43 protein-coding genes and 1 pseudogene (1 of these 44 running past the window's edge) are annotated in these 45,510 nt (G+C 64.0%); 18 read left to right on the top strand and 26 right to left on the bottom strand.

The window, feature by feature from the left end; translation table 11 throughout:
• A pseudogene (locus tag AC1DVS_RS15505) lies at positions 1-229 on the top strand (IS630 family transposase); the annotation flags it as partial.
• Positions 230-239: 10 nt separating this feature from the next.
• On the opposite strand, the gene AC1DVS_RS15500 reads toward AC1DVS_RS15505, so the two are convergent.
• Positions 240-947 (bottom strand): Crp/Fnr family transcriptional regulator, encoded by a 708-nt coding sequence (locus AC1DVS_RS15500; protein WP_478024433.1) that lies wholly within the window; start codon positions 945-947, stop codon positions 240-242.
• 77 nt (positions 948-1,024) lie between these two features.
• On the opposite strand from AC1DVS_RS15500, the gene AC1DVS_RS15495 reads away from it, so the two are divergent.
• The gene (locus AC1DVS_RS15495; protein ID WP_478024431.1) at positions 1,025-1,210 is read left to right on the top strand and encodes a hypothetical protein; all 186 of its coding nucleotides are present in this window, start codon (positions 1,025-1,027) and stop codon (positions 1,208-1,210) included.
• Positions 1,211-1,323: 113 nt separating this feature from the next.
• Positions 1,324-1,533, top strand: coding sequence for a hypothetical protein (locus AC1DVS_RS15490; RefSeq protein WP_478024430.1), 210 nt, complete (start codon positions 1,324-1,326; stop codon positions 1,531-1,533).
• A gap of 3 nt (positions 1,534-1,536) precedes the next feature.
• Here the strand turns inward: AC1DVS_RS15490 and AC1DVS_RS15485 are convergent, their stop codons facing one another.
• From AC1DVS_RS15485 to AC1DVS_RS15460, 6 genes are all read right to left on the bottom strand, one after another.
• Positions 1,537-1,872: a DMT family protein gene (locus tag AC1DVS_RS15485; RefSeq protein ID WP_478024428.1), complete on the bottom strand. Its 336-nt coding sequence runs from the start codon at positions 1,870-1,872 to the stop codon at positions 1,537-1,539.
• Positions 1,873-1,881: 9 nt separating this feature from the next.
• Positions 1,882-2,538: a hypothetical protein gene (locus AC1DVS_RS15480; protein ID WP_478024427.1), complete on the bottom strand. Its 657-nt coding sequence runs from the start codon at positions 2,536-2,538 to the stop codon at positions 1,882-1,884.
• A 63-nt stretch (positions 2,539-2,601) separates the two neighbouring features.
• Positions 2,602-3,045 (bottom strand): ExbD/TolR family protein, encoded by a 444-nt coding sequence (locus AC1DVS_RS15475; RefSeq protein WP_478024426.1) that lies wholly within the window; start codon positions 3,043-3,045, stop codon positions 2,602-2,604.
• A gap of 81 nt (positions 3,046-3,126) precedes the next feature.
• Entirely contained in the window at positions 3,127-3,723 is a 597-nt protein-coding gene (locus AC1DVS_RS15470; RefSeq protein WP_478024424.1) for a YdeI/OmpD-associated family protein, read from the bottom strand.
• A gap of 75 nt (positions 3,724-3,798) precedes the next feature.
• Positions 3,799-4,131 (bottom strand): DNA primase, encoded by a 333-nt coding sequence (locus AC1DVS_RS15465; protein ID WP_478024469.1) that lies wholly within the window; start codon positions 4,129-4,131, stop codon positions 3,799-3,801.
• A 129-nt stretch (positions 4,132-4,260) separates the two neighbouring features.
• The gene (locus AC1DVS_RS15460) at positions 4,261-5,487 is read right to left on the bottom strand and encodes a multidrug effflux MFS transporter (RefSeq protein WP_478024423.1); all 1,227 of its coding nucleotides are present in this window, start codon (positions 5,485-5,487) and stop codon (positions 4,261-4,263) included.
• A gap of 114 nt (positions 5,488-5,601) precedes the next feature.
• Here AC1DVS_RS15460 and AC1DVS_RS15455 point away from each other — a divergent pair, with 114 nt between their 5' ends.
• The 3 genes from AC1DVS_RS15455 (at position 5,602) to AC1DVS_RS15445 (ending at position 8,552) form a co-directional block, all read left to right on the top strand.
• Entirely contained in the window at positions 5,602-6,117 is a 516-nt protein-coding gene (locus AC1DVS_RS15455) for a hypothetical protein (RefSeq protein WP_478024422.1), read from the top strand.
• Positions 6,118-6,185: 68 nt separating this feature from the next.
• On the top strand, positions 6,186-7,139 hold the full coding sequence (locus AC1DVS_RS15450; RefSeq protein ID WP_478024420.1) for an isopenicillin N synthase family dioxygenase: 954 nt from the start codon (positions 6,186-6,188) through the stop codon (positions 7,137-7,139).
• 123 nt (positions 7,140-7,262) lie between these two features.
• A complete protein-coding gene (locus AC1DVS_RS15445; RefSeq protein ID WP_478024419.1) occupies positions 7,263-8,552 on the top strand; it encodes a homoserine dehydrogenase in 1,290 nt (429 codons plus the stop codon).
• Positions 8,553-8,571: 19 nt separating this feature from the next.
• Here the strand turns inward: AC1DVS_RS15445 and AC1DVS_RS15440 are convergent, their stop codons facing one another.
• From AC1DVS_RS15440 to AC1DVS_RS15425, 4 genes are all read right to left on the bottom strand, one after another.
• Positions 8,572-8,922: a hypothetical protein gene (locus AC1DVS_RS15440; RefSeq protein ID WP_478024417.1), complete on the bottom strand. Its 351-nt coding sequence runs from the start codon at positions 8,920-8,922 to the stop codon at positions 8,572-8,574.
• Positions 8,923-8,983: 61 nt separating this feature from the next.
• The gene (locus AC1DVS_RS15435) at positions 8,984-9,343 is read right to left on the bottom strand and encodes a hypothetical protein (protein WP_478024416.1); all 360 of its coding nucleotides are present in this window, start codon (positions 9,341-9,343) and stop codon (positions 8,984-8,986) included.
• A 21-nt stretch (positions 9,344-9,364) separates the two neighbouring features.
• Entirely contained in the window at positions 9,365-9,796 is a 432-nt protein-coding gene (locus AC1DVS_RS15430) for a CoA-binding protein (RefSeq protein ID WP_478024415.1), read from the bottom strand.
• A 1-nt stretch (position 9,797) separates the two neighbouring features.
• Positions 9,798-10,760 carry an Mrp/NBP35 family ATP-binding protein gene (locus AC1DVS_RS15425; protein WP_478024413.1) on the bottom strand — a complete coding sequence of 321 codons (963 nt, stop codon included), beginning with the start codon at positions 10,758-10,760 and terminating at the stop codon, positions 9,798-9,800.
• Positions 10,761-10,831: 71 nt separating this feature from the next.
• On the opposite strand from AC1DVS_RS15425, the gene hflK reads away from it, so the two are divergent.
• From hflK to AC1DVS_RS15395, 6 genes are all read left to right on the top strand, one after another.
• Positions 10,832-11,989: a protease modulator HflK gene (gene hflK / locus AC1DVS_RS15420; protein ID WP_478024412.1), complete on the top strand. Its 1,158-nt coding sequence runs from the start codon at positions 10,832-10,834 to the stop codon at positions 11,987-11,989.
• Complete coding sequence (hflC, locus tag AC1DVS_RS15415) at positions 11,986-12,849, top strand: protease modulator HflC (RefSeq protein WP_478024411.1); 864 nt, start codon at positions 11,986-11,988, stop codon at positions 12,847-12,849. The genes hflK and hflC overlap by 4 nt, the downstream gene beginning before the upstream one ends.
• A gap of 98 nt (positions 12,850-12,947) precedes the next feature.
• Positions 12,948-14,498, top strand: coding sequence for a Do family serine endopeptidase (locus AC1DVS_RS15410; RefSeq protein WP_478024409.1), 1,551 nt, complete (start codon positions 12,948-12,950; stop codon positions 14,496-14,498).
• A 104-nt stretch (positions 14,499-14,602) separates the two neighbouring features.
• A complete protein-coding gene (locus AC1DVS_RS15405; RefSeq protein WP_478024407.1) occupies positions 14,603-16,264 on the top strand; it encodes a helicase HerA-like domain-containing protein in 1,662 nt (553 codons plus the stop codon).
• A gap of 3 nt (positions 16,265-16,267) precedes the next feature.
• A complete protein-coding gene (locus tag AC1DVS_RS15400; RefSeq protein ID WP_478024405.1) occupies positions 16,268-16,714 on the top strand; it encodes a hypothetical protein in 447 nt (148 codons plus the stop codon).
• A 10-nt stretch (positions 16,715-16,724) separates the two neighbouring features.
• Positions 16,725-17,942 (top strand): M20 metallopeptidase family protein, encoded by a 1,218-nt coding sequence (locus AC1DVS_RS15395; protein ID WP_478024403.1) that lies wholly within the window; start codon positions 16,725-16,727, stop codon positions 17,940-17,942.
• Positions 17,943-17,995: 53 nt separating this feature from the next.
• Here AC1DVS_RS15395 and AC1DVS_RS15390 read toward each other — a convergent pair whose 3' ends face one another.
• The gene (locus AC1DVS_RS15390; RefSeq protein ID WP_478024402.1) at positions 17,996-19,183 is read right to left on the bottom strand and encodes a cation:proton antiporter; all 1,188 of its coding nucleotides are present in this window, start codon (positions 19,181-19,183) and stop codon (positions 17,996-17,998) included.
• 162 nt (positions 19,184-19,345) lie between these two features.
• Between AC1DVS_RS15390 and AC1DVS_RS15385 the strand changes: the two genes are divergently transcribed.
• A complete protein-coding gene (locus tag AC1DVS_RS15385) occupies positions 19,346-19,714 on the top strand; it encodes an EF-hand domain-containing protein (protein ID WP_478024400.1) in 369 nt (122 codons plus the stop codon).
• Between the two features lie 71 nt (positions 19,715-19,785).
• On the opposite strand, the gene AC1DVS_RS15380 is transcribed toward AC1DVS_RS15385, so the two are convergent.
• From AC1DVS_RS15380 to AC1DVS_RS15335, 10 genes are all read right to left on the bottom strand, one after another.
• The gene (locus AC1DVS_RS15380; protein ID WP_478024398.1) at positions 19,786-20,196 is read right to left on the bottom strand and encodes a RidA family protein; all 411 of its coding nucleotides are present in this window, start codon (positions 20,194-20,196) and stop codon (positions 19,786-19,788) included.
• Between the two features lie 158 nt (positions 20,197-20,354).
• Positions 20,355-20,921, bottom strand: a complete 567-nt coding sequence (locus tag AC1DVS_RS15375) for a DUF1993 domain-containing protein (RefSeq protein WP_478024396.1) — start codon at positions 20,919-20,921, stop codon at positions 20,355-20,357.
• Between the two features lie 146 nt (positions 20,922-21,067).
• Positions 21,068-21,409, bottom strand: coding sequence for a VOC family protein (locus AC1DVS_RS15370; protein WP_478024394.1), 342 nt, complete (start codon positions 21,407-21,409; stop codon positions 21,068-21,070).
• Positions 21,410-21,513: 104 nt separating this feature from the next.
• The gene (locus AC1DVS_RS15365; protein WP_478024393.1) at positions 21,514-21,696 is read right to left on the bottom strand and encodes a hypothetical protein; all 183 of its coding nucleotides are present in this window, start codon (positions 21,694-21,696) and stop codon (positions 21,514-21,516) included.
• Positions 21,693-22,061, bottom strand: coding sequence for a VOC family protein (locus tag AC1DVS_RS15360; protein WP_478024391.1), 369 nt, complete (start codon positions 22,059-22,061; stop codon positions 21,693-21,695). The genes AC1DVS_RS15365 and AC1DVS_RS15360 overlap by 4 nt, the downstream gene beginning before the upstream one ends.
• Positions 22,058-22,459 (bottom strand): helix-turn-helix domain-containing protein, encoded by a 402-nt coding sequence (locus AC1DVS_RS15355; RefSeq protein WP_478024390.1) that lies wholly within the window; start codon positions 22,457-22,459, stop codon positions 22,058-22,060. The genes AC1DVS_RS15360 and AC1DVS_RS15355 overlap by 4 nt, the downstream gene beginning before the upstream one ends.
• Before the next feature lie 130 nt (positions 22,460-22,589).
• On the bottom strand, positions 22,590-25,217 hold the full coding sequence (locus tag AC1DVS_RS15350; RefSeq protein ID WP_478024388.1) for a glycoside hydrolase family 2 protein: 2,628 nt from the start codon (positions 25,215-25,217) through the stop codon (positions 22,590-22,592).
• Between the two features lie 106 nt (positions 25,218-25,323).
• Entirely contained in the window at positions 25,324-26,364 is a 1,041-nt protein-coding gene (locus AC1DVS_RS15345; protein ID WP_478024386.1) for a LacI family DNA-binding transcriptional regulator, read from the bottom strand.
• Positions 26,365-26,651: 287 nt separating this feature from the next.
• Positions 26,652-29,867 (bottom strand): TonB-dependent receptor plug domain-containing protein, encoded by a 3,216-nt coding sequence (locus AC1DVS_RS15340; protein WP_478024385.1) that lies wholly within the window; start codon positions 29,865-29,867, stop codon positions 26,652-26,654.
• Positions 29,868-30,292: 425 nt separating this feature from the next.
• Complete coding sequence (locus AC1DVS_RS15335) at positions 30,293-32,254, bottom strand: TonB-dependent receptor plug domain-containing protein (protein ID WP_478024383.1); 1,962 nt, start codon at positions 32,252-32,254, stop codon at positions 30,293-30,295.
• A gap of 309 nt (positions 32,255-32,563) precedes the next feature.
• Between AC1DVS_RS15335 and AC1DVS_RS15330 the strand changes: the two genes are divergently transcribed.
• Positions 32,564-35,275 carry a M1 family metallopeptidase gene (locus tag AC1DVS_RS15330; RefSeq protein ID WP_478024381.1) on the top strand — a complete coding sequence of 904 codons (2,712 nt, stop codon included), beginning with the start codon at positions 32,564-32,566 and terminating at the stop codon, positions 35,273-35,275.
• 49 nt (positions 35,276-35,324) lie between these two features.
• On the opposite strand, the gene AC1DVS_RS15325 is transcribed toward AC1DVS_RS15330, so the two are convergent.
• Positions 35,325-36,212 carry an MBL fold metallo-hydrolase gene (locus AC1DVS_RS15325; protein ID WP_478024379.1) on the bottom strand — a complete coding sequence of 296 codons (888 nt, stop codon included), beginning with the start codon at positions 36,210-36,212 and terminating at the stop codon, positions 35,325-35,327.
• Between the two features lie 125 nt (positions 36,213-36,337).
• Between AC1DVS_RS15325 and AC1DVS_RS15320 the strand changes: the two genes are divergently transcribed.
• A complete protein-coding gene (locus AC1DVS_RS15320) occupies positions 36,338-38,278 on the top strand; it encodes an OPT family oligopeptide transporter (protein WP_478024377.1) in 1,941 nt (646 codons plus the stop codon).
• 97 nt (positions 38,279-38,375) lie between these two features.
• On the opposite strand, the gene AC1DVS_RS15315 is transcribed toward AC1DVS_RS15320, so the two are convergent.
• The 3 genes from AC1DVS_RS15315 to queF form a co-directional block, all read right to left on the bottom strand.
• A complete protein-coding gene (locus AC1DVS_RS15315; RefSeq protein WP_478024375.1) occupies positions 38,376-39,653 on the bottom strand; it encodes a glycoside hydrolase family 130 protein in 1,278 nt (425 codons plus the stop codon).
• A gap of 52 nt (positions 39,654-39,705) precedes the next feature.
• Positions 39,706-41,979, bottom strand: a complete 2,274-nt coding sequence (locus AC1DVS_RS15310) for a glycosyltransferase family 4 protein (RefSeq protein WP_478024467.1) — start codon at positions 41,977-41,979, stop codon at positions 39,706-39,708.
• Positions 41,980-42,121: 142 nt separating this feature from the next.
• A complete protein-coding gene (gene queF, locus AC1DVS_RS15305; protein WP_478024373.1) occupies positions 42,122-42,568 on the bottom strand; it encodes a preQ(1) synthase in 447 nt (148 codons plus the stop codon).
• Between the two features lie 117 nt (positions 42,569-42,685).
• On the opposite strand from queF, the gene sseA reads away from it, so the two are divergent.
• The 3 genes in view from sseA to AC1DVS_RS15290 are tightly spaced (each overlapping or abutting the next) and all read left to right on the top strand, a layout consistent with a single transcriptional unit that may run on beyond the window.
• The gene (gene sseA, locus AC1DVS_RS15300) at positions 42,686-43,534 is read left to right on the top strand and encodes a 3-mercaptopyruvate sulfurtransferase (protein WP_478024465.1); all 849 of its coding nucleotides are present in this window, start codon (positions 42,686-42,688) and stop codon (positions 43,532-43,534) included.
• Positions 43,489-44,730 carry a cystathionine beta-lyase gene (gene metC, locus AC1DVS_RS15295; protein WP_478024372.1) on the top strand — a complete coding sequence of 414 codons (1,242 nt, stop codon included), beginning with the start codon at positions 43,489-43,491 and terminating at the stop codon, positions 44,728-44,730. The genes sseA and metC overlap by 46 nt, the downstream gene beginning before the upstream one ends.
• Positions 44,727-45,510: the 5' portion of a mechanosensitive ion channel family protein gene (locus AC1DVS_RS15290; protein ID WP_478024370.1), read on the top strand. It continues 482 nt past the right edge of the window; only the first 784 of its 1,266 coding nucleotides appear in the window; its start codon is at positions 44,727-44,729; its stop codon lies beyond the right edge, outside the window. The genes metC and AC1DVS_RS15290 overlap by 4 nt, the downstream gene beginning before the upstream one ends.

The raw sequence follows: 45,510 nt of genomic DNA, 5'->3' as shown, positions 1-45,510 counted from the left end.
GTCGTGGATCAATCAGGTCGAGCGTTGGTTCGCCGAACTCACCCGCAAGCAAATCCAGCGCGGTGTCCACACTTCCACAGCCCAACTCGAAGCCGATATCCGAAGCTTCATCGATCGGCACAACGCCAATCCAAAGCCTTTCCGATGGACCAAATCCGCCGACGATATCCTCGCCGCCGTCAAACGCTTCTGTCAAAAGACCGAGCAAACATTATGCACCGAACTTTAGATTCAGGTGACTAGTCGAAGAACAGATAGCCCGGATCGAAATCGCCGAAGACCTGCAACGCCGGCCAGTCGAGGATCGTCACTTCGCCCGAGCGGAATTCGACCAGCCCCTTTTCGCGCAACTGCCGCAGCATCCGGTTGGCATGGACCGCGGTCAGCCCCGTCGCGTCGGCGAGGTCGATCTGGGTCAGCGGGAGCGCGAAGCGCAGGCCATCGACCATGCCGATCCGCTCGAGGCGCACATAGAGTTCGCAAAACAGGTGCGCCATTCGGACCGCGGCCGAGCGGGCCCCGATCGATACGATCCATTCGCGGTTGATCGCAGCGTCGATCAGGGTGGAGCGCCAGAGCAGCTCAGTCAGCGTCGCCGATTGCTCGGTGAGCGCGCGGATCGCGGCGTGCGGGAACAGGGCGACCTTGACCTGAGTCAGCGCGGCAACCGAATGTTCGAGCCGCTTGAGCGGGTAGCTGTGGAGATCGACGAAATCGCCCGGCACATGGATCGCCAGGATCTGCCGCCGCCCCTCGGGCGTATCCTTGTAGCGTTCGATGAACCCTTCGAGCAGCAAGGTGCACTGACTGAGCGGCACCTGCTGGCGGACAATGACCTGCTTGGCCCGGTAATCGGCGGTGCGCGCCACCGACGCTTCGAGCGATGCAGTCTCCACATCGCTCAGCTTCGGGACGCGGTGGGTCTGGAGAAAGGATCGCGTGTACATCGGTCTCCACCTTTTTTCCGGAACCCTGCGCGTCCCGCTGGCGTTAGTTTTTTCATGTTGCGCAGGTAGATAGCATTATGTCCAATAAACCGCACGACACTCCAACCAAAGCTACGGCCGAGCAGGGCGAAGTCATGCTCGACGGACCCGACGGCCTGGCCTTGTCCTTCACCCCCCATGCCGCAGCGAAATCCGCTGCGGCAATGGCCAAGGCAGCGACCGAGGCGGGCCGCCAGACCGAGGACGCGAAGCGCTCCAAATAGCGGCGGCACGGGAATTCACCTTTACCCGGATCAAGCCGGCGCGGGAATGTCGCCGCCTGCCATTTACCACGCGGTCGAGAATGCTCTTAACCAATGCGGGCGCATGAGGTGGCGTGCTTTATGCCAAACTCTTCCGAAGCCGTTGGGCGGCGCTGCTCTGGGCGGCCGGCATCCTGTKGTTCGCGGTAGATGTCGCCGGCTATGCTCCGGACCGCAAAGACCCGGCGGCGAATGCGAGCGCGCCGGCCGATACCGACGCGACCGGCGAGGCTGTCCAGAACAGCGATCTCGAGATCCTCGCCGGGATGATGAACGGGAATTGAGGCTCAGCGTCCCCCGAACATAAACGCCGCCGCGCCGACAAGGCAGGCGAACGCGCCGAGATGGCGCCAGCCGAGCGGTTCGCCGAGCACCGTCACCATGAAGACGCCGAACACGACCAGCGCAATCACCTCCTGCGCGATCTTCAGCTGCCCGCCGCTCCAGCCCGACGCATAACCGAGGCGGTTAGCCGGCACCGCGAGGCAATATTCGAACAGGGCGATGCCCCAGCTGATCAGGATCACGACGAAGATCGGCTTCGTCATGCCGCCCTTCAGATGCCAGTACCAGGCGATCGTCATGAAGCAGTTGGAGGCGATCAGCAGCAAAAGCGTCGGCATCGGCCGACCTTATGGCCGTGTCGGTGCCGGCTTCAAGTCGATGCTGCGAATGTGCCAGCTTTTCTGCTCGGCGGTCGCGCCGTCGATATCGGCGGTGCGGTGGAGCGTGACGCTGCCGATCTGATATTCTGGGGCGCCACCCTTTTTGAGCCGGGCTGAGATCTGCACCGGCACCGTCACATAACGCTGACCCGCCCCCGCATCCACATCGCCGGGCGCGCCGATATTGGCGTGATATTCCGAATAACGGGCGAACCGCGCTGCGAAAGCATCGGGATTGGTACCTGACGCCTTGCCGCCATCGGCCCAGAGCGACCGGGCCCGGGCATATTTCCCTTCACCGATCAGCGCATAATAGGTCTGAACGACATTGGCCGCGCCCTGTGCGCTGTTCGGCGTGAAGGGCGCTTCCGAGACGGGCGTGCGATCGTCCGGCAGTCCGCCCGGCGTCCCGGGCGCCGGGGGGTTCAGAGGCGCGGGCTCCTGAGTGGGCGTTGGTGTGGCGGTGGGGCTGGGATCCGCCGCCACATTGGCGGCATAAGCGTCGACGCTACCCTGTGCCTGGACGGCGGCGGCATTGATGTCGATCGTCTGGTTGGCGGCGACATCCTTGCCCGCGGAGCAGCCGGCCATCAGCAGGAGGGAAAGTGCGGCGAGATAGCGCAAGGGGCAGCCTTTTCATGACGGATGCCCCTAACGCCGCGTCTCGCCGCAACGTTCCGCCGCCGCTTATTTCCCGGCGGTGAAATCCTTGAACCGCTCGTTGCCGATAAAGCCCAGCTTCGTGATCCCGGAGCGCTCGATCACGGCGAGGGTCTGGTCGAACCGCTCATAGCGCGCGGCCGCATCGGCGCGAATCTGCACCTGCACATTCGGATCGGGCTGCGCCGCGGCGAGATGGGCTTGAAGGGCTTTGGTATCGACCGGCGTGCCGTCCCAGCTGACCACGCCTTTGGCATCGAGATCGATCAGGTGGACTACCGGTGGGCTCGGCGAGGTGCTGCCGATCTGTGGCAGATTCAGCGGCACCTTATGGGTCATCGTCGGTATCGACAGGATCATCATCACCAGCAGCACGAGCATCACATCGATCAGCGGCGTGATGTTCAGCTCGGAGAGGGGTTCGAAGTCGCGGGTGGCCTGCGACCGGATTGCGATTGCGCGTGCGCTCATCATGTCCTCCCTTAATTGGTGACGTTACACCATATCATGAAAGACCTGATCGGCAAGTGCTAAAATCACGACCTCAAACGGTCAGCATTCTTCGTATTTCCAGTTCCTGCGTTTGCCCTCGCGGAGCAGCGCGATCGTCTCGCCGACTCGCCTCGCTTTAGTCTCGGGCCTTTTGGCCTCGCCGACCCATTCGCAATATTCGCGCCGGCAGCTCGGCGGGAAGGCCTTGAAGGTCGCCGCCGCGGCACCGTCCCGCGCCAGTGCCTCGGCGAGTTCGGGCGGTATTTCGGCCTCGGGCTTGGACGGCCGCGCCTTGCGCTTGATCGCGCCGTCTCCGGCATCGACCAGCGCCATCGCCTCCTGCACGAGACGTTCGAGCTCGGCATCGTCGGGCAGGTCGGCGACCGAGGTCAGGCGCCCGAACTGGCCCATCGCATCGCCTTCCATGCCCGTCGCCAGCGCGTCGCGCCGCCAGAAGCCGAAACTCGCATGCGCCTTGAAACCGGACATGATCGCAAGCGGGTGACCGTGATAATCGAAAAACGGCCGACTCCATTTGATCGTCTCGGTCACATCTGGGCAGGCGGCGTGGACCCGCGCACGGATGTGATCGAGGATCGGCCGCGCGAAATCGGCCTGACGCGCGATATAGGCGTCGATGCGGGGATCAGTCGGCATGGCGGTGGCTCCCGGTTCCGCCGGTGATCCTATGCAGCGCGGGCGGGAGCGGTCAATCCGGCTCCGCCGCCCGGTTCAGGGCCTCAGCGCGGCATCATCCTCATCGCTGAGATCGTCCTCATCGATATCGTCGTCGTCCAGATCGTCCTGGAGTTCGTCTTCGGTGAGATCGTCCTCGTCCTCATCGGAGTCGTCGTCTTCCTGGCCGAGTTCGTCACTGTCCATCTCGATATCGTCGTCATCGTCGTCGTCATCGCCGACGTCCGGGCTGAGGTCAGTCAGGATCGTGCCGTCAGTCGGGCCGTCGCGTGTGACTTCGAGGATTTCGGCGCGCTGGCTCTCGTCATAGCCCTCTTCGTCGTAACCGTCGTCCCCGGTGCCCTCGCCAGGCACCTGATAGCCACCCATGGTCATGGTACGTCTCCATCGCAGAGCTTCACGATATCATAGTCGGCGAACGGCGGACGAGGTTTAGGGTTCCTTCGCTGCGGGAATAAAATATGTTAAGAATCGCGGGCGCCTGCCCAAGGGGCGCGTTCAGGCCGGCCGGAACAGCCGGCCGCGCTCAGTGACTGCGACGACCGCAAGCGCGACGATGCCGCAGCACAGGAAACCCAGATGCATCGGCACCGTCGTCCCGGCAAAGGACTGGCCGATCATCGTGCCGATCAGCGCGCCCAGGGTGACGCTGCAGAAACCCTGCACGCTCGAGGCAGTGCCGGCGATCTTGCCCATGTCCTGCATCGCCATCGCCGAGAAATTGGCGGTGGCAAGGCCAAGGCACCCCATCGTCAGAGCCTGGAGGATGACGAACATGACCAGGTTTTCGCCGCCCAGTCGCTGGATTACCAGATTGATCGCCGACAGCGCGATCAGGATGACGACCGCGCTGTGCGACAACAGGCGCGACCCCAGCCGCATCACCACGCGCGAGTTGAGCAAATTCGCCACCGCCATCATCCCGGCCGTCCCCCCGAACACCAGGTTGAGCTGTTTGGGCTCGTGGAATACCGTGGTGACAACCTGTTGCACTGAGGTGATGTACCCGAACAGCGCGCCCTGCAGCGCCGTCGCCGCCAGCGCATAGCCGAGCGACCAGCGATTGGTGACGGTCGTGCGATAACCCTGGAGCAGCCGCGCGATGGAAAAGGGTAAGCGCTCACCCGCCAGCGTCTCGGGCATGCGAAGCGCGAACCAGATGAGTACGATCGCGGTGAGCGTGGCGATGACGCTGAAGATCAGCCGCCAGGACCCGAACAACAGGATGAACTGACCGAGGCTCGGCGCCATGACCGGCGCAATCATGAAGACGATGATGACGAGGCTCATCACCCGCGCCATCGCGCGGCCCGAATAGCAATCGCGTACCAGGGCGATCGTCACCACGCGCGTTGCCGCAATTGCGACGGCACCGAAGAGTCGCGCCATGAGCAGCAGCGGAAAGCTCGCCGAGAAGGCCGCCACCACATTGGCGACCCCGTAGATCGACAGAGCGGCGATAAGGATCGGGCGGCGCCCGAACCGGTCAGCCAGCGGCCCGTGGATCAGCTGCCCGAGGCCAAGGCCGATCAGGTAGATGGAGATGACATATTGGCGCTCATTCTCGGTCACCACATGCAGCTGCGCGCCGATCGCTGGCAGCGCGGGCAGCATCGTGTCGACACCGATCGCGCCGATCGCCATCAGCGAGGCGACCATCACGACGAATTCGCGAAAGCCGATCGGCGACGTGTTGGCTGACTCGGAATGCTGCATTGCGGTCATGGCCACGCCTGTTGCAGATGATGCTCGCAAGGTCACCCCCAGAAGCACGATAACTTGACGGGCTGCGGGTATGACCTTAGTGTGTTATCTTAGTAATTCACCTAGGAGATACGGATGTTTCGCCCCCTGGCCGCCGCGCTCATTCTCACCGCAACGCTAAGCGCCTGCGACGGTTCGAAGGACGGCACAAGCATTTCGCTCAACTCCACCGACAGCGACGGCAATGTTGTCGCCAGCATGGACGGCAATTCAGGCGCGGTCGCGATCAACGCGCCGGGCTTTTCGGGCAAGATCAACCTGCCCAAGCTGCATCTCGACTCCAAGGATTTCGACATGAACGGGGTGCATCTCTACCCCGGCTCGACGATTTCGGCGATGAACATCGACGCGCATAGCGGTGGCAAGGCCGGCGATGACGACGATAGCGGCACCGTCCGCGTCAGCTTCGCCAGCCCCGCCTCGACCGCTACCGTGCGCGACTGGTATCAGCAGAAGCTGAGTGCCGCCGGCTTCACGCTTTCGGCGAGCGGCGACGGCCTGGTCGGCACGACCAATGAGAAGAAGCCCTTCAAGCTCGATCTCTCGCCCGATGGCGCGGACAAGTCGAAGGGCACCATCACCGTCAGCTGAACCTGTACGCAGCGGATGCGGGGGTCTATGCTCCCGCGTTCGTTGAAACATGCGTACGGAACACGCCGATGCTCGATACTCCCTCAGCCCAGGTCCCTGCCCTCTCGATGAAGGACGAGGCCGCTGACCCCGAGGCCTTTGCCGCCGCGCTTGGCGGATCGTTCGAGCGCTTCGGCTTTGCGGTCATCGCCGATCACGGCGTGCCGCAGGACCTGATCGATCGCGCCTGGGCCGAAACCAGGGCGCTGTTCGAGCTGCCCGAGGAGGAAAAGCGCAGCTATTTCACACCCGCGGGCGGCGGGCAGCGCGGCTATACGCCGTTCAAGACCGAGATCGCCAAGGATGCGAAGCATGTCGACCTGAAAGAGTTCTGGCATGTCGGCCGTGACCTCCCCGCCGATCATCGCTTCGCCGCCGATATGCCCGCCAATATCTGGCCGACCCGGCCCGAGGGCTTCAAATCCGTGTTCCTCGAACTGTTCGAAGCGTTCGACCGGGCCGGCGACCGGCTGCTCTCGGCAATTGCCCGCCATCTCAAGCTCGCGCCAAACTGGTTCGATCACGCTGTCGAGGACGGCAACTCGATCCTGCGGCTGCTCCATTATCCGCCGATCCCCGCCGATGCCGAAGGCGTCCGCGCCGGGGCGCATGAGGATATCAACCTCATCACCCTTCTCCTCGGCGCCGAGGAGGCTGGCCTCGAGCTGCTCGACCGGGACGGCAAGTGGCTCGCGATCCGCCCGCCCGAGGGCGCGATGGTCGTCAATGTCGGCGACATGCTTCAGCGCCTGACCAACCATGTCCTGCCCTCGACGACTCACCGCGTGGTCAATCCGCCGCCCGAGCGGCGCGGCCATTCGCGCTATTCCATGCCCTTCTTCCTTCACCCGGCGCCCGATTTCCTGATCGAGACGCTGCCGGGCTGCATCACCGCGGAAAACCCCAATCGCTACCCGACGCCGATCACGGCGCACGACTATCTCCACGAGCGGCTGGTCGAGATCGGGCTGGTGAAGAAATAGATTTCGTCATGCCGGACTTGTTCCGGCATCCATTCCTCCGCTAGCGCAGCTTCGATCTTCGGCGCCTGCGCCTGCCGATCAGTGGACCCCGGAACAAGTCCGGGGTGACGAAGTGGAAAAGCAATGACCAAACCCTTGCGCGTCGCCCTTGCCGGGCTTGGTACCGTCGGCGGCGGCGTGATCCGCCTGATCGATGCGAATGGAGCGCTGATCGCGCGCCGCGCCGGCCGGCCGATCGAGATCGTCGCGATTTCCGCGCGCGACCGGGCCAAGGATCGCGGCGTGGATATCAGCCGGTTCGAATGGATCGATGACACGACCGCGCTTGCCCATCACGAAGGCGCGGATGTGGTGGTCGAGCTGGTCGGCGGGTCCGATGGCCCGGCGCTGGCGCTTGCCCGGGCAACGCTCGCCGGCGGGAAGAGCCTGGTTACCGCGAACAAGGCGATGCTCGCCCATCACGGCCTGGAACTTGCCCGCGCCGCCGAGACGGCCAAGGTCGCGCTGAAGTTCGAAGCGGCTGTCGCCGGCGGCATCCCGGTCATCAAGGGGTTACGCGAAGGCGCGGCGGCGAACGAGATCGCGCGCGTTTACGGCATCCTCAACGGCACCTGCAATTTCATCCTGACCAAGATGGAGGAGGAGGGCCGCGACTTCGCCGAGGTGCTTGCCGAGGCGCAGGCGCTTGGTTTTGCCGAGGCCGATCCGAGCTTCGACATCGACGGGGTCGACGCGGCGCACAAGCTGTCGATCCTCGCCAGCCTCGCCTTCGGCACCCGGCCAGCCTTTGGCGATGTGGCGACCAGCGGCATCCGCCATCTGCTCGGTGCCGATATCGCCGAGGCGGCAGCGCTTGGGTATCGCATCCGGCTGCTTGGCATTGCCGAGGACAATGCTGGCGGCCTGTTACAGCGGGTTCATCCGCATCTCGTCCCCACCAGCCACCCGCTCGCGCATGTGACGGGTGCGACCAATGCAGTGGTGGCCGAGGGCAATTTCGTGGGCCGGCTGCTGTTCCAGGGCGCCGGTGCGGGCGACGGCCCGACCGCTTCAGCGGTGGTCGCGGACCTGATCGACATCGCCCGCGGCGAATTCGGCCCGGCTTATGCGATGCCAGTCGATGCGCTGGCGACGCCCACAACCGCCGACACCGGCGAACGCCGCGGCCGCGCTTATGTGCGCTTCACCGTTGCCGACAAGGTCGGCGTGCTGGCCGAGATCGCGGCGGCGATGCGCGATGCCGGCGTCTCGATCGAAAGCCTGATGCAGCGCGGCGCCATGGCAGACGGCACTGTGCTTGTCGCGATCGTCACCCATGAAGGGCCGGAGCGTTCAGTCGCCCAAGCCCTCGAAAAGCTGCGCGGATCGCAGAGCCTCGTCGGTCAGCCGATGTGGATGCACATCCTCGCCTAAGCCTTATCAGTGCGGCGCATCAGTGCGGCGCGTCTCTGGGCATCTTCACGGGTGAGGCTTCGCCCATCCTGATGATCGTGCGGGTGCGGCGCGGACAGATTGTCTGGCCGATCAGCGCGCAGCGCGTGCCGCGCTCGTTGAGCGCGATATCCTTGGCGCTAGGCTCCGACGCGACATCGAGCGGCAGGCGATAGGGCGAGCGCGGCTTCGCGTCGGCGATGGTCACCCGCAATTTCCGCGAGGTGAGGCTGAGCGGGCGTCGCGCCTTGCGGGCCACGCGCCCGTGATGAACGATCCGCGCCGGATGGGCGGTACGGACATGATGCGTGGTTGGAGATGCCGCCAGCAGCAATATGGTGATCGCAAGCATGTCTTTGTTCCCTGTTACGCTACCCGGGAGAACAACCGCCCAGCTATCAATAGGTTGCGGTTCACGGCGCCAGCGGGCGAAGGCGCGCGCCGTAAACGCCGCCCGGGCCGAAACCTGCCGTTGCGCCGACCCCGACCTTGCCGCAGCCGATGAGGAAAAGCGATTTCTCCTGGCAATTCGATGTGCGGGCAAACAGGCGCTCGCGTTCTGCCGAGACATCCTGGATCTTGGGGTTGCCGGCGGTCTGCTCGACCAGCGGCAGACGATAGCGATCGGCGTTGCGGCGGGCGCAGACGGTGATGTCAGTGCCATTAGCGGCGGTGTTGCACCGCGGCCCCGCCGCAGTCACCGCGCGGTAGTGCGCCACAGCAGCCTGCGCAGCGGCGGATTGCCCCGCAACGATCAGCAAGATAGCCAACATCGCCTGTCCCCCGAATATGGTTCAGTTCCCGACCTTCGCGATTCCGAGCCGGGGTAGTTCGATCGCCGGGCAGCGGTTCATCACCACCTTCAGGCCGGCCGCCTCGGCCCGCGCCGCCGCTTCCTCATTGATCACGCCCAGCTGCATCCACACCGCTTTCGCACCCACCGCGATGGCCTGATCGACGGCCTCGCCAGCCGCTGCCGAATTGCGGAAGATATCGACCAGATCGATCGGATCGCCAAGCTGATTCAAGTCGCGGAACACGAACTCGCCGTGAATATGCTCGCCGGTGATCTGCGGATTGACCGGGATCACCCGGTAGCCATGCGCCTGGAGCGTCTGCATCACGCGGTAGGAAGGGCGGTCCGGCCGATCGGACGCGCCGACCATCGCGATCGTGCGGGTCTGTTCGAGCAGGGCCTTGATATCGGCGTCGCTGGTGAGTGGCACCCTATCCTCCCTGTTCAATCCAGTGGAACACCCGCTGGGCGATCCCGGTGAACGCGAGGCCCTCGGGCCCGTTCCGCGCAGCCGGCGGCGTGCCGGCATCGGACGCCGAACGGATCGCGATGTCGAGCGGAATCCTGCCGAGAAAATCGATACCGAGTTCGGCTGCAGCCGCCTCAGCGCCGCCGCGCCCGAACGGATCGGAGACCTCGCCGCAATGCGGGCAGGCATAGCCCGCCATGTTCTCGACGAGGCCGATGATCGGCACCCCCGCCTTGACGAACAGCTCGATCGCCCGCCGCGCGTCGATCAGCGCGAGGTCCTGCGGCGTGGATACGATCACCGCGCCGGCCGGCTTGTGCTTCTGGATCATGGTCAGCTGCACATCGCCGGTGCCCGGCGGCAGATCGACCACCAAGGTATCCTGCGCAGCCCAATCGGCATCGACCAGCTGGCCGAGCGCGCCGGCAGCCATCGGCCCGCGCCACGCGATCGCCTGGTCGGCCGCGACGAGCTGGCCCATCGAAAGCAAAGGCACGCCGTAAGGCGTCGCGACCGGCTCGAGCAATTTGTCCTTGGCGGTGGGTCGCGATCCTTCGACGCCCATCAGCTTGGGCTGTGACGGCCCATAGATATCGGCATCGACCAGCCCCACCCGCCGGCCGAGACGCTGGAGGCCGATCGCGAGATTTGCCGAGACAGTCGATTTCCCGACCCCACCTTTGCCGCTCGCCACCGCGATCAACAGGCGCCGCGTGCGCTGGCTGGTCAGCGCGATCCGCACGGTCGCGATTCCCGCCACGCCCTCGGCCGCCGCCTTCACATCGCGCTCTATCGCCTCGCGCGCCGGAGCATCGAGCCCGGTCACGTCGAGGATGATACTCGCCCGGTCGCCCTCGATTCGAGCGGTCGCACGCTTGCCGGCGATGGGGGAAAGGGCGGCGTCGATCTGGCTGATATCGGTCATCATTGCGCAGATAGGGCGGTCATCACCGCTTGCCACTGTTTTTCGTAAGCCCGCGCACCTATAAGAGAGGAATGACGATCCTTCAGGGCTGGTTTCAGCGCTTCACCATCCTCAACGCCGATATTCCGAAAAGCCCCTGGGGGGGCGGCGGCTCCGGCAATGACGATAAAGGCGGTAGTGGCGGCAGCGGGGGATCCGGCGACGGCTCAGGTGGGGGATCCGGCGGGGGCAAGGAAGGCCCGCGCAATCCTTGGGCGACACCCCCGACAGGCCGCCCGCGCACGCCCGGACCGAGCGCACTAGACGAATTCCTGCGGCGCGCCCGTGGCGGCGGCGGCGGTGGATCGGGCGGCGGACGGCCGCATATCCCGGGCACGCCAGGCCCGCGCGCGCTCTGGGTGCTCGGCATCGGCGCGGTTGTCGTAATCTGGGTTCTCTTCACCAGCTTCCATCAGATCGCCCCGCAGCAGCGCGGCGTCGTGACCATGTTCGGCCGCTATGCCGGCACGCTCGACACCGGCGTCCGAATCACCCTGCCCGCGCCGATCGCCGACGTGACCAAGGTCGATGTCCAGAACATCCAGACCGAGAATTTCCCGGATCCAGGCGGCCCCAACCTGATGATCACGGCCGACCAGAATATTCTCGATCTTGCCTTTTCGGTGCGGTGGAACATCAACAATCCGGCAGACTATGTCTTCCAGATCGCCGACCCGAAGGCGACAGTCCGCGCCTCCGCCGAAAGCGCGATGCGCGAAGTCGTCGCGAACATGAACCTGGACCAGGCGATGGGCGCCGGTCGCTCGAGAATCGAGACTGAAGTGCAGGAGCGGATGCAGCGCATCCTCGACGATTATAAATCGGGCATCCTGGTACAGGGCGTTGCGATCAAGCAGGCGGTGCCGCCGCAGGAAGTCAACGACGCGTTCAAGGACGTGACCGCCGCACAGCAGGACGCAGTCGCGGCGCGGAACAACGCCCAGGGTTATGCCCAGCAGCTGATTGCCGGGGCCGAAGGCGAGGCCACACAGTTCGCCAAGGTCTATGACCAGTACAAGCTCGCGCCCGAGGTGACCAAACGCCGCATGTATTATGAAACGATGGAGTCGGTACTGGCCAAGACCGACAAGACCATCGTCGAGACGCCTGGCGTAATGCCTTACCTCCCGCTCTCTCAGGGCAAGAAGCTTGCCGAGCCGGATATCACCGTGAACGGAAACGCAAAATGAGCGCGTCATTCATCCGCAACCCGGTCACGCTCGGCATCGCCGCGCTGCTCGTACTGATCCTGCTCGCCAGCACCTTTGCGATCGTGCCGGAAACCAAGCAGGTGGTGATCCTGCGTTTCGAGCAGCCACAGCGCACCGTCAACGCCTATCAAAAGGGCGAACGCTTCGGCAACACCGGCGCCGGCCTGATCGCGAAGATACCTTTCATGGATCGGATCGTATGGGTCGATAAGCGTATCCTCGATGCCGAATATGAGAATCAGCAGGTGCTCTCCTCGGACCAGCTGCCGCTGATCGTGGATGCCTATGCGCGGTTCCGCGTGGTCGATCCGCTGCGCATGGTGGTGACGGCGCGCAGCGAAACGGGCGTGACCGACGCACTGGTCCAGCTGCTCGGCACCTCGATCCGCAACGAACTCGGCAATCAGCCGTTCAAGGTCCTGCTCACGCCCGAGCGCGACAAGGTGATGGACAATATCCAGAACCGGCTGCAGCGGCTCGCGTCGCAATATGGCGTCGAGATCGTGGACGTGCGCATCAAGCATGCCGATCTGCCCAGCGGCACCCCGCTCGAATCGGCGCTCAAGCGCATGAAAACCCAGCGCCAGCAGCAGGCCCTGACCATTCGCGCCGAGGGTGCCAAGGAAGCAAAGATCATCGCTGCGGAGGCCGAGGCGCGAGCCACAGCGATTTACGCTGCGAGCTTCAATCAGGACCCCGATTTCTACAACTTCTATCGGGCGATGCAGTCCTACAAGCGCACGTTCGGCGTAGATCCAAACTACCCGCAGGGCGGCTCGACCGCGATCATCATGTCGCCCAACAGCGGATATCTCAAAGAATTCCAGGGAGGCCGCTGAGGGGTAAACTTTCAGACGGTTCATATTCAATCGCCGTTCAGCAACCATCCGTAACACGGACAGTTGTCGCCATCGGCAGACGAGAGGAAATTTTTCTAGTGCGCTACGCTTACGCCATCACCGGTGCCCTGCTCCTTAGTGGTGCAGCCGCAGCCATGACGCTCGACCAGCCACCTGCTGGCCAGACCGCCCAGAACGAGCCTGGCGCGATCGCCGCCGCCGCTCCCAAGGCCGGCGCGCCGATGAGCTTCGCCGACATGGTCGCGACGCTCCAGCCGGCGGTCGTCAATATCTCCACCACGCAACGCGTCACGGTGCAGCAACCGACCAATCCGTTCGCGGGTACGCCATTTGGCGACCTGTTCGGACAGTTCAACGGTGGCGATCAGGGCGGTAACGGCCAGCCGATCACGCGCGAAGCTCAGTCGCTCGGCTCGGGCTTCATCATCTCGCCTGACGGCTATGTCGTGACCAACAACCATGTGATCGCGGCCGGCGCCAAAGGCGCGACGGTCGAATCGATCAAAGTCATTCTGATCAACCGCAAGGAATATACCGCCAAGCTGATCGGCCGCGATCCGTCGTCGGATCTCGCGCTGCTCAAGATCGAAGCGACCGGGCTGCCGTTCGTGAAGTTCGGCGATTCGACGCGCGCCCGTGTCGGCGATTGGGTCGTTGCGATCGGCAACCCGTTCGGCCTCGGCTCGACCGTGACCGCCGGAATCGTCTCGGCACTGCATCGCGTCACCGGTCAGGGCGGCGCCTATGACCGCTTCATCCAGACCGACGCCTCGATCAACCAGGGCAACTCCGGCGGCCCGATGTTCGATCTCAGCGGCAATGTCATCGGCATCAACTCGCAGATCCTGTCGCCATCGGGCGGCAATGTCGGCATCGGCTTCGCGATCCCGGCCGAGGAAGCCAAGCCGATCATCGACACCCTGATGAAAGGCACCGCGATCAAGCGCGGCTATCTCGGCATCGGCATCCAGCCCGTCACCGACGATCTCGCCAGCGCCTGGGGCCTGCCCGCCAATCAGGGCGAGCTGATCTCGCGGATCGAGCCTGGACAGGGTGCCGACAAGGCCGGCCTGAAGCAGGGCGATGTCGTCGTCCGCGTCGCCGGCAAGGACGTGACGCCCGATCAGACGCTCAGCTATCTCGTCGCCAATCTGGCGCCGGGCACCAAAGCGCCGATCGAGATCATCCGCGACGGCAAGCGCCAGACCGTCACCGCCACGATCGGCACCCGCCCTTCCGAAGACGAGCTCGCCAGCCTGGTCGGCGGCGGCGATGACGATAGCGACGGCATCCCCGACAACAGCCCGCAGACCGGCCAGCAGGCGAGCGCCAGTGCGATCGGCCTGTCGGTGCAGCCGCTCACGCCCGGCATCGCCCGCAGCCTGCAGATCGACCCGACGATCAAGGGTGTGGTTGTGGTCGCGGTCGATCCGTCGAGCGACTCGGCGACCAAGGGCCTGCAGCGCGGCGACGTGATCCTGTCGGCGAACAACGTCCCGACCCGGACCGCTGCCGATCTCGCAGCGCAGATCACGCAGGCGAAGAGCGCCGGCCGTGCTCAGATCGTGCTGTTCGTCCAGCGCGGCAAGACTCCAGGCCGGTACGTGCCGGTCAAGATCAAGAGCTGATCTTTCCATTCCTCCCCGGGTTTTGCCCGGGGAGGAATTTGCATCCCCGTCTTCCGTCTCTCGCCGTTTCAGGCGATAGCCGCTCTTTCACCTGGAGAGCGAAAATGGCGGACACCAGCATCTTCATCGGCGCGAACGCGGCAGGCCTGCGCCAGCAGCTCGAACTGAAGCGCGCCAATCGCCACGGCCTGATCGCGGGCGCGACCGGCACCGGCAAGACAGTCACCATTCAGGGCATCATCGACGGCTTCTCCGCAGCCGGCGTCCCCTGCTTCGTCGCTGATGTGAAGGGCGATCTTTCCGGCCTCGCCATGGCCGGATCGCCGACATCGAAGATGCACGAGATCTTCGCCGCCAGGGCGAAGGAGATCGGCTATGACGACTGGTCCTATGCCGACAATCCAGTGCAGTTCTGGGATCTGTACGGCGAGCAGGGCCACCCGATCCGCACCACTGTCAGTGAGATGGGCCCGCTCCTTCTCTCGCGGCTGATGGACCTGAACGAGGTGCAGGAGGGCGTGCTGACCATCGCCTTCACCGTCGCTGACAAGGACGGCATGTTGCTGCTCGACCTCGACGACCTTCAGGCGATGCTGGTCAGCTGCGGCGAGCGTGCCGACGAGCTGACTACCACGTACGGCAATATCACGAAGCAGAGCATCGGCACGATCCAGCGTTCGCTGCTCCAGCTCCGCAGCCAGGGAGGCGAACATTTCTTCGGCGAGCCGGCGCTGGCGATGGCCGATTTCATCGGGCTGGACGACAAAGGCCGGGGCATCGTCAACATCCTCGCCGCCGACAAATTGATGGCGAGCCCCAAGCTCTATTCGACCTTCCTGCTCTGGCTGATGAGCGAGCTGTTCGAGCATCTCCCCGAGGTCGGCGATCCCGACAAGCCGGTGCTCGTCTTCTTCTTCGACGAGGCGCATCTGCTGTTCGACGCTGCCCCCAAGGCGTTGCTCGAGAAGATCGAGCAGGTCGTGCGGCTGATCCGTTCGAAGGGGGTCGGCATCTATTTCATCACGCAGAACCCGATCGATATTCCCGACACGGTCGCGGGGCAGCTCGGCAACCGGGTGCAGCATGCGCTCCACGCCTTCACGCCGCGCGATCAGCAGGCAGTGAAGTCCGCCGCCGAAACCTTCCGCGTCAATCCGGATGTCGATGTCGCGACCGCGATCACCGAGCTTAAGGTCGGCGAGGCCCTGGTATCGCTGCTGCAGCCGGACGGCGCGCCCGCTCCGGTCGAGCGCGCGCTGATCAAGCCGCCGCGCTCGCGGGTCGGTCCGGTGACGCCGGCCGAGCGCAAGGTGATGATCGATACCGACCCGATCGGCGCCAAATACGATACACTGGTCGACCGTGAGTCCGCCGAGGAACTGATCTCCGCCAAATCGCAGGAAGCGAGCGCTGCTGCCGCCGAGGCAGCAGCGAAGACCGAAGCCGACAAGGCAGCCGCGGCGCAAGCCAAGGAAGATGCCCGCGCAGCCAAGGATGCGGAGCGCCAGCGCCTCGCCGACCAGCGCGAGGCCGATCGCCAGGCGCGGCTCGCGGCACAGCAACAGGCCGCCGAAGCCCGTGCCGCCGCCAATTCGCCGTGGAATCGCGCGATCACCTCCGCCACCCGCTCGGCCTCCTCGGCGGTGGGGCGTCAGGTGGCGAACGAGGTTTCGAAGGCTGTGTTCGGCTCGTCGCGCGGGGCTGGTGCCGGGATTATCGGCGGCCTGGTGCGCGGGGTATTGGGCGGGTTGTTCAAGGGGAGATAATCCATGCTCATCGCGCTCGCGCTGCTGCTCCAGGCCGCCACCCACCCGCTGACCGGTGTCGCGATACAGCCCGGTGATGCGATGATCATCCGCCCGGAAAGCGACGGCACGGTGACGATCATCGTCCCCAAGGCCGACTTGGCACGCAAGCTCGGGCCCGGAGAAGTGCGGGTCAGCCTGAAGGTTCAGGACAAGATGACGGTGCTGGAGGTCGAGAACAACGACCCCAAACTTCTCGACTATGAGGCGATCCTGGTCGCACCCAACGGATCGACGCAAGGGACGAGCGTGTGTCGCGTCATGGCCGACGGCAAGCCCTCGTTCGAAGCCTGGCCCTTCAAGATCAACGAGCTTGGTTTGCTGAACTTTCGACGCACGACCGAGACTGAGATAGTGTGCAGGCAGCCGAGTCGCGGGGGCGGCGGATCGTTGAAAGACGCAGCAGAATGAGGAACATGTGATGGATCTCGGAATCGACTCGGCGACCGACTGGGGCGCCGCCGGCGAGGCTGAGCTTGCCGATGTGGTCGAACTCCGACGGGCGATCCATGCCGATCCCGAGATCGGCCTCCACTGCCCGCGCACCACCGAGAAGATCAAGGCGGCGCTGGCCGGCCTGCCGCTCGAATATCGCGACAGCACATCGACCACCGGCTTCGTCGCGATCCTGCGCGGCGGGCGGGACAATGGCCGGACCGTACTGCTGCGCGGCGACATGGATGCGCTGCCGATGCAGGAGGAGACCGGCCTCGACTTCGCCTCGCAGGTGCCGGGCGCGATGCACGCCTGCGGGCATGATGCGCACAGTGCGATGCTGGTCGGCGCCGCCCGCGCACTGTGTGCGCGGCGCGAGAGCCTCTCGGGATCGGTCGTCTTCATGTTCCAGCCCGGCGAGGAAGGCTATCACGGCGCCCGCTTCATGATCGAGGACGGGCTGCTCGACGAGCCGCGCCCCGAGGCAGCCTTTGCGCTCCACATCATGCCCAATGCGCCCGCGGGCATGATCTGCAGCCGCCCGGGCGCGCTGCTTGCATCGACCGATGCGCTGAACATCACGGTGCGGGGCAAAGGCGGGCATGCGGCGATGCCGCACGAAGGGATCGACCCGATCCCGGTCGCCTGCGAGATCGTCACCGCGCTCAGCACTTTCGTCGCGCGCCAGATCCCGGTCACTGATCCGGCCGTGCTCTCGATCACCCAGATCAACGCCGGCTCGGCGTACAACATCGTGCCCGACGAGGTGAAGCTGAAGGGCACGCTCCGCACGCTTTCCAGCGCAACGCGCAGCAAAGCGCGCGCGGGGCTGACCCGAATCGCCGAGATGATCGCCGCCGCGCATGGCTGCACCGCCGAGGTGGTGATCGACGACGGCTATCCGGTGACGATGAACGACCCGCGCGCGCTTTCCCTTATGCGCGGCGTGGCGGAGAGGCTGGGCGGCGAATCGGCCTGGCACACCATGGCCGCGCCGATCATGGGCGGCGAGGATTTCTCCTATGTGCTCCGCGAGATCCCCGGTGCCATGTCGTTTATCGGCGTCGCCCGCACCGGCACCGAGCCCGGCACCAACCCGCCGCTCCACAACACGAAGATGACGATCGAGGAAGAGGTGATGGCACGTGGCGTGGCGCTACACTGCGCGGTGGCCGAGCAGTTCCTCGATAACGGCTTCGACTAGGCTCGCTTTCGACCAGTAGCGCACGTCAATTCGGATTGGATATTGCGCGAAGGCTAAGCGTCACTTCGGATGCTGGCGGCTTTCAGCAGCAAGGGAACGGTGAGGCCCTGCACGAAGATCGAGAAGGCCACTACCGCGAAAGCCACGCCGATTAGGGCTTCGTGCTCGGGGAGCGTCGCTGGCACGGCAAGCGCCAGAGCGAGGGCAAGCGCTCCGCGCAGGCCTCCCCAGAAAAGAATATGCTGCATCATCCGGCTGGTCGCGAGCGCCGATCGGCGAAAAAGCGCAGCGATCGGATAGACTGCGGTGGCGCGGCCGACCAGCACGAGCATGGTTGCGACCGCCGCCGGCACCAGGAAGGCGGACAGCGACTGCGATGCTTCACGGGTGCCGATGAGCAGGAAGATAATCGAGTTCGCGAGGAAGGCGGCAAAGTCCCAGAACCGCAGCATCGCCTCGCTGCCATGTTCGGTGATCCCGCGCCCGGGGCCCCAGTTCCCGATCAGCATGCCGGCCGTAAGGGTCGCGAGCACACCCGAAACATGGAGCTTTTCCGCGATGAGGAAGGAGCCATAAGCGGCCAGCATGGTGAGCGTGATCTCCACCAGGTGATCATCTGAACGCCCCGCGATGAGCAGCAGCCCGCCGGCAACGACCAGGCCACACAGAACGCCGCCCACCACGGTCTTGGCCAGCGAGAGGGCGATCGTCCCGGCGGTCATATCCTGGCCCGCGATCCACGCAGTCACGAGCACAAACAGGACGGCGGCAGCGCCGTCATTCACCAGACTCTCCGATTCCATCAGGAAACGCAGCCGCTTCTCGGCATTCTGCTCCTTCATCATCGCGATCACCGACACCGGATCAGTGGCTGCGATCAGCGACCCGAACAGCAAAGCGGCCTGCCAGCCCCAGCCAACCAGCCAGTGCATCCCCGCCGCCACGACGAACGCAGACAACAGGGTGCCGATGAAAGCGATGGAGAGCACCAGCGGGCTTTCGCGTTTGAAGTCGCGCCATCCCAGATGCAGCGATGCCTCGAACACGAGCGGCGGCAGCAGGAAGGTGAAGATCAGTTCAGGCGTGAGCGCAATGCGGCTCTGATAGCCGACAAGGCTGAGAGCGATGCCGGCGACGACCAGGCCGATCGCATAGGGCAGCCCGACCCGGCGCGTGACGATCGCCACGAGGCAGGCGACGAACAGCAGCAGACCCAGGGTCACGACATCGAAATGCTCCATCGCTCGACCGTCGTGATTTCGCCATGGCGAGGCAAGCGCTTTCGGCCAATCTTGCCGTTTGCACTTTCGCCTGCGGCTAGGTTATTGCTCCTATCAAATATAGGATTCGCGACCCGCCAGGATGGCCTGAGCCGGTCGCGAAGCTCATGAGGGAGGAATGCAATGCGCCTACACATCATCCTGATCGCATCGACCCTGCTGGTCGGAAGCGCCGCCGCTGCACAGGATTTCGACCTTTTTGGCTTTGCTGATGCCGATCATGACGGCAAGGTCACTGTGGCGGAGTATACAGCCTTCCGAGAAGGCGGCTGGAACTTTTTCTTCAATGGTCAGGCGAGCGTGAAGCTTCAGGACGCCACCGACATGTCGAAGAACGCGCTGGCCGGCAGTGCCGTCGATGCCCAGGGGAATGTGACCCACGAGGCCTACACCGCCGCCGCGCCTGAGCTGTTCAAAAAGGCCGACAAGAATGGTGACGGCTCGCTCAATGCGGAAGAGCTGCAGGCCAGCATGGGCGGCGGAGCCCAGTGATGTGTCGGGGGCGCCGTTCGGGCCCCCGATAACGAGACACGACAGCGCTTGAGTCGAGAGTAGCGGCGTGCCTACGCCGCGCTCTCGACGATCGCGGCGATGCCTTCGATCTCGATCAGGAACTCGGGATTTGCGAGGCCAACCACGCGCAGCAGTTTCACGACGGGAGGCGCGCCGCGGCCGTTCCAGAAGGCTGTCCAGGCGCCGAATGCGGCGCGAAGATCGGCGTCGCCGACCAGATAGACTGTCAGGCTGATCAGATCGGCGGGCGTGGCCCTGCCGGCGGCAAGGACAGTGGCGAGATTGGCCAGCGCCTGAGCCGCCTGTGCAGCGAGATCGCCTCCACCCACGATCCGGCCTGTGGCGTCGATGCCGTTCTGGCCGCCGATATGGATATAGCGTGCAACGGCAGGCACGGAGATGCCTTGGGCGTAGGCCGGATTGCTGTGCATCTCCGGCGGATTCAGTCGTTCAATCGGCATCACATCCTCCTTGCCCCCGCGCTGAGACCGCGGCGGATTCACTGACAGGTGACCTATCGAACCAGCCGTTTCAACGAACCGGCTGGTGCGTTCGGCGAGTGTTTTTCGTTCGATGCCAGCTCTGAAGCTGCAATAGTTTAAAGAGCTGACATAGATAGCTACTGCGACGGCAGCGTACCGGGACGCAGATAGGCGAACATGTGCGCGACATAATCGATCTTGCCGAGTTCGATGCCCTGCGCGCGCAGGATGGTGTAGGCGGCCATCAGGTGGAAGTAGAATTGCGGGAGCGTCCAGTCGCGGACATATTGTTCGGCGGTCAGGTCGAATATCATGCCCTGGGGCAGCGCGTGCGCGATCGGCGTTGCGGGGTCGATCTCGGGCGCGTCGGCCGCGGCAGCTTCCACTATGCCGATGGTTTCGGCGATCCTCGCGCGGGCTTCGGCGATGGAACCGGGGTGCTCAGCCGCGTTACGGCCTTCGTTCAGCAATATCTCGATCGATGGCGGCAAAGCCTCTTGCCGGAGCCGGAACACGCCCTCCTGTGCCTGCACGCAAGCGAAGCGGATCTGAGTCGAGAGCGGGAACATGTCGGGCGCGAGGCGCGCGGTGAGGAGCGCCCGGGCGCCGTCGCCGGGCCTCGCCTCTTCGGCCTTGCCGAGCCAGGCCGACAGCGCTCCCAGCATCTGCACATAAGTCGGCACGAGCATGTTTTGTAGCAGCATGACGGTCTCTCTTCTATCTCCGGGGATTTACTCCGTCCGCAGCGCTGGGGGTGAACAGCAGCTCCGAGACGCGTTGACACGCGCAATGTAGCGCGCACCTTGCGGCCCTCAAGCGGCTTGGTTTCAATTAAGCGGGTCTGGACGATCTAGTGGCGCTTCTCGGCCAGGCGGCACTCGTTGCCCGCGCCGTCAGCGAAGGTTGCGATCAGGGTGCCGTGCTGCATCAATGGCGGTGCGACGAAATGCATGCCGAGCTGATCGCGCCGCGCATAGACGTCGGGCAGATTCTCGCAACGAAACCCAAGCTGGACCGATCCCGCGGGCCATTGTGGCGTTTCCGGATGCAGGGCCAGGCGGACGTCCCCGGATCCGAACTCGCTCCAGAAAGGGCTGACCATTCCCGCGGCCATGCCGAGCACGTCCCGGTGGTATGACACCGCCGCGTCCATGTCGGCGACAAAGCGGATGACATAACTCAGCTCGAGCATGGGGGCTCCTCCTCCGTCATTGGAGCGTTTCCGCCAGCGCGGATGCGCGTTCAAAACTGCTCGTTCGCGTTCCCCAGGCACCGACTACGTAACGTGCAGCCTCATCAAGAGGGGCCATCCGCACGCTTGACGACATTCCTGGCCAAAGTCTTGAATCGAACGCCACTATCCTGCCGGACGGTAATCGTCAGATGGCCGGTCTTGCTCGCCTTGCGATCTTCGACGAACCCGGATTTGCCTTGGTGCGTACCGCCCACCACGTCGCAATAGTCTCCATCAGCAATCAAGGCCTGCCTCCGTTTCGAGCACTCATCAGGCCGAAGGACCTGCCCATCGGATCAGTGGCAAGCGCCATCGAGTCTCCATCGGGCAGGACCTGCTTTGGCATCAGGACGGAACCCCCAAGCGCCTCGACGCGCGCCAGGGCGGCCTCGATGTCGGGGACCTCGACATATATCTGGACGCTCTCGGGCGCGCTTGGTGGTGCCGGCCAGATACCGCCGTCGATGCCCGTGCCGCATGCGCTCGCGACTGAACGGTAGCCCATTCCGTTCGCGTCCGAGACCTCCCACCCGAACAGCGTGCTATAGAATTCGGCCGCCTTTTCCGGATCGACCGTCAGCATCTGCCAGTGCATTACCGCGTTCGTCATTGGACCTCCCTTTCCGTCAGGTGCCATGTCGGCCCATCCATCCTCAGGACGGCGAGACGCAGGAGTTTGAAAAGCGACAGGTTCACCTGATCGCCGGTAAGCGCCGTTGCGCTCGCGAGCGCGTTCGCATTGGGCGCAGCGCCCGATCGGATCGCAAGCAGGACGGCCATGTCGTTTTCGTCGATCTCGCGCGCGAGGCTACGGTCTGTTCCCGTCAGTTGGAGCGCGTCGCAGAGTTGCTGCGCGGCCTCCTCCGTCATCGAGCGGGTGCGCCGCATCCACTGCGACAATGTCGAGTGATCGCAGTTCAGGTCGCGCGCGAATGCCCGTAGCGAATAGCGCGGGTTGCGGCCCCGGCGGCGGCAATATTCGCGTTCGAGATAGGCGGGCATTCCCATGGACGATGGTTTATTGACATGTCCCATCATTCGCCAATCCCCCGAGCCTATTTTCCGGGGCAAGCAGCTGCCCCGCCCTCCTCGGCCCGGTTTAGCATCTTTTCGGGCGGCGCATCCGGACCGAAATCAGCTATTCCGTCCGCAGGGCGCCCGTGACCTGCACTTCAGCAAGCCCGGCGACCACGCCTGACGGCACGCGCAGTGTGATGCGGACCTTGCGGCCCTCAAGCGCTTCGGTTTCGACGGAGCGGGTCTGGCCGGCGTCCTGGCCCTCGATCTGCTCGACCAGTTTGCGCCAATTGCCCTGGCGATCCTGCACTTCGGCGAGGAAGCCATAGGCACCGGCCTGGGGAAAGGTGAGCGTCAGACGGTGGATCTCGAGCACGCGTTCGATATCGATCGTCACGCTCATCGCTTTGTCGTCCGCAGCCGGCGCCCAGAAGGTGGCCGCATTGCCGTCATTGACCAGCCGGGAGCTGTGGTCGGGCGCATTGGAGCTGGCGAAGGTCGGGTTGTTCAGGCCGAAATTCGCGTCTCCTGGACGCTCCCGGACTGCCGGGGTGAAGGCGACATAAGGGCGGGCGGGGGCGACTGGCGTCTTACCGGGTATGAACGCGGGGCCTTGCAGCGTGCGGACCGTGGCGACCGCGTCCTTCAGGCCAGGTGAGGTGGCACGCAACCGGGTCACGCCCGCTTGCCAACTGCGCATGGCGATCGCCGCTTCACCGTCGCGGATGACGATGTCGCTGTCAGGGGCGAAGTCGATCACGCGGCCAGTCGGGAGTTCGCCGGGGCCCGCTTCGATCGCGAGCCGCACCGGCGGGCTGTTGCTGAGGCGGCGGCCCCGGGCGTCGATAACGCTGACGATCACCTGCACATCGTCGGTGCCGTCCGCTCGCGCGATGGTCGGCGCGCTGGTGGTGATGCGGAGCGCAGCGGGCGTTCCGGCGACCGGCCACACCGGTGGCGGCACATGTGCATAGGCATTGCGGTACCAGTGATATTGGCGCTTCGGCAGGCGGAAATAGTCGATCATGCCCATGCCGCCGAAGCGCTTTCCGGCGATCGAGCCATGATCGAAACCGGCCCAGATCACCTCGCCGGATCGCCAGGGCAGGCGCCAGGACCCTTCCCTGGTCTTGTCGGCGCCGACGGTGTTCGGCAGGTCGTCCCAACCGGGCGCATACTCGCCTGGCCGATCGGCCATGGTGATCCCATATTCAGCGACGAAATTGGGGATGCCGGGATTGGGGAACAGGCTTGCGCCATCGCCATTATAGCCGACGACGTCGCCTAGTTTGTCGATATCGCCGCGTTGGGCGCCGTCGATCGCGGCCGGCCGGCTGGGATCGAGTTCGTGCGAGAGCGCGACCATCTCCTTCAGCAATCGACGCACCTCGGGCAGCGTCTCCTTCTTGGTGAAGAACACCTCGTTATCCATGCCCCAAACCACGATCGACGGATGATTGCGGTTGATGCGGATCATTTCAGCCAGCTGCTGCTTGGCGCTGGCATCGAAGCCTGCGCGGTCGGCAATTTCGGTCGGATAGGCCGGCGCGCCCCATGGGTGTTTGAATGAAGCCGTGCCCCAAAACGGCGCCTCGGACAGGAACAACATGCCGAGCTTGTCAGTCGTCTCGGCGAAATGCGGATCATGCGGATAATGCGACCCGCGGATGAAATCGAATCCGGCCTGCTTGATCATGCCGATGTCGCGCTCGATCGCGCCATTGGTGACGGCATCGCCCCACCCCGCCTGATCCTGGTGGACGTTGGCGCCGCGGAAATAGCGGTGCTTGCCGTTGAGGAAGAAGCCGCGATCCGCCGTCCATTCGAACCAGCGAAAGCCGAACTCGGTTTCGAACCGGTCGCGCTCGCGGCCATCGACGCTGAGGGTGGTGACGGCGCGGTAGAGTATTGGAGTCTCTGGGCTCCACAGCTTGGGGTGCGGTATCGACGCTGATATCTGGCTGGCCATGGCGGTTGCGCCGGAGGCGACGTCCACCTGCCGTGCAGGCAAGGTGGCGACCGGTTTTCCGCCGGCGTCGATGATGCGGGTTTGCACCAGGACAGTGGCTGGGGTGCTGCCGTCATTGCGTATCTCGGTATCGACAGCGACTTTGCCCGACTCCGCCGACAGCGCCGGCGTGGTCACGCGGGTTCCGGTCCATGGCACGTGTACCGCATCCGAGGTGACCAGCCAGACGTCGCGGTAGAGACCGCCGCTGAACACATGCTCGCCGGCGCGCGGCGCCAGTGTTGCGCTCCAGTCATTGTTGACGCCCACCGCCACCAGATTCCGGCCCGGCCGTACGGCCGCGGTGATGTCGACCGGAAAGCCGGTATAGCCGCCGCGGTGATGGCCGACCTCGACTCCATTCACATAGACGCGCGCATCCTGGAACGCGCCCTCGAACTCGAGCGAGAGGCGGCGATTGCGCGGGAGCGCCGGCAGGGTGAAGCTTTTCCGGTACCAGCCATCGCCGGTGTAGAAAGCCGGCGCGCGGAAATAGGGCATGCTGAAGCTGTGCGGCAGGCCGACATGCTCCCAGCCTGCATCGTCGAACGCGGGCGCCTCGGCGCCGTCAGCCTTGCCGAGCCTGAAGTGCCAGTCAGCATTGAAGTTGACGCGCGTGCGGCCAGGCTCCGCGACCATGCGGCGCTGGGCCGGCTGCGCCTGAGCGGTAGGCGCACAGGCGAGGGCCGCAGCGCAGACGATTAAGGCGGAAATCGCGCGTGTAATGCCGAGTGCCTTCATACCAGCCTCCCCTCGGCGTCTTGATTGCGCCAGTGAAAACCAGTTTTTAAACTGCTATGGCCACTAGACGCCAGAGGAATCGGAATGCTCGCCGGGTCTCAGGCGGCTATGCGCCGCCGTTCGGCGGCGCCTCCGATTGACGGTGAACGATCTTGTGCTCCAGCAGACGATCGCCTGAAGGTTGCGGGTGTTGGGCCGGCTTCGAAACCTGTGCAGCCAGGAGCCGCAATGCTTCGGCGCCGAGCTTGCGAACCGGCTGGTGAACGGTGGTCAGCGGCGGCCAAAGCGTGACGGCGGCCATGGTGTCGTCGAAGCCGACCACGGTCAGGTCTTGCGGAACGTCCAGGTGGCGCCGGTGCGCGACGGAGACGACCGCGGCGGCCATATCGTCGTTGCTTGCGAAGATCGCTGTCGGGGGCGGGCTGCGATCAAGCAATTGTTCGGCCGCAGCCAGCCCTGAATCGAAACTGAAATCGCCTTGGGCGATATAGGTTTCGACATCGTCGATCTCGCGAACGGCTTCGTAAAAGCCGGCCATGCGCTCGGCCGAGGCTGCCTGATCCGGGTTACCGACGATGAAGCCGATCCGCCGGTGGCCGAGGCGGAGCAGGTGACGGGACATCTCATAGGAAGCCTGGCGATCGTTGATGCGTACCGAAATCGAGCCCGCAGCGGCATAGGCACCGACCGTCGCCGTCGGCAGATGCGCCTCTTCGAACAGCCGCAACAGGGCGGTGGAGTCGCCAAGTGGCGGGGTCAGCAGGACGCCCGACAATCCGGAAGAGATGAAGTCCTTCAGGTTTTTTGCCGAGGGAATCTTGCCCTTGGGGGTGCGCAGGATGACGAGGCGCGCGCCGCGCGCATCGGCTTCCTCGAACACGCCCATCAGGAATTCGCTCATGAAGGCGGCGCTACGGTTGGAATAGATGACGCCGATGCGGAGTTCGGCCGAGGTGACCAGACTGCGTGCCGCGGCGTTGGGCTTGTAGGCAAGCGCCTCGATCGCCGCCATGACGGCAGCCCTGGTTTCGGCCTTGATACCGTCACGGCCGTTGATGGCCCGCGACACAGTCATCGCGGACACACCGACCTGTGCGGCCACATCCTTGATAGTAGCGCGGCGTGCCCGCCGGCCCGGCTGGTTCAACAATGCTCTCCCCGTCTAGCCCGCGGAACTGCTAGTTCTTTTCGCAGCCGACGCAAGCCGCTCTCCCCACTCCATCGACTCTCTCGATTTGGCAGACCTGCTCCAGCCGAGTGACGGGACTCAAAAAGATCCCGGCACAAGGCCGGGATTAAAGGGAGGACTCTGGATTTTGTGATCGAAAGATCCGCCCGCGTCGCGGTCCGGATCCCGAGGTGCCGAGGGTGGAAGGGCTGGTTGATTGGCCCTTCCGGCCCGCTCGGCATTTCTTGTGTCTCAGCTATACCATCTCAAAACTTCGCCTTGAAACCGGTCGTGAAGAAGCGGCCCATATCATCGTGGAAGGGCTGGGTCGGATAGAAGAGATTAGGGATACCCGAATTCCCCGGGGACAGCGGCGCGCGGGTGTTGAAGATATTGTTCACGGTCAGGAAGACCTGGCCTTCTCCACCCAGCCAGTGGATGCGCGCGCTGATGGTTCCGTCCAGCACGTCATAGGCGGGAAGGCGCGGTATCGCGAAGGTCTGACCGGGGCCAGAGGCTAAATCAACGCCGCTCAGCCACTGGTTCTGCAACGACAGGCTCCACGCTTTGTTCTCATAGGAGACGAAGGTGGTCTGCCGAACCTTGGGTGCAACCGCCCAGGTCGGTGCGGCACCCGGGATGTTGATCGTGGTGTTGACCGGCTGATAGCCCAGCAGATGTCGGATGCTCATGCGCCCCGGCAGCCAGGAGACGACGTTCTGCGTGTCGAACTGGTAATCGAACTGGACTTCCAGCCCTTTCGTTGTCTGGCGCGCGGCATTCAGCGGCGAGTTGCGGATTTCGGACGGGAAATTGAGGATCGGATCCTTGTAGTTGGGATCGGTCGGATTGGTGATCGGCCGAACCGCGAGCGAGCAGAAGGGCGAATTATATGCGGGGGCGCTGGCAATGCAGATATTCTGGATAGCCGTGCTCTGATAGCTGATCCCGGTAATCGCGTCCGTGATCGTCGTCCGGTAATAGTCGAGCGACAGCCCGAAACCTGGAATAAACGAGGGCTTGAACACCCACCCCCATGTCAGCGTCCGCGCCTTTTCTGGCGTCAGGTTGGGATTGCCTCTCGAGACCAACCGGAGACTGTTGTTACCGCCGGTGAGAATATCAACGAAACCGGTCGATGAGACGCCGGCGGGCTGATAGAGATCGTTGAGGTTCGGAGCCCTGATATCCAGCGAAGCCGTGCCGCGGAACGCGAGCCAATCAGTGACGTGCCAGTCAAGGCCGGCCTTCCAGGTCTTGGCGGCGCTGAAGGTCGAATATTTGCTGTAGCGGCCAGCCAGGGTTGCCGAGACCTCCTGGGCAATCGGGAAGTCCTTGATCAGCGGAATATTCACTTCACCCGCGATTTCCCAGACGTTGTTGCTCGCGTCCACAGGCGCATTGGTGTTCTGTACCCAGCGCACCGGCGCGCCGCCATTGGCGAGACACATGCGAAGCCCCGTGCAATCGACAAAATCGGTCGGCCGGAAAGCGCTCTCCATCTTGTAGGTGTTCCAGCGCACATCGCCGGAGATATTGGCCCTGATATTGCCGGCGGGCAGGCCGAAGCCGATGTCGCCGCCGATCGAGCCGCCGATATTATCCATCTTCTGCGTGAGGACCCATGAGGTCGACACTTTGAGATAATTATAGGCGCCGAGCGACGGGCCGTTGGGATCAGTGATGTTGGTCGGGACGCAACCCGGATAGAGGCCGGCGAACTGTGGCTGGGTCGTGACCCAGCACACGATCGTGCCGGCGACATTGACGCCATTCACCGTCGTGCCGGGCGGCGCGATGACAGCGTCCAGCGATGCAAGATATTTGGCGTTGTCCGTGTTGTTCGGGTTGGTGACCTTCAGCCGGCTCTCGCCGTGGCTGTAGAAGACGTCCCACTTGAAGCCGCCGAGCGAGCCGGTGAACCCCAGCTCCATATTGATGTTCCGCTGGAGCGCCTCGGTCCGATACAGGCGGTTCGTATCCCGCGAGTCCTCGCCGGCGACCTTGTTCCAGATATAGGAAGGCGCCGAGAAATAGGGCGTGGTCGGCGGTGGTGGCGGTGTCGTCCCGGTCTGTGGCGAGGTGGCGGGCACAGCGGGTAGGCATCGCCAGCCAGCTGCAGCCGGTGTACCGCACACGATGCTTGCGCCGAGCTGCTGTTGCGTCGTCGCCGCCAGGAATGGGTTGTTGGCGAAGAGCGTATTGGGTCGGCTGGCAGACGGGCTGACCACCCAGGTGATCCAGTTCGACTTGTTGCCCGACTCGGCCCAGCTCCCCTGGATATAGGCATTCACATCGTCGCTCAGATCATAGCTGAGACGAGCGAACACGTCCTTCATCTCGATCTCGGACCGGAACGTGCCGTTCTTCACATAAGAGCCGTCACCGCCCGATTCCAGATTGGTAGTCCCGGTCGGGATGCCATGAACCATCGGGCTCAGCACGCCGGCCGTGTTGAATGTGTAGTTATTATAGGCGCAGGCAGTGCCGCACTGGACGTTGCCGAACTGCCCGCTGTTGAAGACGCGCGAATAGGGCACGTTGACGAAGGGATTTCCTGCCGAACCGTTTCCGGCGAGGAGCCATGCCTGCCCGTTCTCACCATAAGGCCGTGCGCTAATCGGGATCAGGGCCTGTTTACGGTAGCGCCCGGAGACCTCGAAATGGCCCCGCCCATCAAACAAATCGGTGCCCCAAGCGGCGCCGAACTGCCATTCCTCGCCGTCCCCATATTTGGAGATGCCGGCATCGGCCTTGACCGAGAGGCCCTTGAACTTCTTGTCGAGAATGAAATTGACCACGCCGGCCACGGCATCCGAACCATAGACCGCCGAGGCGCCGCCGGTGACGATATCGACCCGGCTGACCAGCATCTGCGGCAGCGTATCGATGTTGACGGTGCCATCCTGGTTCGAGGCCGGGACGCGGTGGCCGTTCAGCAGCACCAGGGTGCGCGAGGCGCCGAAGTTCCGCAGCGCAAGCGTGTTGCCGCCATTGTTGGTGCTGGCATTGCCCTGGTTGCGCGGGGTGCGCCCGCCGATGATCTGCGGAAGCTTGTTCAGCCCGTCAGCGAGATCGCTCGGAGTCGTTTTCGCCAGTTCAGTCACGTTGACGGTCGTGATCGGTGTCGGAGAGTTCAGGTTGTTGGTGATGATACGCGAACCCGTGACCGTGATGTCGTCAGCCTGGGATTCGGTCTGGTTGCTCTGGCCCTCCGCCTGACCTGGTAACGGGGCCGCCGGAAGCGCACCAGGCGTCGCCGCATCGTCCGCCAACACAAATCCTTGTCCAGCTTGCTGCGCGGTGATGCTGGACTGAGCCAGTGCCGGCTGGGCCAAGATCGAGCAGCCCAATGCGATGACGCTCGCCTTGCACAGCAGATGTGCCGCTCGGATGCCGATTGCGCGCTCACCGCGCGGAAGTTCGTTCTCCAGCGCAAACTGGTCCGAACCGAGTCGTCCTGTGTACGTAATCCCCGCCATTTTCTTTACCCCCTCCGTAGTCGCATGTTTTTGCGACTTTTTTTGCCCGCTTTGATTCTCGCGCGGGGGCAGTTTGCCTGCTCCACCACACTCGATCTACGTTAACGTTAACATGGATTCGAAAGCTGTCAATCGCCGATTTTTGGGCGAGCCGGGCGGATCCCATAATGAGGAGGGAAATCGGCCCAATGCGCCGACCATGGCTGTTCAAGGCGCTGTACTGAAGGGAAACCGTACGTCACGCGCTTGGCAGCATGCGTACGCCTACTTGGTTGCGGCGCCTGAGCGAAGCTCCGCGAGGGCGGTAGGCCGCTTGTGGGTCAGCGCTAACACGCGCCGATTAGGGCCTATAGTCATGTTAACGTTATCGGCCTATTTGCGTCCCGATAGCAGCTCTCGGCCTGCCCAATGTCATGGATCCTTTGCTAGAAACTGCCGCTCACGGTCAGCGTGAAGATCGGTCCCACCATCTGATGCTGCCGCTCGTAGAATGAGACGGGCGCACCGTTCCGGCGCCCTGAATAGACGGTGCGATAAAAGCGCACGCGGCCGTCATTGATGTTGAAGACCTGGAAGTTCACCTTCACGCCGTGGATATTCTTCCGCTCGACAAAGACGCTTGCATAGGGCCCTTCCCAGTTCTGGTTCACCTCGTCGAGATAATAGGCAAGGCCGTAATGGTCGTACGATAGTCCCGCGCCCCAGGCGAAGCGGGAGCCCGGGACGTCGTGGCGCAGCGTCAGCGAAGCCCAGGCATCATGGGTGTTGCTTATCACGCGCGACTGCCCGGTCAGGGGATCGCGCACGCGGCTGCGCTCCATCCCGATGTCCGCATCAAGCTTCGCGCCGCGCCAGCCGATGGGATCGAACTGGATCGTGCTGATGCTCTCGACACCCAAACGTGTCGCGCGGGGCAGGTTGCCCACCGCATCGCCATCTACGCCGACGGGGATGTGATCGACGATATCCTCGACCCAATATTGATACAGCTTCAGCCGAGTCTTGCCCCAGCGCCCGAAATTCCGGCCCAGTTCGCCTGTCGCCTCCCAGCTTTGCGGCGGGACGAGGTTGGGGTTGGCGTCATTGGCGCGATTATTGGTCACGTCCTGGTTGGCGAGGAAGTCGGAGAAGCTGATCTGGCCGACCTTGCGCTCGACCTTGAGGCTTGCGTCCCAGCCGGCCGCGGGCCGCCAGGCGAGCGATGCGCTGCCTTTTGGCCGGAAGAAACGCCGCGGTCTGGTGCCGATGCCGACTTCGCCCAGCTGCGAATATTCGGCGCCACCGGCAAGCTGCAGATCGAGCCTTGGAGACAGCGACCGGCTCAGCGAAGCAATGCCTTCGTAGCGCGTTTCCTCGACGGTACCGCTGCCCTGCGGATAGGGAATATCGGCATAGCTGCCATCAGGCTTGAGCTCGGCCAGCGTGCTGACTTGGGCCAGCCGATTATAGGCGCGTTCAAGCGAGACCGTCCAATCGTTCGGGCCGCCCTTCCAATGATATTCGAACCGCCCCACTGTCTCGCCGATCCTCTGATCCTGGCCATAGAGCAGGCCATCGCTGGGGGCGCCGCTGTCATAGTCGGTGCGCTGATCGATCAGCAGGGGGTCGTGCTCGAAATGGCGCAGGCCGATGAACTTGAGGCGGCCACCGCCCAGCGGCACCGAGACGTCTCCGCTCACATCATATTGAAAGCCGAACGTGTGATTGTGATTATTCCAATCGCTATCATTGCCGTCGGTGCGGGTGCGGCGCTGGAAATTGTTTCCACGGCTCCAATTGGGATCATAATCCAGGGTGAGGTTGGCCTGGACCGGGCCCTTGTCCCCATATTTCAGAATGACGGACAATTTCGCGTCGTCCGAACTGTTCCAGTTCACCTGATCACGACGCTCGGTCAGCGCGCCGGTCGAGGACAGGATGCGGTAGTCATTGCCACCCATCGCGCCGCGGCCCGCCTTGTTCTCAAGGGAGAGCGTATAGCCAAGGTCTCCGGTCGTGGTGCTATAGCTGATCGAGCCATCCAGCCAGCGCGGTCTGGCATAATGGGCGCGCACGGCCGGGCTCCAGGTGAAATTGCCGGATCCCTTGCGGTTCGCCCTTACGATGACGTCGGCGACTTCTCCGGTGAGACCGGCGATACCAAGGGACGCAGCTTCCTTGATCTCGATGCGCTCCACATCTCCGGCGGCGATCTTCTGGAGTTGCGCGGCCGCACCGCCGGCCTTGTCGGTGATGCGCTGGCCGTTGATCAGCACATTTTCGGAAGCCTGTCCGAGGCCGCGCGCCGTGTCTGCGGCGCGGATGGTGAAGCCCGGCACCTGCGCCAGCATGTCATAGGCGGTTTGTGGTGCGAAACGGGTGAAATCGGCGGGAGTGTAGACCTTCACGCCTGCAGTAGCGGGCGCAGGAGCCGACTTCTCCTGGGCTTGGGAAACGGCAGGTGCCAAGGTCGCAATGGCAAGAGCTATCGATCCAGCGGTGCGCCGGAAGCGGATGGGCGTCATGAGCGCCACTATCTGGTTCAAAAGAGGATCCTCTACCCGAGTGTGTCAGTAGAATAATACAGCTTGGGAGAATTGTTGCAACGTCGTCCGGCAAACTTGGACCATCTCTTCGCTGAGGGTGAGCGAAGCCCGGTCGCTTGCCTGACCGGAATCATAGTGTTAGCCACGTAATACACCTTTAGGGGGAATCCGATGCGCGCTGCCTTTGCCGCGACCTGCCTGTCGCTCCTGTCGACCACTGCTTTCGCCCAGGCCACGCCGCCACCCGCACCTGCGACCATTGTGCCTGATCCAGCCGCACCGAAGGGCAAGCTTTCGGACGCGGCAACGCCGCTCGCCTATCGGCTCAACTTCAACATTCGGCCCGACCAGCCATTTTTTTCGGGGCATGACGAGATCGACATTCGCGTGAAAGCCACGACGAAGAGCCTCTATCTCCACGGTCGCAATCTGACGGTGAGCCGCGCAGCGGCGCGCATCGGCGAGAAAATGGTCGCGGCGACATGGACCCAAGTCGATCAGACCGGCGTCGTCCGACTTGATTTCGCTGAACCAGTTGCCGCCGGCGACGCGACGCTGGTGTTCGATTATGAAGGCACCTTCGGCGACGACGCCTCCGGCCTTTATCACGTCAAGGTTGGCGAGAAATGGTATAGCTGGACGCAGTTCGAATCGATCGACGCGCGTGCCGCTTATCCCTCGTTCGACGAGCCGGGCTTCAAGACACCCTTCACCATCTCGGTCCTGACCTATTCGGGCAGCGCCGTGGTCAGCAACGCGCCCGAGGCGGAGGTGAAACCTGTCCCTGTTCTGCTCACGCCGGAGCAGACCAAACGAATGGAAGCGGCGGGCGTCAAAATGCCGAGCTTCGAAATGCACAGCTTCGCCCCGACCAAGCCGCTGCCGACCTATCTCGTCGCGCTCATCACCGGACCGTTCCTGAACCAGACCGGCGCAGTGCCGCCGACGCCCGAGCGCAGCACACCGCTGCCGCTCGGCGTGTTCGCGACTCAGGCCCAGGCCGGCAAGCTCGATTATGTGATGGCGGAGAGTCCGCGCATCGTCAGCCTGCTCGAGAAATATTTCGGCGAGCCCTTCCCCTTCCCCAAGCTCGACCAGATCGCCTCGCCGGTCATGCCGGGCGCGATGGAGAATGCCGGCGCCGACACCTATGGCGACGGCATCATCCTGCTCGACAAGGGCGCGCCGACCGGCCAGCGCCAGACCTTCGGGATGGTCGTGGCGCACGAGCTTTCGCACCAATGGTTCGGCGATCTCGTCTCCCCCGCCTGGTGGGACGATATCTGGCTCAACGAGAGCTTCGCGAACTGGATGGGCTATCGGATCGGCAATGAATGGCGGCCCGAACTCAATATCGGCGTCGGTGCACTCGACGAGGGCTTCCGCGCGATGAACACCGATGCGCTCGAGGTCGGCCGGCCAATCCACCAGCCGATCACCGAGAACAGCCAGATCGACAGCGCCTTCGACAACATCACTTATGGCAAGGGCGGCCATGTCATCTCGATGATCGCCGCCTATCTCGGCGACGAGAAGTTCAAGGCGGGCGTGCGGCTGCACCTGAAGCGCCATGCTTATGGCAATGCGACATCCGAGCAATTCTTCCAGTCGCTTGCCGATGGCGCGCAGGACCCGCGCGTCCTCGCTGCGATGAAGAGCTTCGTCGATCAGCAGGGCGTTCCAGTGGTCGATATCACCCGGCAGGGCGGAAAGCTGGTCGCGACCCAGTCGCGTTATGCGTTTCTCGGCAGCTCGCCAAAAGCGGAGCAATGGACGATTCCGCTCTGCCTGCGCATCGATGCGGCAAAGAGCTGCACCTTGCTCGACAAGCCCGTCACGACACTCGCGGCGGGTGGAGCCGGTGTGGTCATGCCCAATGTTGGTGGCACCGGCTATTACCGCTTCAACCTCGAGGCGACCGATTGGCAGAAGCTGATCGGGACCTTCGCCACCCTGTCGCCGGGCGAAGCGCTCGCTGCCGATGACAGTCTCTGGGCGGCCTTCCGGGCGGGCAAGGCACCTGCGAGCTGGCTCGTCACCGCAGCAAAGAACCTCGCCGCCAACCCCGATTCAGATGCGAGCGTCGATGGCGGATCGCGTCTGGCCGGACTCAAACTGCGCGGCCTGATCGGTCCTGAGTCAGACGCTGCGTATCGCAAGTTGATGGACGCGACCTATGCGCCGCGCCTGGCCGCAATCGGCTTCGATCCCGCCGCCGGCGCGCATCTCGGCGATGCGCCCGACAAGCAGAAGCTGCGCCAGAACCTGGTCGGCTTTGTCGTCGAAGAGGGTCATGACGCAGCGGTCAGTGCGACGCTGGAGGCGGCGGCGCAGAAATATCTCGCGGGCGACAAGCAGGCTATCGACCAGGCCTATCTTGGTGCCGGGCTCGGCGTCGTCGTATCGAAGGGTGGCCTGCCCGCAGCCAAGAAGCTGGTCGAGATCGGGCTGGCGAGCGAAGATCCGACCCTGCGTCAGTCAGCGCTGGGCGCGGCGGCCGGAAGCGGACGGACCGATGTCGCCCAATATCTGCTCGGCCTGAACGACCCGCGGCTGCGCCCCTTCGACAAGATCGGCCTGATCTTCGGCCTCGCCACTTCTGAGGGTACCGCCGATTTCACCGGCGAGTGGATCCTCAACAATTACGATACGCTGCTCGCCGGGAGCAATGGCATCTTCATCACCAGCCGCCTGCCCCAGGCACTCGCCTATCAATGCGGCGCCGATCGCGCCGACCGGATCAACAGCCTGCTTGGCCCCAAGGTCCGCGCAGCTGGCGCCGGCGTGCTCACTTTCGACCGCACGATCGAGACGATCCGCCATTGCGGCGTCCTGAAAGCCGCGAAGAGCGCCGAGATAGCGGCAGCGATCGCGGTTCCGTAAACGCGAGCCGGACTGAAATCCCTCCCGCGGTCGTTCGCCGCGGGAGGATTCAGCGTCCTTGCTTGAGGCTGTCGTAGATCGCGCCGACGAATCGGTCCTCATCTCCCTGCATGCCGTCACGATACGCGGCGGCGGGCTTGCTCCCGACCACCTCGGCAAGGCTCTTTCCAGTGGCTATCTGCGTCTTCACCCGGCCAGACACGTCGACCAGCATGGCGCGGTAATGCTGCAGATCGGCACGGGTTGCGATCGGGCCATGGCCGGGCACGATCACCGTCTGCGCATCAGCCATCGCCAGCGCCATATCGACTGCGCGAATCAGGCCGCGGCTATCGCCGTCGCTGGCGCGGTCAATGAACGGCCAGATGCCATTGAAGAAGATGTCGCCCATATGAATCACGTTCGCGCGCTCGAGCCGCACGATCGTGTCGCCATCAGTATGGGCATTGGCTACGTGGCGCAGGTCAATCGTCTCGGTGCCGATATGGAGTTCAAGCCTATCGTCAAACACGACCGCCGGCAGCGCCTCGGGCGGGGCTGCCGGGATGTGGCGGTTATAGGCAGGCATGAACTGGTCGGTGCTACGCCGTACCCGTACATTGCGCTGCGCGACGATGACGGTGCCGGTTTTGGCCAGCGCCTCGTTCCCTCCGCTATGATCCATATGCCAGTGGGTGTTCACCGCGTAGCGGACCGGGCCCGGCGTGATGGACTTCACCGCCGCCAATATCTCCTCGACATCAGCGGGCCGCTCATCGTCAACGATCAGCGCGCCGTCGGGGCTGGAAACGATCAGGACATTGCCGCTCTTGCCGATCAGCACATCGGTTGCCGGTGCCAGGCGCCTGACTTCGGCGGCCCGTGCGGCGGAAAGATTCGCCAACGCCAAGCCCGCGACGAGCGCCTGCAGTCCAATCCGAAAGCGCGTGTTCGACATGGCGTCCCCTCCTCGCAGGACGGCCCTCGCCTTCATCAGCGAGCAACGGCCGATAAAATGCTGTTCCGCAAATCGCTCCGCCGTGCAACGGTAGCAACAGATACTAATTCCGGAGCAGACCCCTGATGGCCACCGCCCCCGCCCGCCCGCTTGCCGAGCTTACATTCCGCTGCATCATCCTTGGCGGGCTGATCACCGTCCTGTTCACGGCAGCCAATGTCTATCTCGGCCTGAAGGTCGGGCTGACCTTCGCGACCTCGATCCCGGCAGCGGTGATCTCAATGGCGATCCTGCGCTTCTTCAAGGATGCCAACATCCTCGAGAACAATATCGTCCAGACCATCGCGAGCGCTGCGGGCACGCTAGCGGCGATCATCTTCGTGCTACCCGGGCTGATCCTGGTCGGCTGGTGGACCGGCTTCCCCTATTGGACGACCGCAGCGGTCTGCGCGGTGGGCGGCGTACTCGGCGTAATGTTCTCGGTGCCGCTCCGCCGGGCTCTCGTGACGGGATCGGACCTGCCTTATCCGGAAGGCGTGGCGGCGGCCGAAGTGCTCAAAGTCGGTGCGGCCGCTGATGGCGACGAGGAGAATGCCAAAGGGCTGCGGGTGATCATCCTTGGTTCGCTCGTCTCCGCCGGTTTCGCCGTGCTCGCCGCGATGAAGCTGGTGGCCGCCGAAGCCGTACAGAATTTCCGGGTCGCCACCGGCGCGACCGGCGTATCGACCAGCTTCTCGATGGCATTGATCGGCGTCGGCCATCTCGTCGGCCTTTCGGTCGGCGCGGCGATGTTCTTTGGTATGATCATCGCCTGGGGCGGGCTGATGCCCTATCTGACCCACGGCTTTACCGGCGAGCTCGATACTGTCGTCAAGACCGTCTTCCGCAGCCAGGTACGCTTCATCGGGGCCGGAACGATCGGTGTCGCCGCGATCTGGACTCTGCTCAAGATCCTCGGCCCGATCATCGGCGGCATCAGATCCGCGATGGCCGCATCGCGCGCGCGGGCGGGCGGATCGATCCTCGAATTGACGGAACGCGATCTGCCGATCGGCATCGTCGGAGCGTCGATCCTCGCGACCCTGCCGCCGATGGCCTATCTACTGTGGAACTTCTCCGCGGGCGGGCCGATCCATGATCATCCCTTCGCGGTGATTGCCGGCACGATCCTCTACATCCTCGTCATCGGCATCGTGATCGCGGCGGTGTGCGGTTATATGGCGGGGCTGATCGGCGCGTCGAACAGCCCGGTGTCGGGCGTCGGCATCCTGGCCGTGCTCGGCGCCTCCTTGCTACTCGTCGCGATCTTTGGCCACAGCACTGATCTCGCACGCACCAACGCGCTGATCGCCTATGCGCTGTTCACCACCGCGATCGTCTTCTCGGTGGCGACGATTTCGAACGACAATCTACAGGATCTGAAAACCGGCCAGCTCGTCGGCGCGACGCCGTGGAAGCAACAGTTCGCGCTCGTGCTCGGGGTGATCTTCGGCTCGCTGGTGATCCCGCCGGTGCTCGACCTGCTCAATACCGCCTTCACCTTCCAGGGTGCTCCCAACGCCAAGGAAACCGCCTTGGCCGCCCCGCAAGCCGCGCTGATTTCGTCTCTGGCCAAGGGCGTGCTCGGCGGCGATCTCGACTGGCGGCTGATCGGCACCGGAGCAGGGATCGGCGTCGTGGTGATCTTCATCGACGAAATGCTCGGCCGCGCGGGCAAGATGCGGCTGCCGCCGCTCGGTGTCGGCATGGGCATTTATCTGCCGATGGCGTTGACCCTGCTGATTCCGGTCGGTGCGCTGATCGGCCATTTTTACGACAGATGGGCCAAGCGCACGCCTAACCCCGAATTCGCCGAGCGCATGGGTACCCTCGCGGCAACCGGTCTGATCGTCGGCGAGAGCCTGTTCGGCGTCCTCTTTGCGGGGATTGTCGGGGCGAGCGGCAGCGATGCGCCGCTGGCGGTGGTTGGCAAGAGCTTCGAGACCCTGGGTCTGCTCGCCGCGCCGATCATCTTCGCCGGGCTGATCTGGCTGCTTTACAACCGAACCAAAGCGATGGCGCGGTGATTAAAGCCCCTCCCCTGAGGGCGCACCGGGTCGGCCATGCTCCCGGCATGGCCTGAAGAGCGCGGGGGCGCTCTTCACCCGGCGCGGGGCTTGAAGATCACATCGCCGCGAGCAGTGTCTTGATCTCGATGAACGCGAAGGCGACCGAGCTGTCCGCCACGCCATAAGGCACGAACAGCTTGTCCTCGTGGCGGATCGCGCCGCAGGTATAGACGACGTTGGGCACATAGCCCTCGCGGTCCTGGTCCGCCGCGGCGAGGATCGGCTGCTGAGTGCGGCCGAGCACCTTTGACGGATCGTCCTTGTCGAGCAGCACCGCGCCGATCGAATATTTGCGCATCGCGCCGACGCCGTGAGTCAGCAGCAGCCAGCCCTCCTCGATCTCGATTGGCGGCCCGCAATTGCCGATCTGGACGAGTTCCCACGGGAACATGGGAGTGAGCAGCTTCTCGCCCTCCTCCCAATGCGTCAGCGTATCGGATTTGAGCAGGAACAGATTCTCGCCGTCCTGCCGGCCCATCATCATATATTGCCCGCCGATCTTGCGCGGAAACAATGCCATGCCCTTGTTGCGCGAGGCGGGGCCAGACATCGGCACCAGATCGAACGCCCGGAAATCGCGCGTCCTGAGCAGCTCGGACTGGATGGTCGAGCCATTATAGGCGGTATAGGTGCCGAGCCATTCGACGCTGCCGTCCTCATGCGTGAACTGGACGAGGCGAAGGTCTTCCAGCCCCTTCGATTGCGCCGCGGTGATCGGAAAGATCACCGTGCCCGACAGAGTCGAATCGCGGTGGCGATAGACGGTGATCGGCCCCTCGGGCAGTTCCTCCTCGTCCATGCCGACCGCATCGGTGGCGGTGGCGAAGGGCGGCTCGGGCGCGAGCTTCAGCTCATTCTTGCTGGTGATGATGCCTTCGCGAAAGGCGACTGACGAGATATGCCCCTCGCCCACTGCGCGGAGCGACATCAGGATGCGCTGCGACCCTGGCGGCATGCCGGACTGGTCGAAATGCGGCGTCGCGCTGGGGTTCATCAGCGCGGCGGCGGCATAGCTGTATTCGTGGCAGAAATAGGCGCCGATCAGCTGGCGCTTCTCGTCGCCGATCTCGCTGCCGTCGAGGCCGAGCATTTCCTCGATCTCGTCATAGCGGGTCATGAACACGCGCCGGGTCTGCCAGTGGCGCGCCTCGAAATCCTTGAGCACGACCTCGAGCTCGTGGCGCGTCTCGGCTGAGTCGAGCTCCATCACCTCGCGAACGAGGCGTTCGGTCCGGCTGCCGCCATTGCCCGCCCAGGCAAGGTGGAAAGGCCGAACCACAACCCGGGAGGGATCGGCGTGCAGCCGTAGTGCATGGTGAAACAGGTCAATCAAGCTTGGTCCGCCTCGCCCCCGAGATACGCTCCGTGCGGCGACGCGAGCGAGGCTACGCGACGGCGCGATCCGGTCCTGCCATGCTTTCGGCCCGCATTGAAAGCCTAGAAATGGCACAAGACGCTAATTGCAGCGCCAGAATCGACTCAGCGCCCTGATTGCGGTTGAGCCCGGTCGGCATCAGGCCATCGAAACACCCGCCGTCCTGCGCTGTGGCAAGCGGCAGATCGAGATCGTTCTGCCCGAGATACCAGCGATAGGCGCGCGTCGCCTCGTCGATCCAGCGCATATCTCCGGTCGCGTCGAATGCGGTCGAGCAGGCATCGATCGTCGCCTGCGCCTCGAGCGGCTGCTGGTCAAACGGCAATGGCTCCGAATAAACCCGGCCGAAGCTCTCGGTACCGACCGCCCGGAAACGTCCCTCCGGCGAGGTCTGGCGGCTGACGATCCAGTCAAGCGTCTGGATACCGCATTTGACGAGGTCGTCGCGCTTCAACGCCATGCCCGCCCGGATCAGCGCCTCGGGGAGGCGCGCATTGTCATAGGCGAGGACGATCTCGAACCATTCCCATTCAGGGCGGCGCGCTTCCTCGAGCAAGGCCAGCAACTCAGCCGAGAAGCGCGTCAAGATGGTGCGCGCGAGGGTGTGCCCCGGATAAGCCTCCAGGATCGCCGCCGCGCCGAGCATGGCAAAGGCATGCGCCCGTGGGCTGCCGAGCTCGAGGGCGAGCGAAGCGGTGAGATCGAACATCGACACCGCCCAGTCGCGATGCTTGCGCACGCTGGAATCGCGCGCGGTGACCCCGAGCGCCCAGAGCGTGCGGCCGTTCGAATCCTCGGATCCGGTTTCCTCGCACCAGGTGCGGTCGAAATTCATGAAATTGCGGAAGCGGCGTGCCTCGGGGTTCCAGGCATATTGAATGAACGACGCGTAGATCGTCATCCACTTGTCCCGCACGGCTTCGTCGAGATCAGTCATGTGGCTGACCAGCATCAGCGCGCGCGCATTATCGTCGATGCAATAGCCGTGACGGCGGTCAGGCACTGAATAGATCGAGTGCTGGAGCATGCCGGTCGAATCGCTCATCCGCTCGACCGCCGCGAAATCGGGCGCAAGCGGCGCGAAGGAAAGGCTACCGCCGACCAGGCGGCGCGGCTTGGCGCCGACCATCTCGACGATCTCGCGCATGGCAGCCTCGGCGAGCCGCGGCCAGATCATCGTCCGGCCCCGCGCATAGGCACGCTCCGACAGTTTCGTCCGGTTGCGGTCGCTGCCGAGCAAGGCGTTGATCTCGCGTGCGAAGGCAGCGCTGTCGCCGAAATCGACCAGCACGCCATACCCGTCGGCGAGAATCTCGGTGGCATGGACATAGGGCGTGGAGACCACCGCCTTGCCGACCCCGACAGCATAGGAAAGCGTGCCCGAGGTGATCTGCGCCGGGTTGATATAAGGCGTGGCATAGATGTCCGCCGCCTGCAGATAGTCGATCAGCTCGTTATGCTCGAGGAACGCGTCGATGAACTCGACATGGTCCGAGACGCCGCGCTCGGCGGCCAGTGCCTTCAGCCCATCGCGATAGGCTTCACCCTCATGCGCAACCAGATTCGGATGCGTGGCGCCAAGCACCGCATACAGCACGTCGGGATGCGCCGCGACGATCTCGGGCAGCGCGTTGATCATTGTCTCGATGCCCTTGTTGGGCGCGAGCAGGCCGAAGGTGAGAACGGTCTTGCGGCCCTCCCACMCGAATTGCGGCTTGAGCACATCGGGATCGAGAAACTTCCGATCGGGCACCCCGTGCGGGATCATCACGATCATCCGCGAGCTGGCGCCATAGACGCGTTCGAGAATCTCACGGCCCCGCTCGGCCATCACCACCACCTTGGTGGCGCGGCGCAACAGGCCCTCCATCACCCGGCGCTCATCGGCACTCGGCTTTTCGAGAATAGTGTGAAGCGTGACGATCACCGGGATCGAGACGCGATCGAGCAACGCCAGAATATGCTCGCCGGCCGGACCGCCGAAAATGCCATATTCATGCTGAAGCCAGATCGCCTGCGCGCCGCTGCCCTCGATCGCGCGTGCCGCGCTGGTATAGGCGAGTCGCTCCTCCTGGGGGATGCTGAGCGTCACCTCGGGGGGATAATCATAGAGCCCGGGATGATCGTCCATCGCATAGACGTCGATCTTCAAATCAGGGAATCGGCCCTTTAGCGCGGTAAACGTGTCGGTAGTATATGTTGCAAGGCCGCATTTCCGTGGCAGGAAATTGCCAATCAACGCCAGATGATCGATCGGGGTTACTGCTTGTGCCGAAAGCACCATCGCCTCTAACCTCATGTGAATAAGGGGCTCGCGCCCAGATTGCCTCCCACGAACGGCCAAGCTTCAATATGGTTGCAACCATGTTGCATTGCAACAAATGATTCGCGCTGATCTCGATCAAGTTCGCGCCGAATGGAGGAACTCAACCTCGGCCGCGATATCCCGGAACATCCTGCGCCGGCAGCCACATCCCCTCGGGCGGCGGCCCCGATTGCCAGAAGACGTCGATCGGTATGCCACCGCGCGGATACCAATATCCGCCGATCCGCAGCCAGATCGGTTTCATCTCCGCCGTCAGCCGCTCGCCGATGCCGACGGTGCAATCCTCATGAAACGCCTGATGATTGCGAAAACTACCCAGGAACAGCTTCAGCGACTTGGATTCAACGATCGATTCGGCCGGCGCATAGTCGATCACGAGATGCGCGAAATCAGGCTGCGCGGTCACCGGGCAGAGCGAGGTGAATTCGGGCGCGGTGAAGCGCACCAGATAGGGCCGTCCGGGGCGCGGATTGGGAACATAATCGAGCAGCGCTTCGTCTKGAGAGGACGGCAGCGCACTGGCCTGGCCGAGATGCTTGGGGGTCATGACTGACTATCTAGGGCTTGAAGCCGCAAATTGAAACGCGCGGCATATCGTTCCGCGATCGTCTCGACGCCGCCGCTGCCGGTGGTTAGGGAAGCACCAACAGACAAGGAGCATGTCATGGACTCGCTGGTAACGACGGAGTGGCTCGCAGGCGAACTGGGCGCGAACGATCTGAGGATCGTCGATGCGACCTATATGTCGAGCCTTCCCGGTGCGCCGGCGGGCGATCCGGCCGCCGATTACGAGGCGGCGCATATCCCCGGCGCGGTGTTCATGGATCTGGCCGAGCTGGCCGACACCAATAGCGATCTGCCGTCGATGCTGCCTTCCCCCGAAAAGTTCGCCAGCCGGATGCAATCACTCGGGCTCGGCGACGGCAGCCGAATCGTCCTGTATGACAGCTCGCCCTTTCATACCGCCGCCCGCGCCTGGTGGATGCTCCGCACCTTCGGCGCCCATGATGTCGCGATCCTCGATGGCGGGCTCGCCAAATGGCAGGCCGAGGGCCGCGAAACCGCAAGCGGCAAGGAAACGCTCCGCCACCGCCACTTCACCGTCTGGGCAGACGACAAGGGCGTTCGCAACCTCGAGCAGATGAAAGCGAATGTCGACAGCGGCGCCGAGCAGGTGCTCGACGCACGTTCCGCCGCGCGCTTCACCGGCGAGGAGCCTGATCCGCGCCCGGCGACTCATGCCGGCCATATTCCGGGCTCGAAAAACCTGCCTTATGGCCGGTTGTTCAACGCTGACGGCAGCTGGAAACAGGGCGACGCGCTCAAGGCCGAGTTCGAGAGCGCCGGAATCGACCTGAGCAAGCCGCTCGTCACCACCTGTGGCTCGGGCATCACTGCTTCAGTCCTCGCTTTTGGAGCGCATCTGCTCGGAAATGATGCGGCGCTCTATGACGGCAGCTGGTCCGAATGGGGCGCCGATCGCTCGACTCCCAAGGCAATGGGGCCGGCGTGAGCGGCAGCGGAGACCAGCCCAAGGGCGATGCGACCCGTGTCGTCTCGGCCGGCCGCCGCGCTGAATGGACTCAGGGGATCGTCAACACGCCGGTCTGGCGGGCCTCGACGATCCTCTATGATTCCGTTGCCGATCTGCGCGCCGCAGGCTCGCGCGATACCCATCACCGGCTGTTCTATGGCCGGCGCGGTACGCCGACTCAGTGGTCTCTCGCCGAGGCGCTGACCGAGCTCGAGCCGGGTGCCGAGGCGACCTTCATCTACCCATCCGGCGTAGCGGCGATCGCCGCCGCCCTGTTGTCGGTGCTCTCGCCGGGCGACGAGCTGCTGGTGCCTGACAGCGCCTATGATCCGACCCGCTCGATGGCGACCGGGCTGCTCAAGCGGATGGGGATCGCGACGCGCTTCTACGATCCGCTGATCGGCGCCGGCATTGCAGACCTGATCGCCGACAACACCCGCGCAATCTTCATGGAAAGTCCCGGCAGCCTGACCTTCGAGGTCCAGGACGTCCCCGCCATCGTCGCCGCGGCCAAGGCGCGCGACATCGTCACCCTGCTCGATAATACCTGGGCGACGCCGCTGTTCTTCCCGGCGATCGAGCGCGGGGTCGATCTCACCATTCTGGCCTGCACCAAATACATCGTCGGCCATTCGGACGTGATGCTCGGCTCGGTCACCGCCGCGCCCGGACATTTCGCGAAGCTGCGCGACACCAGCTTCCAGCTCGGCCAGGTCGCCAGCCCCGACGATTGCTGGCTCGGCGCGCGCGGCCTCAGGACGCTTGCGATCCGTCTCGCTCAGCACCAGTCGAGCGCGCTGAAGGTCGCGCACTGGCTGAAGGAACAGCCGGACGTCACGCTTGTCCTCCACCCGGCATTGCCCGACTGCCCGGGACACGAACTGTTCGCGCGCGACTTCAAGGGGTCATCGGGCCTCTTCTCCTTCGCCTTGAAAGACGGAACCGAAGCGGCGCGCGCGGCGCTGATCGATAGGCTTGAGCATTTCGGCATCGGCTATAGCTGGGGAGGTTTCGAGAGCCTGGCCCTACCCGTCGATCCGGCGCGCTATCGCACTGCCACCAATCGGCACGATATCGGCCTGCTGGTGCGCCTGCAGATCGGCATAGAGGATCCCGACGACCTGATCGCTGATCTCGCCGCCGGCCTCGCCCGGTTCCGGGCCGCCCTGGCATGAGCCCGGTCCTCGCCTGGCTGCAGATGCAGGGGCTGGGGACGATCTCGCAATCAGTGCTGATCGAGGCTGCCATTGCCGGCGGCCTGGTGATAGCAGCGCTCTTCACCGGACTGATCGCCGGCCGGATGCTTGGCCCACGGGTCGAGGCCGAATGGAAGCGCAGGCTCGGCGCCCAGGCGGAAGGGATCGGTGACCGCCTGCATCGCATCCTGCGCCACGGCACCGCGGCCCTGTTGCTGGCCATCCTGCTCAATGCGGCGCCCTGGCCGATGCTCGCTGCCTTCCCGATCGGGTTTGCCCTCGGGGCGGCAACGGCAATGACGAGTGTCTCGATTCTTCGGGGGCTCGGCATACCGCGCTGGATGGCATGGCTCGTCGCTGCGATCCTGTTCATTGCGCTGTTCAGCCATGCGGTCGGCGGGCTAGCGCCGATCTCGCAGACTCTGGAGCGGATCGGTTTCGACATCGGCACGCGCCGTTTCTCGCTTCTGTCGCTGATCACGATCGTGGTGACGGCCATAGCGCTTTATGCCGGCGTAAGGCTGGTCAACCGCGCGACCGCCCAATGGATCAGCACCTCGCGCGGCATGGACGCGACCCAGAAGCTGCTCGCGCAAAAGCTCGCCGCGATCACGGTGGTGGTCGCCGCCTTTTTCTTCGGCATCGATCTGCTCGACATCGATCTGACCGCCTTTGCGGTCTTCTCGGGCGCGTTCGGGCTCGCGGTCGGCTTCGGGCTGCAGAAGACTATCGGCAACCTGATCGCGGGCATCATCCTGT

It is taken from the genome of Sphingomonas sp. P3_C5, from assembly GCF_056402635.1.
The sequence above is the reverse complement of the archived record's forward strand: the minus strand, read 5'-3'. Positions and strand labels throughout refer to the sequence as shown.

Bases quoted from the DNA above. Each gene is read 5' to 3' on its own strand.
- AC1DVS_RS15500 (WP_478024433.1), bottom strand. From the start codon at position 947: ATGTACACGCGATCCTTTCTCCAGACCCACCGCGTCCCGAAGCTGAGC.
- AC1DVS_RS15495 (WP_478024431.1), top strand. From the start codon at position 1,025: ATGTCCAATAAACCGCACGACACTCCAACCAAAGCTACGGCCGAGCAG.
- AC1DVS_RS15485 (WP_478024428.1), bottom strand. From the start codon at position 1,872: ATGCCGACGCTTTTGCTGCTGATCGCCTCCAACTGCTTCATGACGATC.
- AC1DVS_RS15475 (WP_478024426.1), bottom strand. From the start codon at position 3,045: ATGAGCGCACGCGCAATCGCAATCCGGTCGCAGGCCACCCGCGACTTC.
- AC1DVS_RS15470 (WP_478024424.1), bottom strand. From the start codon at position 3,723: ATGCCGACTGATCCCCGCATCGACGCCTATATCGCGCGTCAGGCCGAT.
- AC1DVS_RS15465 (WP_478024469.1), bottom strand. From the start codon at position 4,131: ATGGGTGGCTATCAGGTGCCTGGCGAGGGCACCGGGGACGACGGTTAC.
- AC1DVS_RS15460 (WP_478024423.1), bottom strand. From the start codon at position 5,487: ATGACCGCAATGCAGCATTCCGAGTCAGCCAACACGTCGCCGATCGGC.
- AC1DVS_RS15455 (WP_478024422.1), top strand. From the start codon at position 5,602: ATGTTTCGCCCCCTGGCCGCCGCGCTCATTCTCACCGCAACGCTAAGC.
- AC1DVS_RS15450 (WP_478024420.1), top strand. From the start codon at position 6,186: ATGCTCGATACTCCCTCAGCCCAGGTCCCTGCCCTCTCGATGAAGGAC.
- AC1DVS_RS15445 (WP_478024419.1), top strand. From the start codon at position 7,263: ATGACCAAACCCTTGCGCGTCGCCCTTGCCGGGCTTGGTACCGTCGGC.
- AC1DVS_RS15440 (WP_478024417.1), bottom strand. From the start codon at position 8,922: ATGCTTGCGATCACCATATTGCTGCTGGCGGCATCTCCAACCACGCAT.
- AC1DVS_RS15435 (WP_478024416.1), bottom strand. From the start codon at position 9,343: ATGTTGGCTATCTTGCTGATCGTTGCGGGGCAATCCGCCGCTGCGCAG.
- AC1DVS_RS15425 (WP_478024413.1), bottom strand. From the start codon at position 10,760: ATGACCGATATCAGCCAGATCGACGCCGCCCTTTCCCCCATCGCCGGC.
- hflK (WP_478024412.1), top strand. From the start codon at position 10,832: ATGACGATCCTTCAGGGCTGGTTTCAGCGCTTCACCATCCTCAACGCC.
- hflC (WP_478024411.1), top strand. From the start codon at position 11,986: ATGAGCGCGTCATTCATCCGCAACCCGGTCACGCTCGGCATCGCCGCG.
- AC1DVS_RS15405 (WP_478024407.1), top strand. From the start codon at position 14,603: ATGGCGGACACCAGCATCTTCATCGGCGCGAACGCGGCAGGCCTGCGC.
- AC1DVS_RS15400 (WP_478024405.1), top strand. From the start codon at position 16,268: ATGCTCATCGCGCTCGCGCTGCTGCTCCAGGCCGCCACCCACCCGCTG.
- AC1DVS_RS15395 (WP_478024403.1), top strand. From the start codon at position 16,725: ATGGATCTCGGAATCGACTCGGCGACCGACTGGGGCGCCGCCGGCGAG.
- AC1DVS_RS15390 (WP_478024402.1), bottom strand. From the start codon at position 19,183: ATGGAGCATTTCGATGTCGTGACCCTGGGTCTGCTGCTGTTCGTCGCC.
- AC1DVS_RS15385 (WP_478024400.1), top strand. From the start codon at position 19,346: ATGCGCCTACACATCATCCTGATCGCATCGACCCTGCTGGTCGGAAGC.
- AC1DVS_RS15380 (WP_478024398.1), bottom strand. From the start codon at position 20,196: ATGCCGATTGAACGACTGAATCCGCCGGAGATGCACAGCAATCCGGCC.
- AC1DVS_RS15375 (WP_478024396.1), bottom strand. From the start codon at position 20,921: ATGCTGCTACAAAACATGCTCGTGCCGACTTATGTGCAGATGCTGGGA.
- AC1DVS_RS15370 (WP_478024394.1), bottom strand. From the start codon at position 21,409: ATGCTCGAGCTGAGTTATGTCATCCGCTTTGTCGCCGACATGGACGCG.
- AC1DVS_RS15360 (WP_478024391.1), bottom strand. From the start codon at position 22,061: ATGACGAACGCGGTAATGCACTGGCAGATGCTGACGGTCGATCCGGAA.
- AC1DVS_RS15355 (WP_478024390.1), bottom strand. From the start codon at position 22,459: ATGGGAATGCCCGCCTATCTCGAACGCGAATATTGCCGCCGCCGGGGC.
- AC1DVS_RS15350 (WP_478024388.1), bottom strand. From the start codon at position 25,217: ATGAAGGCACTCGGCATTACACGCGCGATTTCCGCCTTAATCGTCTGC.
- AC1DVS_RS15340 (WP_478024385.1), bottom strand. From the start codon at position 29,867: ATGGCGGGGATTACGTACACAGGACGACTCGGTTCGGACCAGTTTGCG.
- AC1DVS_RS15330 (WP_478024381.1), top strand. From the start codon at position 32,564: ATGCGCGCTGCCTTTGCCGCGACCTGCCTGTCGCTCCTGTCGACCACT.
- AC1DVS_RS15325 (WP_478024379.1), bottom strand. From the start codon at position 36,212: ATGTCGAACACGCGCTTTCGGATTGGACTGCAGGCGCTCGTCGCGGGC.
- AC1DVS_RS15320 (WP_478024377.1), top strand. From the start codon at position 36,338: ATGGCCACCGCCCCCGCCCGCCCGCTTGCCGAGCTTACATTCCGCTGC.
- sseA (WP_478024465.1), top strand. From the start codon at position 42,686: ATGGACTCGCTGGTAACGACGGAGTGGCTCGCAGGCGAACTGGGCGCG.
- metC (WP_478024372.1), top strand. From the start codon at position 43,489: ATGGGGCGCCGATCGCTCGACTCCCAAGGCAATGGGGCCGGCGTGAGC.